Annotated in this window: 55 protein-coding genes (2 of these 55 cut by a window edge); 27 read left to right on the top strand and 28 right to left on the bottom strand. The window is 72.2% G+C overall.

What is annotated here, in order from left to right; genetic code table 11:
* Positions 1–230, top strand: partial view of an MBL fold metallo-hydrolase gene (locus ACBJ32_RS42460; protein WP_375131594.1) — the 3' portion only. It extends 565 nt beyond the left edge of the window; the window shows 230 of its 795 coding nt (coding positions 566–795); its start codon lies beyond the left edge, outside the window; the stop codon is at positions 228–230.
* Between the two features lie 41 nt (positions 231–271).
* Positions 272–1,207 carry a DUF5996 family protein gene (locus ACBJ32_RS42465; RefSeq protein ID WP_375131595.1) on the top strand — a complete coding sequence of 312 codons (936 nt, stop codon included), beginning with the start codon at positions 272–274 and terminating at the stop codon, positions 1,205–1,207.
* A gap of 196 nt (positions 1,208–1,403) precedes the next feature.
* On the opposite strand, the gene ACBJ32_RS42470 is transcribed toward ACBJ32_RS42465, so the two are convergent.
* On the bottom strand, positions 1,404–1,859 hold the full coding sequence (locus ACBJ32_RS42470; RefSeq protein ID WP_375131596.1) for a MerR family transcriptional regulator: 456 nt from the start codon (positions 1,857–1,859) through the stop codon (positions 1,404–1,406).
* A 70-nt stretch (positions 1,860–1,929) separates the two neighbouring features.
* Here ACBJ32_RS42470 and ACBJ32_RS42475 point away from each other — a divergent pair, with 70 nt between their 5' ends.
* A complete protein-coding gene (locus ACBJ32_RS42475; RefSeq protein WP_375131597.1) occupies positions 1,930–2,529 on the top strand; it encodes an AAA family ATPase in 600 nt (199 codons plus the stop codon).
* Here ACBJ32_RS42475 and ACBJ32_RS42480 read toward each other — a convergent pair.
* On the bottom strand, positions 2,476–3,750 hold the full coding sequence (locus ACBJ32_RS42480) for an RNA polymerase sigma factor (protein WP_375131598.1): 1,275 nt from the start codon (positions 3,748–3,750) through the stop codon (positions 2,476–2,478). The genes ACBJ32_RS42475 and ACBJ32_RS42480 overlap by 54 nt on opposite strands.
* A 5-nt stretch (positions 3,751–3,755) precedes the next feature.
* Positions 3,756–4,172, bottom strand: coding sequence for a YciI family protein (locus tag ACBJ32_RS42485; protein WP_375131599.1), 417 nt, complete (start codon positions 4,170–4,172; stop codon positions 3,756–3,758).
* 81 nt (positions 4,173–4,253) lie between these two features.
* Here ACBJ32_RS42485 and ACBJ32_RS42490 point away from each other — a divergent pair, with 81 nt between their 5' ends.
* Entirely contained in the window at positions 4,254–5,030 is a 777-nt protein-coding gene (locus ACBJ32_RS42490; protein WP_375131600.1) for an alpha/beta fold hydrolase, read from the top strand.
* A gap of 4 nt (positions 5,031–5,034) precedes the next feature.
* On the opposite strand, the gene ACBJ32_RS42495 is transcribed toward ACBJ32_RS42490, so the two are convergent.
* Positions 5,035–5,400 (bottom strand): hypothetical protein, encoded by a 366-nt coding sequence (locus ACBJ32_RS42495; protein ID WP_375131601.1) that lies wholly within the window; start codon positions 5,398–5,400, stop codon positions 5,035–5,037.
* A gap of 408 nt (positions 5,401–5,808) precedes the next feature.
* Between ACBJ32_RS42495 and ACBJ32_RS42500 the strand changes: the two genes are divergently transcribed.
* Genes ACBJ32_RS42500 through ACBJ32_RS42515 form a run of 4 tightly spaced genes read left to right on the top strand, consistent with a single transcriptional unit; the run spans position 5,809 to position 9,486 of the window.
* Entirely contained in the window at positions 5,809–7,071 is a 1,263-nt protein-coding gene (locus ACBJ32_RS42500) for a Cmx/CmrA family chloramphenicol efflux MFS transporter (protein WP_375131602.1), read from the top strand.
* Positions 7,072–7,075: 4 nt separating this feature from the next.
* Entirely contained in the window at positions 7,076–7,867 is a 792-nt protein-coding gene (locus ACBJ32_RS42505; RefSeq protein WP_375131603.1) for a maleylpyruvate isomerase family mycothiol-dependent enzyme, read from the top strand.
* Positions 7,868–7,882: 15 nt separating this feature from the next.
* Positions 7,883–8,803, top strand: a complete 921-nt coding sequence (locus ACBJ32_RS42510) for an AraC family transcriptional regulator (RefSeq protein ID WP_375131604.1) — start codon at positions 7,883–7,885, stop codon at positions 8,801–8,803.
* 38 nt (positions 8,804–8,841) lie between these two features.
* Positions 8,842–9,486: a LysE family transporter gene (locus tag ACBJ32_RS42515; protein WP_375131605.1), complete on the top strand. Its 645-nt coding sequence runs from the start codon at positions 8,842–8,844 to the stop codon at positions 9,484–9,486.
* A gap of 86 nt (positions 9,487–9,572) precedes the next feature.
* Here the strand turns inward: ACBJ32_RS42515 and ACBJ32_RS42520 are convergent, their stop codons facing one another.
* Complete coding sequence (locus ACBJ32_RS42520; protein ID WP_375131606.1) at positions 9,573–10,025, bottom strand: DUF2000 domain-containing protein; 453 nt, start codon at positions 10,023–10,025, stop codon at positions 9,573–9,575.
* 114 nt (positions 10,026–10,139) lie between these two features.
* Between ACBJ32_RS42520 and ACBJ32_RS42525 the strand changes: the two genes are divergently transcribed.
* Positions 10,140–10,691 (top strand): Lrp/AsnC family transcriptional regulator, encoded by a 552-nt coding sequence (locus ACBJ32_RS42525; RefSeq protein ID WP_375131607.1) that lies wholly within the window; start codon positions 10,140–10,142, stop codon positions 10,689–10,691.
* A gap of 34 nt (positions 10,692–10,725) precedes the next feature.
* On the opposite strand, the gene ACBJ32_RS42530 is transcribed toward ACBJ32_RS42525, so the two are convergent.
* Genes ACBJ32_RS42530 through ACBJ32_RS42540 form a run of 3 tightly spaced genes read right to left on the bottom strand, consistent with a single transcriptional unit; the run spans position 10,726 to position 12,474 of the window.
* Positions 10,726–10,905 carry a hypothetical protein gene (locus tag ACBJ32_RS42530; protein ID WP_357876607.1) on the bottom strand — a complete coding sequence of 60 codons (180 nt, stop codon included), beginning with the start codon at positions 10,903–10,905 and terminating at the stop codon, positions 10,726–10,728.
* Positions 10,902–11,870 carry a prolyl aminopeptidase gene (pip, locus tag ACBJ32_RS42535; protein ID WP_375131608.1) on the bottom strand — a complete coding sequence of 323 codons (969 nt, stop codon included), beginning with the start codon at positions 11,868–11,870 and terminating at the stop codon, positions 10,902–10,904. The genes ACBJ32_RS42530 and pip overlap by 4 nt, the downstream gene beginning before the upstream one ends.
* A 46-nt stretch (positions 11,871–11,916) precedes the next feature.
* Positions 11,917–12,474: a DUF6624 domain-containing protein gene (locus ACBJ32_RS42540; RefSeq protein ID WP_375131609.1), complete on the bottom strand. Its 558-nt coding sequence runs from the start codon at positions 12,472–12,474 to the stop codon at positions 11,917–11,919.
* Positions 12,475–12,853: 379 nt separating this feature from the next.
* Here ACBJ32_RS42540 and ACBJ32_RS42545 point away from each other — a divergent pair, with 379 nt between their 5' ends.
* On the top strand, positions 12,854–13,918 hold the full coding sequence (locus ACBJ32_RS42545) for a hypothetical protein (protein ID WP_375131610.1): 1,065 nt from the start codon (positions 12,854–12,856) through the stop codon (positions 13,916–13,918).
* Between the two features lie 1,058 nt (positions 13,919–14,976).
* Here ACBJ32_RS42545 and ACBJ32_RS42550 read toward each other — a convergent pair.
* Entirely contained in the window at positions 14,977–15,369 is a 393-nt protein-coding gene (locus tag ACBJ32_RS42550) for a RidA family protein (RefSeq protein ID WP_375131611.1), read from the bottom strand.
* A 72-nt stretch (positions 15,370–15,441) separates the two neighbouring features.
* Between ACBJ32_RS42550 and ACBJ32_RS42555 the strand changes: the two genes are divergently transcribed.
* Complete coding sequence (locus ACBJ32_RS42555) at positions 15,442–16,356, top strand: LysR family transcriptional regulator (RefSeq protein ID WP_375131612.1); 915 nt, start codon at positions 15,442–15,444, stop codon at positions 16,354–16,356.
* A 56-nt stretch (positions 16,357–16,412) separates the two neighbouring features.
* Here ACBJ32_RS42555 and ACBJ32_RS42560 read toward each other — a convergent pair whose 3' ends face one another.
* Positions 16,413–16,685, bottom strand: a complete 273-nt coding sequence (locus ACBJ32_RS42560; protein ID WP_375131613.1) for an antibiotic biosynthesis monooxygenase — start codon at positions 16,683–16,685, stop codon at positions 16,413–16,415.
* A 78-nt stretch (positions 16,686–16,763) separates the two neighbouring features.
* Between ACBJ32_RS42560 and ACBJ32_RS42565 the strand changes: the two genes are divergently transcribed.
* The gene (locus ACBJ32_RS42565) at positions 16,764–17,393 is read left to right on the top strand and encodes a TetR family transcriptional regulator (RefSeq protein WP_375131614.1); all 630 of its coding nucleotides are present in this window, start codon (positions 16,764–16,766) and stop codon (positions 17,391–17,393) included.
* Between the two features lie 113 nt (positions 17,394–17,506).
* Here ACBJ32_RS42565 and ACBJ32_RS42570 read toward each other — a convergent pair whose 3' ends face one another.
* Entirely contained in the window at positions 17,507–18,802 is a 1,296-nt protein-coding gene (locus tag ACBJ32_RS42570) for a cytochrome P450 (RefSeq protein ID WP_375131615.1), read from the bottom strand.
* Positions 18,803–18,924: 122 nt separating this feature from the next.
* On the opposite strand from ACBJ32_RS42570, the gene ACBJ32_RS42575 reads away from it, so the two are divergent.
* Entirely contained in the window at positions 18,925–19,956 is a 1,032-nt protein-coding gene (locus ACBJ32_RS42575) for an MFS transporter (RefSeq protein ID WP_375131616.1), read from the top strand.
* Here ACBJ32_RS42575 and ACBJ32_RS42580 read toward each other — a convergent pair.
* The gene (locus tag ACBJ32_RS42580; protein WP_375131617.1) at positions 19,916–21,445 is read right to left on the bottom strand and encodes an amidohydrolase family protein; all 1,530 of its coding nucleotides are present in this window, start codon (positions 21,443–21,445) and stop codon (positions 19,916–19,918) included. The genes ACBJ32_RS42575 and ACBJ32_RS42580 overlap by 41 nt on opposite strands.
* 353 nt (positions 21,446–21,798) lie before the next feature.
* Between ACBJ32_RS42580 and ACBJ32_RS42585 the strand changes: the two genes are divergently transcribed.
* Entirely contained in the window at positions 21,799–23,619 is a 1,821-nt protein-coding gene (locus ACBJ32_RS42585; RefSeq protein ID WP_375131618.1) for a rhamnogalacturonan lyase, read from the top strand.
* A 57-nt stretch (positions 23,620–23,676) separates the two neighbouring features.
* Here ACBJ32_RS42585 and ACBJ32_RS42590 read toward each other — a convergent pair whose 3' ends face one another.
* From ACBJ32_RS42590 to ACBJ32_RS42600, 3 genes are read right to left on the bottom strand one after another with little or no spacing between them, the layout of a single operon-like run.
* The gene (locus ACBJ32_RS42590; protein WP_375131619.1) at positions 23,677–24,699 is read right to left on the bottom strand and encodes a B12-binding domain-containing protein; all 1,023 of its coding nucleotides are present in this window, start codon (positions 24,697–24,699) and stop codon (positions 23,677–23,679) included.
* On the bottom strand, positions 24,696–26,246 hold the full coding sequence (locus ACBJ32_RS42595) for a PP2C family protein-serine/threonine phosphatase (protein WP_375131620.1): 1,551 nt from the start codon (positions 26,244–26,246) through the stop codon (positions 24,696–24,698). Before ACBJ32_RS42595 ends, ACBJ32_RS42590 begins: the two co-directional genes overlap by 4 nt.
* Before the next feature lie 34 nt (positions 26,247–26,280).
* Positions 26,281–27,684 (bottom strand): MFS transporter, encoded by a 1,404-nt coding sequence (locus ACBJ32_RS42600; RefSeq protein WP_375131621.1) that lies wholly within the window; start codon positions 27,682–27,684, stop codon positions 26,281–26,283.
* Positions 27,685–27,761: 77 nt separating this feature from the next.
* Between ACBJ32_RS42600 and ACBJ32_RS42605 the strand changes: the two genes are divergently transcribed.
* The 3 genes from ACBJ32_RS42605 to ACBJ32_RS42615 are packed head-to-tail and all read left to right on the top strand — an operon-like array spanning position 27,762 to position 29,886.
* Complete coding sequence (locus tag ACBJ32_RS42605; RefSeq protein ID WP_375131622.1) at positions 27,762–28,559, top strand: helix-turn-helix domain-containing protein; 798 nt, start codon at positions 27,762–27,764, stop codon at positions 28,557–28,559.
* Positions 28,560–28,618: 59 nt separating this feature from the next.
* Positions 28,619–29,119, top strand: coding sequence for a SigE family RNA polymerase sigma factor (locus tag ACBJ32_RS42610; RefSeq protein WP_357885938.1), 501 nt, complete (start codon positions 28,619–28,621; stop codon positions 29,117–29,119).
* Positions 29,116–29,886 carry a hypothetical protein gene (locus tag ACBJ32_RS42615; protein WP_375131623.1) on the top strand — a complete coding sequence of 257 codons (771 nt, stop codon included), beginning with the start codon at positions 29,116–29,118 and terminating at the stop codon, positions 29,884–29,886. The genes ACBJ32_RS42610 and ACBJ32_RS42615 overlap by 4 nt, the downstream gene beginning before the upstream one ends.
* 88 nt (positions 29,887–29,974) lie before the next feature.
* On the opposite strand, the gene ACBJ32_RS42620 is transcribed toward ACBJ32_RS42615, so the two are convergent.
* The 6 genes from ACBJ32_RS42620 to ACBJ32_RS42645 all read right to left on the bottom strand — a co-directional run bounded on the left by ACBJ32_RS42620 (position 29,975) and on the right by ACBJ32_RS42645 (position 35,831).
* Complete coding sequence (locus ACBJ32_RS42620) at positions 29,975–31,291, bottom strand: FtsX-like permease family protein (protein ID WP_375131624.1); 1,317 nt, start codon at positions 31,289–31,291, stop codon at positions 29,975–29,977.
* A complete protein-coding gene (locus ACBJ32_RS42625; RefSeq protein WP_357885944.1) occupies positions 31,288–32,013 on the bottom strand; it encodes an ABC transporter ATP-binding protein in 726 nt (241 codons plus the stop codon). Before ACBJ32_RS42625 ends, ACBJ32_RS42620 begins: the two co-directional genes overlap by 4 nt.
* A 166-nt stretch (positions 32,014–32,179) precedes the next feature.
* Positions 32,180–33,148, bottom strand: a complete 969-nt coding sequence (locus tag ACBJ32_RS42630) for a hypothetical protein (protein WP_375131625.1) — start codon at positions 33,146–33,148, stop codon at positions 32,180–32,182.
* Positions 33,145–34,119, bottom strand: a complete 975-nt coding sequence (locus tag ACBJ32_RS42635) for an MvdC/MvdD family ATP grasp protein (protein WP_375131626.1) — start codon at positions 34,117–34,119, stop codon at positions 33,145–33,147. The genes ACBJ32_RS42630 and ACBJ32_RS42635 overlap by 4 nt, the downstream gene beginning before the upstream one ends.
* A 61-nt stretch (positions 34,120–34,180) precedes the next feature.
* Positions 34,181–34,342 carry a hypothetical protein gene (locus ACBJ32_RS42640; protein WP_375131627.1) on the bottom strand — a complete coding sequence of 54 codons (162 nt, stop codon included), beginning with the start codon at positions 34,340–34,342 and terminating at the stop codon, positions 34,181–34,183.
* A gap of 202 nt (positions 34,343–34,544) precedes the next feature.
* The gene (locus ACBJ32_RS42645) at positions 34,545–35,831 is read right to left on the bottom strand and encodes an MFS transporter (RefSeq protein WP_375131628.1); all 1,287 of its coding nucleotides are present in this window, start codon (positions 35,829–35,831) and stop codon (positions 34,545–34,547) included.
* Between the two features lie 168 nt (positions 35,832–35,999).
* Here ACBJ32_RS42645 and ACBJ32_RS42650 point away from each other — a divergent pair, with 168 nt between their 5' ends.
* On the top strand, positions 36,000–36,986 hold the full coding sequence (locus ACBJ32_RS42650) for a DUF5937 family protein (RefSeq protein WP_375131629.1): 987 nt from the start codon (positions 36,000–36,002) through the stop codon (positions 36,984–36,986).
* A gap of 43 nt (positions 36,987–37,029) precedes the next feature.
* Here ACBJ32_RS42650 and ACBJ32_RS42655 read toward each other — a convergent pair whose 3' ends face one another.
* Positions 37,030–37,596: a TetR/AcrR family transcriptional regulator gene (locus ACBJ32_RS42655; RefSeq protein ID WP_375131630.1), complete on the bottom strand. Its 567-nt coding sequence runs from the start codon at positions 37,594–37,596 to the stop codon at positions 37,030–37,032.
* Between the two features lie 68 nt (positions 37,597–37,664).
* On the opposite strand from ACBJ32_RS42655, the gene ACBJ32_RS42660 reads away from it, so the two are divergent.
* Positions 37,665–38,438 (top strand): ABC transporter ATP-binding protein, encoded by a 774-nt coding sequence (locus ACBJ32_RS42660; protein ID WP_375131631.1) that lies wholly within the window; start codon positions 37,665–37,667, stop codon positions 38,436–38,438.
* On the top strand, positions 38,435–39,763 hold the full coding sequence (locus tag ACBJ32_RS42665) for an FtsX-like permease family protein (RefSeq protein ID WP_375131632.1): 1,329 nt from the start codon (positions 38,435–38,437) through the stop codon (positions 39,761–39,763). Before ACBJ32_RS42660 ends, ACBJ32_RS42665 begins: the two co-directional genes overlap by 4 nt.
* Before the next feature lie 135 nt (positions 39,764–39,898).
* On the opposite strand, the gene ACBJ32_RS42670 is transcribed toward ACBJ32_RS42665, so the two are convergent.
* Complete coding sequence (locus ACBJ32_RS42670; RefSeq protein ID WP_375131633.1) at positions 39,899–40,984, bottom strand: hypothetical protein; 1,086 nt, start codon at positions 40,982–40,984, stop codon at positions 39,899–39,901.
* Positions 40,985–41,291: 307 nt separating this feature from the next.
* On the opposite strand from ACBJ32_RS42670, the gene ACBJ32_RS42675 reads away from it, so the two are divergent.
* Positions 41,292–42,095 carry a hypothetical protein gene (locus ACBJ32_RS42675; protein WP_375131634.1) on the top strand — a complete coding sequence of 268 codons (804 nt, stop codon included), beginning with the start codon at positions 41,292–41,294 and terminating at the stop codon, positions 42,093–42,095.
* A gap of 178 nt (positions 42,096–42,273) precedes the next feature.
* Here ACBJ32_RS42675 and ACBJ32_RS42680 read toward each other — a convergent pair whose 3' ends face one another.
* Both ACBJ32_RS42680 and ACBJ32_RS42685 read right to left on the bottom strand, forming a co-directional pair.
* Positions 42,274–42,660 carry a hypothetical protein gene (locus ACBJ32_RS42680; RefSeq protein WP_375131635.1) on the bottom strand — a complete coding sequence of 129 codons (387 nt, stop codon included), beginning with the start codon at positions 42,658–42,660 and terminating at the stop codon, positions 42,274–42,276.
* 418 nt (positions 42,661–43,078) lie between these two features.
* Positions 43,079–43,651 (bottom strand): TetR/AcrR family transcriptional regulator, encoded by a 573-nt coding sequence (locus tag ACBJ32_RS42685; RefSeq protein ID WP_375131636.1) that lies wholly within the window; start codon positions 43,649–43,651, stop codon positions 43,079–43,081.
* 72 nt (positions 43,652–43,723) lie between these two features.
* Here ACBJ32_RS42685 and ACBJ32_RS42690 point away from each other — a divergent pair, with 72 nt between their 5' ends.
* Both ACBJ32_RS42690 and ACBJ32_RS42695 read left to right on the top strand, forming a co-directional pair.
* Positions 43,724–44,296: a dihydrofolate reductase family protein gene (locus ACBJ32_RS42690; protein WP_375131637.1), complete on the top strand. Its 573-nt coding sequence runs from the start codon at positions 43,724–43,726 to the stop codon at positions 44,294–44,296.
* Positions 44,297–44,333: 37 nt separating this feature from the next.
* Positions 44,334–44,471 (top strand): hypothetical protein, encoded by a 138-nt coding sequence (locus tag ACBJ32_RS42695; RefSeq protein ID WP_375131638.1) that lies wholly within the window; start codon positions 44,334–44,336, stop codon positions 44,469–44,471.
* 40 nt (positions 44,472–44,511) lie between these two features.
* Here ACBJ32_RS42695 and ACBJ32_RS42700 read toward each other — a convergent pair whose 3' ends face one another.
* The gene (locus ACBJ32_RS42700; protein ID WP_375131664.1) at positions 44,512–45,105 is read right to left on the bottom strand and encodes an MFS transporter; all 594 of its coding nucleotides are present in this window, start codon (positions 45,103–45,105) and stop codon (positions 44,512–44,514) included.
* Positions 45,000–45,470 carry an MFS transporter gene (locus ACBJ32_RS42705; RefSeq protein WP_375131639.1) on the bottom strand — a complete coding sequence of 157 codons (471 nt, stop codon included), beginning with the start codon at positions 45,468–45,470 and terminating at the stop codon, positions 45,000–45,002. Before ACBJ32_RS42705 ends, ACBJ32_RS42700 begins: the two co-directional genes overlap by 106 nt.
* Positions 45,471–45,977: 507 nt before the next feature.
* On the opposite strand from ACBJ32_RS42705, the gene ACBJ32_RS42710 reads away from it, so the two are divergent.
* The 3 genes from ACBJ32_RS42710 (at position 45,978) to ACBJ32_RS42720 (ending at position 50,484) form a co-directional block, all read left to right on the top strand.
* On the top strand, positions 45,978–47,276 hold the full coding sequence (locus ACBJ32_RS42710; RefSeq protein ID WP_375131640.1) for an MFS transporter: 1,299 nt from the start codon (positions 45,978–45,980) through the stop codon (positions 47,274–47,276).
* Positions 47,277–47,280: 4 nt separating this feature from the next.
* Positions 47,281–47,436, top strand: a complete 156-nt coding sequence (locus ACBJ32_RS42715; RefSeq protein WP_375131641.1) for a hypothetical protein — start codon at positions 47,281–47,283, stop codon at positions 47,434–47,436.
* A gap of 207 nt (positions 47,437–47,643) precedes the next feature.
* A complete protein-coding gene (locus tag ACBJ32_RS42720; protein WP_375131642.1) occupies positions 47,644–50,484 on the top strand; it encodes a BTAD domain-containing putative transcriptional regulator in 2,841 nt (946 codons plus the stop codon).
* Positions 50,485–50,523: 39 nt separating this feature from the next.
* On the opposite strand, the gene ACBJ32_RS42725 is transcribed toward ACBJ32_RS42720, so the two are convergent.
* Entirely contained in the window at positions 50,524–54,159 is a 3,636-nt protein-coding gene (locus tag ACBJ32_RS42725) for a helix-turn-helix domain-containing protein (protein WP_375131643.1), read from the bottom strand.
* 178 nt (positions 54,160–54,337) lie between these two features.
* Between ACBJ32_RS42725 and ACBJ32_RS42730 the strand changes: the two genes are divergently transcribed.
* Positions 54,338–54,598 carry the 5' portion of a hypothetical protein gene (locus ACBJ32_RS42730; protein WP_375131644.1) on the top strand. The gene runs 231 nt beyond the window's last position, so the window shows 261 of its 492 coding nt (coding positions 1–261); its start codon is at positions 54,338–54,340; the stop codon falls past the right edge of the window.

Raw genomic sequence — 54,598 nt, forward strand, 5'->3', positions numbered from 1 at the left:
GGGACGGCGACCGGTGGCTGCTGCACGCCGGGGACGCGTACTTCTACCACGGCGAGCTGGCCCGCGAGCCGCGCCCCCACCCGCTGATGGACCTCGTGCAGGTCCAGGCCCAGGTGGACGAGGGGCGGCGGCTGTCGAGCCAGGAGCGCCTGCGCTCGCTCGCGAACGAGCACGGCGTGGCGGTCTTCTCCGCGCACGACCCCTGGGAGCTGACCGAATACTCCCAGTAGTTACGATTGTCGGGAAATGCTCTACGTCGGAGGGGGCCGTCATGGAGCTGTTCCCGGCCATGCCGCTCGCGGAGTGGAAGGAGGCCAAGGAGACCTTTCACAGGTTCGCGCAGATCGTGGGGAAGATCCGGCTGGCGTCGAGCAACCGGCGCAACCACTGGTGGCAGGTCCCGTTCCACCCGACGGGGCGGGGGCTCACCACGCGGCCGATGGGCGGGCTGGGCGAGCAGCCGCTGTTCTGCGTCGACTTCGACCTCGTACGCCACCGGCTGGTGGTGGACGTCTTCGACGGGCGCAGCGCGGAGTTCAGCCTGATCGGCAGGTCGGTGGCCTCGTTCCACGACCGGCTCTTCGAGACGCTGGCCGGGCTGGGGATCCGGCCCGAGATCTGGGGCGTGCCGTTCGACCTGAGCGACGACACGCCGTTCGCCGAGGACACCCTGCACGCGCGCTACGACCCGGTGCTCATCAACCGTTACTGGCGGATCCTGTCGCAGGTGGTGCAGCTCCTGGACCGGTTCGCCGCCGACTTCGCCGGCAAGACGAGCCCGGTGCACCACTTCTGGCACACCTTCGACATCGCGGTCACCCGGTTCACCGGGCGGGTGGTGAAGGTCTCGCCCGACGCCGACCCGGTGACGCGGGAGGCCTACAGCTGGGAGGTGATCAGCTCGGGGTTCTGGTTCGGGGACAAGGAGCGGCCGTGGCCGGCGTTCTACTCCTACACCGCGCCGGAGCCCGACGGGCTGGAACGGGAGCCGCTGCGGCCCGCCCAGGCCGAGTGGGTCCCCGCCAGGGGCAGCCATCTGGCCGTGCTGCGCTACGACGACGTGCGGACCATGGAGGACCCGGTGGGAGCCGTGCTGGAGTTCCTGGACAGCGCCTACCAGGCGGGGGCGCGGCTGACCGGGCTCGACTCCGAGGCGCTGGCCTCTCCCGGCGGCGTCACGGACCCGTACCTGCGGGCACACACGTGAGCGCCCGCCCTCCGGGGAGGGCGGGCGCTCTACGAGTGCGTACCGGTGTGCGTGTCGCCTCTCGGCGAAAGGCACAACACGGCTCCAGCCGAACGGTATTCCGTGAAGGCAATAGGTGAGGCCCGGGGACACTGGGCACACCGGCCACGAGATATGTAACCACACCCCGGCGGGATCCATTCCCCCGCCACGACGATTATTTTTCGACCGCAGGCCCGGTCCACCCCGGATCGTGCTCCGCCGCCAGTTGCTCGAACGTGCAGCCGTCGATGAGCCGGTCCAGCATCCCGACGGCGACCTCGCACTCCACGGCCGGATGTTCCTCCTGGCAGCGCAGCCCGTGGCGGAGCACCTCCTGCGCCACCCTGGCCCGGACGATCATCGCCTCCAGCTCGCCGATCCGCTCCCGCACCGCCGCCCGCCACTGCTCGCCGGGCGCGTCCAGCATCGCCCCCGCGGTGTCCAGGGGCACGCCGAGCCGCTGCATCGTCCGCAGGAAGACCAGCCGCCGCAGCTCCTGCCTGCCGTAGACGCGCCGCCCCTGGCGGCGGCGCGCCGGGGCGACCAGGGCGCGCTCCTCGTAGTACCGCAGGGCGGAGGCGTTCACGCCGAGCAGGCGCGCGGCCTCGCCGATCGGGATCGTGTCGTCCATGGCTCCATTCGACGCCAAACCCGCTCGAAACGGGGGAAGTCTCACTGTCTTCCGCCCTAAGCTGAGCCGCATGCTCGTGTGGATCAACGGCCCGTTCGGGGTGGGCAAGACGCAGACCGCGTACGAGCTGCACCGCAGGCTGCCGGGAAGCGTGGTGTGCGATCCCGAGCACGTCGGCATGGGCCTGCACAGGATGACGCCGCGCGCGCTGCGCTCGGACTTCCAGCTGCACCCGGCCTGGCGGCAGGGCGTGTTCGAGGTGCTGGACCTGGTGCTGAGCAAGCAGCCGGGCGTGGTCATCGCGCCGATGACGCTGGTCGAGCCCGCCTACTACGACGAGATCCTGGGCCGCCTGCGCGAGGCCGGCCACGAGGTGCGCCACTTCGCGCTCGTCGCCGGCCGCGAGACGGTGCTGGCGCGGCTGCGGGAGCGCTCGCTGAGCCGCAGCCTCAAGCGGGAGGCGTTCGCGGTCGCCAGGCTCGACGGGTGCCTGGAGCGGCTGCGCACACCGCGGTTCGCCGAGCACGTCGAGACGGACCGGCTGACGGTGCCGCAGGTCGCCGACCGGATCGCGGCCTCCGCCGGGCTGAGCCTGGCGGCCGACGCCGACGGCCCGCTACGCCACCGGCTGCGGCGGATCGGGGTCACGATCCGGCACATCAGGCTCTAGCCGGGCGGCCCTGGCGTGCAGGTAGCGCTGCTGGGGCAGGCTCATGGCGCGCCGCGCCGCCTCCCTGTACGCCGCGCGGGCGCCCTGGCCGTCGCCGGACATCTCCAGCAGGTGCGCGCGGACCGCGTGCAGCCGGTGGTCGCCGGACAGCCGGTCGTCGCCGGCGAGGCCTTCGAGCAGGTCGAGCCCGGCCTCGGGGCCGCGGGACATGGCGGCGGCGACGGCGTGGTTGAGCGCGATCATGGGGTTGCCGGAGCCGCGCATCAGCAGCTCGTACAGGGCCGTGATCTGCGGCCAGTCGGTCTCCTCCGCGGTCGGCGCCTCGTCGTGCAGGGCGGCGATGGCGGCCTGGAGCTGGTACGGCCCCGGAACGCCCCGGGAGAGCGCGTTCGTGACGAGCTCGACGCCCTCGGCGATGAACGCGGCGTTCCACAGCGTGCGATCCTGCTCGGCCATCGGGATCAGCGCGCCGTCCCTGCCGGTGCGCGCCGGGCGGCGCGCGTCGGTGAGCAGCATGAGGGCCAGCAGCCCCGCCGCCTCGGCGTCATCGGGCAGCAGCCGGTGCACCATGCGGGCCAGCCGGATCGCCTCGGCCGCGAGCTCGGCCCGGTGCAGGTCGGGGCCCGACGTGCTGGCGTACCCCTCGTTGAAGATCAGGTAGAGCGCGTGCAGCACCGCGCCCGTCCGCTGGGCGCGCTCGGCGGCCCCCGGCAGGCGGAACGGCACGCCGCTGTCCTTGACCCGCTGCTTGGCCCGGGTGATGCGGCGCGTCATCGTCGCCTCGGACACCATGAAGGCGCGGGCGATCTGCGCCGTGGTCAGGCCGCCGACCGCGCGCAGCGTGAGCGCGATCTGCGAGGGCGGCGACAACGACGGGTGGCAGCACATGAACAGCAGCACCAGCGTGTCGTCCGACGCGGGCGGCGGCCGGTCGGCGGGCGGGGACAGCCAGTCGTCCGGCAGCGCGCGGGCGGCGACGGTGTCCTCGCGGCGGCGGCGCGCCTGCTCGGCGCGGAGCAGGTCGGTCAGGCGGCGCGCGGCCACCGTGACGAGCCAGGCGCGCGGATCGTCCGGCACGCCGTCCCGCGGCCACTGGGTGGCCGCCGCGAGCAGCGCCTCCTGGACCGCGTCCTCGGCGAGGTCGAAGTGCCCGTAACGGCGCACGACCGCGCCGAGGACCTGCGGCGCCAGCTCGCGCAGCAGGTCCTCGGGTCCGCTCACGGCGATCAGAACCCCAGGTCCTCGGCCGACTCCATGACGGGCCTGATGTCGGCGTGGACGTTGGCATAGGCGCCCTCCGGGGCCGGGCACCGGCCGAGGCGGCCGGCGATCTCCACGGCCCTGTCGAAGCTCTCGCACTCCACGATCCAGTAGCCGGCCAGCACCTCCTGGGTCTCGGCGTACGGCCCGTCGGTCACGTACGGGACCCCGTCGCGCAGGCCGACCCTGCGGGTGTGCACGGGCGCCGCCAGGCCGCGGGTCTCGACCAGCTCGCCCGACTCCTCCAGCTCCTTGTTGACGGCCGCCATGAACGTCGTCATCGCCGCCAGCTCCTCCTCCGACCAGGCGCCGCGCCCGGCGTCCTTGCCGGACATCTCGTCGTAGTCCTGCTGGGAGGCGTACGAAAGGATCATGTACTTCATCGGTGTGGTCCTCTCTCTCGTGGGCTCTCACCAGGGACGTCGGAGCCGGGGCAGCGCACCGGACATGGCACCATCGAGTTCGTGTCCTATGCAACCACCCCTGACGGCGTGAAGCTGTCCTACCAGGTCCGCGGCCACGGAGAGCCTCTCGTGCTGCTGCAGGGGCAGGCCAACGACCACCGCTGGTGGGACTCCGTTCGCGACGACTTCGGCTCCTACCGGACCATCACCCTCGACTACCGCGGCACCGGCGGCAGCGACAAGCCCGACGAGCCGTACAGCACGCGCGGGTTCGCCGCCGACGTGCTGGCCGTGCTCGACGAGGCGGGCGTGGAGCGGGCGCACGTGTACGGCACGTCGATGGGCGGCCGGGTGGCCCAGTGGCTGGCGGCCGACCATCCCGCGCGGGTCGGGGCGCTGGTGCTCGGCTGCAGCTCGCCGGGCGGCGCCCACGGGGTGGAGCGGAGCAACGAGGTGCGCAGGTCGCTGGCCCAGCCCGACCGGGCCGCCGCCGAGCGGGCGCTGCTGGAGCTCATGTACACGCCCGCCTGGCTGGCCGCCCACCCCGGCCCGTACCGCACCATCGGCGACCCGCGGCTGCCCGCCCACGCGCGCCGCCGCCACCTGGCCGCCAGCGCCGGTCACGACGCCTGGGACGCGCTGCCCGGCATCACGGCGCCCACGCTGGTCGTGCACGGCACCGACGACGTCTTCAACCCGGCGGCCAACGCCCCGCTGCTGGCCGGGCGCATCCCGGGGGCCGAGCTGCGGATGATCGAGGGGGCGCGGCACGCGTACTTCGAGGAGTTCAGGCAGGTGGCGAGCCCCATGGTGCTGGACTTCCTGCGGCGGCACTGACCCCTCATCGCCACAGGGCCGCCAGCGCGCGCAGGCCGGGGGCCGTGACGTGCGGGGCGGACATCACGCTCGGGCACGGCACGCCGCGCCGGTCCCCTCGCGGCGCAGGATGCCCGCGGTCATCGCGGCGCAGGATGCCCGCGGTCATCGCGGCGGAGCCGTTCGTCACGGTGAACAGCCTGATGCCCGCCTCGTGCAGGCTCCGCATGCCGTCCGGCACGTCGGGGTGCACCCGCAGGCCGGCGAGCCCGCTCAGCACGTGTTCCACCGCCTTGTCCTGCAACCGCAGCCCCTTGAGCACGTCCGCGGCGATCCGGGCGAACTCGGCGAACCCGCCGGTCGCCGTGAGCGCGAAACCGTCGCGCGGCACGCTCGCGAACCACGTCGGCAGCTGCTCCCCGGACAGCCCACGTCCTCGAACCTGGCCCGCAGCGGCTCCATGTCGATGAGCGTCTCGTTCACATCGAAGATCACAACGTACGGTCTGGCGTTCATCGTTCTCTCCCAGCGCTCCACGGTCGCGTCCATGCTAGATTGACGCCCATGTCCAGCCCCGAGGCGTCAAGACGCTAGCCACCGGTCGTCCGGTGGCCGTTCCGCGCTGCCTCCCCGCCCCTTGAGGCGGGTGTTCTCCATGGGCGCTCTCGCCATCCGGATCACCGTGTCACGGGCCATTCCAGCCTGAGCCGCGCGCTGCCTTCCCGCGCCGCCGCCAGGCTGCTTCATCGCGAGCGGGACCGGTCTTCCGTCCTGCCCGCCTTCCTGTGAGAGCTGTCTGATGCCTTTCGCTGTTTACCTGCTCGGGCTGGCGGTCTTCGCCCAGGGCACGTCCGAGTTCATGCTGTCCGGGCTCGTGCCCGCCATCGCCCGCGATCTGGGCGTGTCCATTCCCGCCGCGGGGCTGCTGACCTCGGCTTTCGCAGCCGGGATGGTGGTGGGGGCGCCGCTGATGGCCGCCCTGAGCCTGCGGCTGTCCAGGCGGGCCGCGCTGCTCGCCTTCCTCGTCGTCTTCCTTCTCGCGCACGTCGTCGGCGCGGTCACCACCAGCTACGAGGTGCTGGTCGTGACCCGCGTCGTGGCGGCGCTGGCCAACGCCGGGTTCCTGGCCGTGGCCATGGCGACCGCCGTCGCCCTGGCGCCCTCGGACGCCAAGGGGCGCGCCACCTCCGTCCTGCTGGGCGGGGTGACCATCGCCTGCGTGGCCGGGGTGCCCGGTGGGGCGCTGCTCGGCGAGGTGTGGGGGTGGCGGTCGGCGTTCTGGGCGGTGGCCCTGGCGCTGGTGCCTGCCATCGTCGCGGTCCTGAAGTCCGTGCCCGGCGGCGCTCCGGACGGGACCACGGCAGGGGCTCAGGAGGGGACCCCGGACGGGGCCACGGACGGGGCTCCGGAGGGAGGTGCCGGGAGGAGCGTGCGGGGTGAGCTGCGGGCGCTGCGGCGGCCCCGGCTACTGGTGCTGCTGCTGCTCGGCGCCCTGGTGAACGGGGCCACCTTCTGCACCTTCACCTACCTCGCGCCGGTGCTCACCGGCGTCAGCGGGATCGGCTCCTCCTGGATGCCGGCGATGCTCGCGCTGTTCGGGCTCGGCTCGTTCGCCGGGGTGACGATCAGCGGGCGGATCGCCGACCGCCGTCCCGTGCCGCTGATGGTGACCGGCGGGGTGGCGCTGGCGGCCGGCTGGGCCGCGTTCGCGCTGGCGGCCGGGGCGGCGGGGCCGGCGATCGTGCTGGTCCTCGTCCAGGGGACGCTGTCGTTCGCGGTCGGGTCCACGCTGATCTCGCAGGTCATGTACGCCGCCACCGGCGCGCCCACCCTGGGCGGCGCCTTCGCCACGGCGGCGTTCAACGTGGGCGCCACGCTCGGCCCGGGGCTGGGCGGGCTGGCCATCGAGGGCGGACTCGGGTTCCGGTCGCCGCTGTGGGTGAGCGCCGCGCTGGTGGGGCTCGCGCTGGCCGTCGCCGGGATCGCCGGGATCGCCGGGATCGCCGGGTCACGCGCGCGGCGTAAACCGATGGAGGTGGATCTCCGGCGTGCGGCACAGTGAGGCCATGGATGCTGCCGCACATCTCCACCGGGAAGTACGCGCCTTCCACGACGCCGCCCGCAGGGCCGCCGGGGCGGGTGACGCGCCCGTCGTGCCGTCCTGCCCTGACTGGACGATGTCCGATCTGGTGTTCCACCTGGCCGCGGTGCATCGATTCGTGATCGCCATCATCAGGGACCGGCTCGACGGGCCCCCGGACCCCGCCGAGCTGGCCAGGACGGAGTTCCCCGCCGACACGGCGGGCTGGCCGGTCTCCGGCCGGCACCCGACTCCGGGGCCGATCCCGGCGACCCTGCTGGACGCCTTCGAAGAGGGGGCCGCCCGGCTCGAAGCGCTGTTCAGGCGACATTCGCCGGACGATCCCGCGTGGACCTGGTCGCGGGAGCACACGGTCGGGTTCTGGCTGCGGATGCAGATCATCGAGGCCGCCGTGCACCGCTGGGACGCCGAGAACGCCGTCGGCGCGGCCGGCCCGATCCACGAGGAGATCGCGGTGGACGCGATCACGCAGACATTCGAGGTGATGGCGCCGGCGCGGCGGGCCTGGACGTCGGCGCCGCCGGGTGCGGGCGAGCGGTTCCGGTTCCTGCGGGCCGACGGGCCGGGCGACTGGGTGGTGTGCTTCGACGGCGAGCGCGTACGGGTCGGCGACGGGACGGACTTCGACGTCGAGCTGGCGGGCACGGCGTCGGATCTGATGTTGTTCCTCTGGCGGCGGATCCCGGCCGGAGCGCTGGCCGTGCGCGGGGACAAGGCCGTGCTCGATCGCTACTTCGACCTGGTTCCTCCCGTATGACCTAATCTTGCGAGCATGCAGGTCAGGGAGGTGAACGGTACCCAGCTCGCCGTCGTCACGCCGACGTCCGGCGGGTTCGCCCGGCACAGCCACGACGAGTACGTCATCAGCGTCAACGTCAGCGGGCGGGAGCGGGTGCGGCTGGACCGGTCCTCGTTCGAGGTCGATCTGGACGAGGTGACCGCGTACAACCCGGGTCAGGTCCAGTCCTGCACCACGCGGACGCCCGAGGGGGCGGCGTTCACCTGCGTGAGCTGGTACGTCCCGCCGGACGTGCTCGGCGCGCTGGTCGGCGGCCCGCCCCCGGACTTCTCCCACCCCGTCGTCCGCGCCCCTCGGCTGCGGCGTGAACTGCTCCGGGCGGCCGGCCGCCTGGCCGTGACGGGAACCGACCGCCCCGGCGTGCGTGGATCCGGGAACCACCGCCCCAGCCTGACCGAGCCCGCGAGCGACCGCCTCGGCGTGAGCGGGTCCGCGAGCGACCTTCCCGGCCTTGGCCTGGACGGGGTGGGGGACGATGTCCTCGCTCTGGTCGAGGAGCGGCTGACGCTCGTGCTCCTCCGGCTGCTCGATCTCGCCGCCCCCGCCCTGGCCCGCCGGTCTCCCGGGCCGGAGCCGGGGGACGCCAGGATCGCCGCCGTGCTGGACCGGCTGCGGGCCGACCTGTCCAGCGCGCCGCGCCTGGCCGACCTGGCCGGTGAGGCCGGGATGTCCCGGGAGCACCTCGTGCGCTCCTTCACCCGGGCCACCGGCTGCCCGCCGTACGCGTGGCACCTGCAGGCCAGGCTGGCAGAGGGCCGCCGCCGGCTGCGCCGGGGGCTGGCGGTCGCGGAGGTGGCCCACGGGCTGGGGTTCGCCGACCAGGCCCACTTCCACCGGCACTTCACCGCCGCGTACGCCATCACGCCCGGCCGCTACCGGGCCATCAACATCTGACAAGACGCGGCACGACGCCCGCCGACAGAGTGGACGCCATGTCCGAGATCTTCACGCTGGCCCTCTGGATCGGGCTGGTGTTCAACGCGGCGCCCGGCGCGGTGTTCAGCGAGTCGTTGCGCAGGGGTGTGCGGGGCGGGTTCGGGCCGGCGTTCGCGGTGCAGGCCGGGTCGCTGGCGGGTGACGCCGTGTGGGCGGTGCTCGGGCTGGCGGGCGTCGGGGCGCTGTTCGCGGTCCCCGTGCTGCGGGTGCCGCTGACGGTCGCCGGGTGCCTGCTGCTCGCCTGGCTCGGGGTGTCCGGCCTGCGCGACGCCGCCTTCCCACGGCCCGAACCCGCGTCCAGCCGGGGTGCGGTCACAGGCGAACGGTCCAGGAGGGGGGCGGTCGCGGTCGGTGCCGCCATGTCGCTGGGCAACCCCTGGAACGTCGTGTACTGGTCGGGCGCGGCCGGGGCGGTCGGCGCCGTGCTGGGTGAGGACGCGGGGGCCGGAAGCCTGGCCGTGTTCTTCGCCGGGTTCATGACCTCCTCCCTCGCCTGGTGCTTCGTCTCGGCGGGGCTCATCGCCGTCCTGCGCAGGGCGCTGCCTCCGGCGGCCGTACGGGTGCTGGAGGCGGCGTGCGGAGCGGCACTGATCGTCTTCGCGATCCTCCTGGCGGCCAGGCTGCTGCCTGGCGGCTCATGAGAGGCACCCGGGCGGGTGCCTCGCAGGTCACGAGGGGGTGTGGCGGGCATCCGCACGTTCGGCGCCTGGCCCGGCCGGACGCCCGCTCACCGCAGCAACGGCAGCCGCCCCGTGAGCCGCTCGACGATCGCCCGCGGCCCGAAGAGGCTGACCGCGTAGTACGGCGGCTCCTCCGTACGCGCCAGCTCGGCCAGGTAGTCGTCGTAGACGTTGGTCCGCTGCGCGATGGCCGCCATGTCGGTCACCACCAGGCCGGGCTCGGCGGCGGCGTCCTTCCTGATCCGGCTCACGAGAGCGGCCGGCGCCCCCAGCACCGTGCAGCCCGTCCACGGCAGCCCGGCGTGCGGGAGCCCGGAGGCGTCCACGCCGCCCGACCCGACGATCGCCGGCACGGCGACCCCGACGGAGGCGGCCAGGCAGGCCGCGGCGTTGGCCTGCAGGCCTCTGGGCAGGTCGCGGTCGATCACGATCACCCACTTGACCGCGAGTTCCTTGGTGGGCAGGTCGGTACGGCGTTCGAGCTCGTCCAGCACGGTCATCGACGGATCCCTCCTCCGAAGTTGTCCCAGAAGAGTCACACCACAGCCGCCGTTCCACCAACCAGGAAGCAGTATTTCCGAAGAAAATTCGGAAAGACGTGCCAAGATGCGTACGTGGACGAACTTGATGCGGCGATTCTCGCCGAGCTGCAGCGCGACGGCCGCCAGACCAACCGCGAGCTGGCCGAGCACCTCGGCATCGCCCCCTCGACCTGCCTGGAGCGGGTGCGCTCGCTGCGCTCGTCCGGCGTCATCGAGGGCTTCCACGCCGAGGTCAACCTCGACGCGATCGGCCGGCCGGTGCAGGCGCTGATCAACGTGCGCCTGCACCCCAAGATCCGCGAGGCCGTGGAGGGGTTCCGCGACTACGTGGCCGCGCTGCCGGAGACGCTGGCCGTGTTCGTCGTGTCGGGCGGCGACGACTTCATCATCCAGGTCGGCGTGCGGGACGCCGGGCATCTGCGCGACTTCGTGCTCGACCACGTCTCGCGGCACCGCAACATCGCCGACGTGCGTACCTCGCTGGTCTACGACCACATCCGCAAGACGTCGGTGGAGGTGCTGCCGCCGGAGCGCCCCTCCCGCCCGCGCACCGGCCGCGATCGCCGAAACCCTCCACGACATGCCCAGGTCACGAACGTGAACACGCGCCGGCCGCAACGCTAAACAGGTGGTGGCCGAATGGGTGGCCCGGATACGGTTACGGCAGGTCAGCGAGCGGACAAGGGGTGGCGATGCTGCTGGCGGCGCCTCGCCGCACCCTGTCCGCCTGCCGGCCGGCGAACCCGCGGCTCACCCGTACGGAGTCGTCCGACGGCGAGGCGATGGTCACCAGGGGCACCGTCCAAACCCCCGAGATGATCGCGAGCCGCGGGTTCACCCCTCCTTGGCCGGGGAGAAGCCCTCGATCGCCTCGTGGAGCACCTTCCTGAAGGTTTCGCTGCCCGTGTGTCCGGAGTCCTGCACGACGTGCAGCTCGGCGTCCGGCCAGGCCTTGGTCAGCTCCCACGCCGTGTGGAGCGGGCCGCCCATGTCGAGGCGGCCGTGGATCAGCGCGCCGGGGATGCCGGCCAGCCGTCCCGCGTTCCGCAGCAGCACGCCCTCCTCCAGCCAGGCGGCGTTGGAGAAGTAGTGCGCGCAGATGCGGACCATGGCCATGACGGCGTCGGCGGGCCGGTCGCTGTAGGCGTTGGGCTTGCCGTTGGTCTCCTGGGAGATCACCGCGTCCTCCCAGGTGATCCAGTCCTGGGCGGCCTTCTCGCGTACCCGCTGGTCGGGGTTGGACAGCAGCCGCGAGTAGGCGGCCAGCACCCCGAACACGTCCCCGTCGCGGTCAGCCTCGGGCACCCCCTGCACGAAGCGTTCCTGCTCCTCGGGGAAGAACCTGCCGACGCCCCGGTAGAGCCACTCGATCTCGGAGCGGCGCGTCATCGTGACGGCGGGGATGACGATCTGCGACACCCGCTCGGGATGGGTCTCGGCGTAGGCCAGGATCAGCGTCGAGCCCCATGACCCGCCGTACAGCAGCCACTTGTCGATGCCGAGGTGCTCGCGCAGCAGTTCCATGTCGGCGATCAGGTGCCGGGTGGTGTTGTGGGTGAGGTCGGTGGCCGGGTCACTGGCGTGCGGGCGGCTGCGGCCGCAGTTGCGCTGGTCGAACAGGACGATGCGGAAACGTTCCGGGTCGAACGTGCGGCGCGCGCCGGTCGAGCAGCCCGACCCCGGCCCGCCGTGCACGACCACGGCGGGCTTGCCGTCCGGATTGCCGCAGACCTCCCAGTAGACGAGGTTGCCGTCACCGACGTCGAGCATGCCGTGCTCGTACGGTTCGATCGGGGGATACAACGAGGGCTCCTCTCAGCAATGTAACAGCGCTTCAATATAGCTGGAGTCACCCTGCCGACTTGAGCTCCTCGAGATACTCGCGCAAGGGCTTCAACCCGACGCCGGCCCGCCGCTCGTCCACCTTCGCCTCGTCCTCGATGGGGGTGCGGGGCCGCCACTGGCCCTGCGGATCGGTCTCCCACTGCGTGCCGTACACCTGCGGCTTCCGCTCCGCCACCCGGACCCGGTCCACGAGGAAGGCCAGGTCGGACGGGTCGGCGTCGCCCTCGTCCGCGGCCCGCCGCATCAGCTCCAGACCGCGCTTCTGCAGCTCCAGGTCGCGGTCCGCGTGCTGGATGAGCGCCCAGGCGGCCTGCGCGCCGTCCTTGCCGACCAGCTCGTACCCGGGCCAGCCGTGCTGGTCGAGGATCTGGCGCATGCGGTCGGTGTTCGCCTTCTCCACGCGGTCCCAGTCCTCCTGGGACGCCTCCAGGGTCCTGACCTCCTGGTCCAGCTTGAGCATCGCGAGCAGTTCGGTGCGCAGGGCCGGGTTCGCGGGCGCGGCGTCGCCGCAGGCCGCGACGAAGGCGAGCGTGGTGAGCAGGGAGAGGAGGAACGCGCGCATGCTCCGGCTCCTTCCGCCGGGGGGTGCCGCGGTGGCCGGACGGCCACCGCGGGCGGTCGTCCGGTCAGGCTACCGGCGTCCAGCTCTTGCCGACCTGAACGGCCAGGGTGCGGTTCTTGGCACAGTACAACGCCTGGGAATCGTCCTTATCGAGGTGCTTCTCCCAGGTGTTTCACGGGGTATGTCGCCGCCGCGCACTCGTCGTACCAACCATGGGCCCGATGTGTACGTATGCCACGACGGGAACCTTCAACGATTTCACGAAGCGTGACAATAGAGCCCCGGTGTAAAGAGGGCTAGATCCAACTATGAAGTAGTTGAACCACCACTAAGGGTACTGATCGCAGCGATAACTGGATCATCACCCTTAGGGAGCATCATGTACCGGCATGCCGTTGCCGTCGTCACCGCCACCTCCGCCGCCCTGCTCGCGACCGCCGCGCCGGCCCTCGCGGAGGAAACCAAGAGGGAGCCCGCCGGCCAGTGCAGCATCCGCGACGTGTTGAGCATCAACGGGTCGCCACCCTCGCCGCTCGCCGGGACCGTCACCGCCGAGGACATCAGGGGGCTGATGGACACGATCGTCACCGGCAGCCGGCTGCAGGGGTTCTTCTCGGCCGGCGCCGGCGCACCCGCCGTTCCCGCGGTGCCGTACATCGCGCCTCTGGTGTCGTACGCCATGCCTTGGGATGCGCAGCACGCGGTGCCGTACGGTCCGCAAGCCGCCCTGCCGGGCCAGCTGCGGCAGATCATGCTCGGGCAGCCGCAACACGCTCTGCCGGATCAGCCGCTGAACGCCGCCACGTACCAGCCGGGGACCGGGGGCGCGAGCCCGGGCCAGCCCGGGTACTGGGGCCCGAGCCCGAGCCAGTCGTCGGGCCCCAACCCGAGCCCGTCCGCCGCCCCCAGTTCGTCGGTCTCCGCCGCACCGAGCACCTCGGTCTCCGCCTCCGCCGCACCTAGCGTCTCGGTCTCCGCCGCACCGAGCACCTCGGCGTCCACGGTTCCCAGCCCCTTGGCATCCATCGCGCCCCGCCTCGGGACTTCCCCGCTGAGCGCGGGCGGGGCGCCGGTCTCGCCCGCCCGGGACATGTTCGAGGACCTCATCGGCCGGGTGCTGGTGTGCGGCAACGCCACGGCGATCCTGGGCACGGAAGTGTCGTCCATCCCGGACACCGACACCGGGGAAGTCGCCCAGCATCTCGAAACGCTCGTCACCAACCTCCCGGCTTCCTGCGTGACGGCCGGCTCTCCCTCCGCCGGTGCGGCCGGCCCGCCGGAGGGCCGTGCCACGCTGCTGGACGTCATCGGCGTGAGCCAGATCCTGAGCACGCTGACCACCTACCCGGCACTCTGCGCGGGCTCGGCTTCGACGGGCGGGCCCTCAACCTCGCTCCTGGACTCGATCGGCGTGACGAGCCTGTTCGAGGAGCTGGCCGGCTGACACCGGGCGCGGATGGCACCCGTGTCACGCCGATCGACGCCGACGCTGTGCGTGCCCACCGTGCCGATGACGCCGCCGCCGGGCATGGCCGGCCCGTCCGCGGACGGTTTCTGTCGGACCCGGCTGGCACGCTGGCCCGGTCGCCGCAGCCGTCCGCGCCGAAGGGGTCGCCGCATGAGCACGTCCGCCCGGGCCGATGTCCACGTGAGCCACCACCGGTTCCTGATCCAGGAGCAGGGTGACGCGAGCGCGCCGTCCGACGTGCCCAACGGGCTGACCGCGTCGGCGCCCGGCGTCGCCGTCATCCTGACCGGCGTCCACACCGGCGTCGTGGACGTCACCGTACGGCTCGCCGACGCCCCGCCCACCGGCCCCGGCGACGGGTGGGACGAAGTGGAGGAGGTCGAGCTCGTCAGCTTAACGGGCGAGATGCGCCTCGTGAGCCTCGGCACGGACCCGCCCGGCGGGTTCCCCGTCCTGACCGCGCACGGCCCCGGACGCTACGGCATGCGGGTGCACGCCCGCGGCAGGGACCTCGCCGAAGGCGGCGTGACAGGGGTGCCGGCGGAGTTCTACCAGGTGACCGTGTGGCCCATCGACGTCGGGCCGCAGGCTCGCGCCCGGCTCGGGATCGGCGTCGCGGAGGAGCTGGGGCTGCCCGGCAAGTCGCGCGAGATCCGCGAGTGGGCCAAGCGGCACGGCCTGCCGCAGCACGAGCCCGGCCGGCTCGTACGGGCGGAGCCGCGCCTGCTCGTCCCCGCGCCCACACGCGCGGTGGCGGTGGCCGAGGAGCACCGCTTACGTGTCGTCAACCCGCACCAGGACACCGCGCCGGCCCCGGATCTGCCTGCCGGTCTGGTCGCCGCCGCTCCCGACTCCCTGGTCATCCGCACGCTGAAACGCAGGGGCAGGGTCGGCGTGCACGTCAACTGGCAACCGTCGCCGCCCCGCATGGAGGCGCAGGGCTGGGAGGAGTCCGAGGAGATCGAGTTCGTCACGACGACCGGCGTCATGCAGGTCGCGACCATGACCACCGACGACCGCCGGCCGAACCTGACCTACCAGGCCGCGCGCCGCCGGGCGTACACCTCGATCTCGATCTTCATCCGCGGATCCGCCAGGCCGCACATGAGCATCGTGGCGGCCGGGCGCACCTCGCCGAAGCATTCGCGCAGCACGGGCCAGCACGGCTCGAAGTCGGCGCGGTCGGGCAGGAGGTAGCGCACCCGCACGACGTCGCCGAAGCCGCACCCGGCCTCCTCCAGCGCCTGGCCGATGTTGCGCAGGCACTGCGCGGCCTGCTCCACCACGTCGTCGGAGATGGTCATCGTCGAATAGTCGAACCCGGTCGTCCCCGAGACGTGCACCCAGTCACCGTCCACCACGGCCCTGGCATATCCGATCTGCTCCTCGAACGTGGAACCGCTGAGGATCGCGCGTCGCTCCGTCATGCGCGGAACGGTACGTGGCCAGCACCGATACGTCTAATACAGCCCGAGCCATGGGCTGATATCTCTAGAGGTATGGATCGCCCGGAACTGCCGCTGGCCCAGCTGCACGCCTTCGTCGTACTCGCCGAGGAGCTGCACTTCGGCCATGCCGCCGATCGCCTGGGCATCGCGCAGCCGCCGCTGAGCCAGCAGATCCGCCGCCTGGAGGGCAAGGTGGGGCATGCGCTGTTCAGCCGCACGCCGGGCCGGGTCGCGCTCACCCCGGCCGGTCGCGAGCTGCTGCCCTCGGCCCGCCGGGCGCTGGCCGAGCTGGCGGGCGGCCTGGCGGCGGCGCGGGCCGTGGGCAGCGGCCGGGCGGGGCGGATCCGGCTCGGGTTCGCCGCCTCGCTGGCCTTGACGATCCTGCCGGAGCTGCTGAGCGCCTACCGGGAACGTTTCCCTCGGGTGCGCATCGAGATCCACGAGATGACGACGGCGCCCCAGCTCGCCGCCCTGCGGGAGCGGCGCATCGATGTCGGGCTGCTGCGGGAGCCCCCGGACGACGAGCCCGAGCTGGGGTTCGCGACCGTGCTGCGCGAGCCGTTCGTGGCCGTGCTCCCGTCGGGGCACCCGCTCGCCACCGGGCGCACGGTCGAGCTCGCGCGGCTGGCCGGCTCGCCTTTCGTACTGCTGCCGCGCGAGCACGGTCCCGGCCTGCACGACCGGATCACGGGGATGTGCAGGGACGCCGGGTTCACTCCCGAGGTGGCGCAGCACGCGGTGGAGTGGCAGACCGTGTGTGCGCTGGTGGAGGCGGGGCTGGGTGTGTCACTGGCGCCTGCGAGCATCCGCCGGATCCGGCTCAGGGGTGTGGCCTTCCGCCGGGTGACGCCGGGCGGCGTACGCACGAGCGTGGCGGCGGCCTGGCGCGCGGGCGACGCCGACCCGCTCGTCACGGGCCTGCTGGAAACAGTGCTCAAGCGGGACTCCGTCCCCGAAGGGGCCTGACTCTCGGGCCGGGCCATGCCCGATCAGCGGGACTGCGTCCCGGAAGCAAGCAGGCTTCAGCGGGGGATCAGCACGCTGGCCTGGTTGCTGCCGGGCACCACGCCCGCCTTCCGGTGCGCCTCCTTGAGCGCGTCGGAAGCGAAGTGCCGCCGCATCGCCTGGGCGTCCTCGCATTCGAAAAGCACGACCGCTTCCTCCGGCCGCTCGGCGTCGACGGTGACCAGGACGGTGCGCATCCCGGCCGCCGCCCTCACCTCCGCCAGCTCCTCGAACGCCGCACGCCACGTGTCGTAGTCGGTGAACCGCTGCCTGATGAGCAGGTACTCCATGGCTGGACTCCTCTAACTCAACGCTGTTGAGTTAACCGTAACACACAAAACTCAACAGTGGTGAGATAATCTGGGGGCATGCCACAACAAAAACGGGCCGGCGGGCGGCGACCAGGCGCGACCCGTACGCGCGAGGAGATACTCGAGGCCGCGCAGCGCAGCTTCGCCGACTCCGGCTACGACGGCACCACGATCCGCGGGGTGGCCCGGACGGCGGGCGTCGATCCCGCTCTGGTGGTGCAGTTCTTCGGCAGCAAGGACGGGCTCTTCGAGGCCGCCCTGCGCGCCGACCCGCCCATGCGGGACCTGGTCACGCTGGCCGGCGAGGGCGAGGCGGCCGACCTCGGCATGCGCCTCGCCCGCCGCTATCTGGAGCTGTGGGAGGACCCGCACACAGGCCCCAGGATGCTGGCCGTCATCCGGGCCGCCACGGCCGCGCCGAGCGCGTCGGCCATGGTCACGGCGTTCATGACGGACGCGGTGATGCTGCCCCTGGCGCGGGCCATCGACGCCGACGACGCCGAGCTGCGCGCCGCCCTCACCGGGGCCTACCTGCTCGGCGTGGCGACGGCACGGTACGTGCTGCGCATCGGGCCCCTGGCCTCACTGCCCAGGCAGGACGCCGCCTCCATCCTGGCCCCGGTCGTCCAGCACCACCTCACCGGCCGGCTCCGGGATCCGGACGTCCAGCACCACCCCACCGGCTGACTCCGGGATCCGGCTGTTCCAGCACCACCCCACCGGCCGGACGCCGGGAACCCGCCGTCCGGCACCACCCCCACCAGTCAGCTCCAGGGGCCGTCTCTCCAGCACCACCCCAGCTACCGGCTGCGAGGCCCGAGCACCACCGGCAGCCTCATCGGCCCCTCCGTGATGAGCGACGGCGTGTAGGGGATCTCGTCCGCCCCGATCGCCAGCCGCAGCCCGGGAAAGCGGCCGAACAACGACGACAGCGCGATCCGCATCTCCAGCCTGGCCAGCGGCGCGCCCAGGCAGAAGTGCGGCCCGCGACCGAAGCCGACGTGCACGTCCGGCTTGCGCGAGGCGTCGAAGCGAGCGGCGTCCGCGCCGTACCTGGCCGGGTCCGTGTCCGCCCCGTCGAGCGCGACGGCGATCGGCTCGCCCGCCGGGATCTTCGTGCCGGCCACCTGCACGTCCTTGAGCGGGTAGCGGAACATCACGTTGAGCACCGAGTTACGGCTGCGCAGCGCCTCCTCCACCACCCTCGCCCAGGAGTCGTGGTCGTCGGTGACGGGCACCTGGGCGGGGTCGGCGCACAGGGCGATGACCGTGTTCGCGATCAGGTGCACGGTGGTCTCGTGACCGGCGATGAGCACCAGCCACAGGATCCACAACATCTCGTTGTCCGACAGCCGGTCCCCGTCGTCCTCCTGCGCCTGGATGAGGCCGCTGGTCAGGTCGTCGCCCGGCTCGGCGCGCTTGCGCTCGATGAACGCGGCCAGGTACGCCAGCATCGCCTGCGCCGCCGCGGCGGCCTCCTCCGGGCCGGCGGTGTGGAAGAGCAGCACGTTCGTCCACTCGCGGAGCTGGTAGCGCTCCGCTTCCGGCACGCCGAACAGCTCGCAGATCACGGCGATGGGCAGCGGCTCGCTGAAGTGCCGTACGAGGTCCACCACCTCGCCCTCGCCTGCGAGCCCGTCGAGCAGCCCGTCGGTGATCTCCTGGATGCGTGGCGCCATGGAGGCCACCCGGGCGGGGGTGAACGCGCGGTTGATCAGGCCGCGCAGCCGGCGGTGGTCGTCGCCGTCCTTGGTCAGCAGGTGGTCGCCCTGGACGAGCTGGCGCAGCGGCCAGTCAGGGGGGATGGTGCCGTCGTGCATGGCGGGGCAGTTGAGATGGCTCTTGCTGTACAGGGTGCCGTCGTTGGCCAGCACCTCGTTGACGCTCTCGTACGAGGTCACCATCCAGGCGTGGACCTTGCCCGGCAACTCGATGGGAACGACGGGTCCGCCTTCGTCCCTGAACCGGCGGATCGTCTGCGACGTTCGCTCACCAGGGACTGGAATCTGCAGGGGTTCCATGCGCAGTCTCCCGTGTCGGAGGGACTTCAACTGTCCGCTCAACCGACGATCCGGGCCAGAGCGCTTCGTGGTCATGTCACCGCGCAGTCGGCGACACCTGCCGCCGGAGTTACATTCTGCTACGGGATGACTTCATCCAGCTCCACCATCGAACCGGCCCATCACGCCCCCTCCGGCGGTTGTAGCAAGATGTCCGGATGATCATTCCTAGCCCGTTACGGCCGCGACGGCTGCCGCTCTTCGGCCTCGCTGTCGCCCTCGTCGCCGTTGCCCTCACGTTCAGCACTCCGCCGTTGCTCGATCTGGCCTCCGTGACGCCGGGCGTGTACCAGTTGCGCGGGCTCGCGGCGACCGTCGCCGCCCTTCTGGTGGCGCCGCTGCTCGGGGTGCTCGTGGACCGGGCGCGGCGGCGCCGTACGGTGCTGGTCGCGCTGGCGCTCGTGGGCGCGGCGGGGCTCGCGATCACCCGCGGGGCGACGGCAGGATGGGACGCGGCGGGAGCTCCCGCCGCCGCGGCCGGGATGATCATGGTGGGCTGCCTGACGGCTCTGGGGCCGGTCGGTCAGGAGGCGTACCTGCCGGCGATCGTCGGCCGCGACCGCCTGGTCGGCGCGAATGCCCTGCTGTACGTGCTGCCGCAGGGCGTCATGGTGGCGATCGGGGTCTTGCTGGCCTGGACCGAACCCGAGGGTCCGGCGCTCGTGATCGTCGTCTGCGTGTTGCTGCTCCTCGCGGCGGCGGCGTTCCGAGGGGTCGAGGCCGACGAGCCGATCCAGACGGTCGAGGCGGTCGAGGCGGTCGAGGAGCCGCCGCCGTCCCGGGCCGGGCTCTGGCGCGAGGCGGTGGAAGGAGTGCGCTTCACCCTGCGCGAGCCGGCGCTGCGGGCGATCGCCCTGTGCCTGATGGTGACGACCCTGTCCGCCGAGTTCACCGACGAGGTGCAGGACGCGGCGCGCGGCGCGCTGGTGCACGGTGTACCGGCGAGCGGGTACCTCTCGCTGTCCCTGACGGTCATCGGCTACGGCTCGATCCTCCTCGGACCGCTGGCGGCCGTGCTGCTGCACCGCAGGCTCGGCACCTATCGCCTGGCCTGGGTGGCCCTGCTGGCGAGCCAGCCGTTCACCCTGCTGCTCGCCCTGTCCGGCGGGGCCGGCGGATTCATCTGCGGCGTCCCGCGAGGAGGCCCGGTCAGCGCACCCGTAGGACGCGGCCCCTGCGCTCGCCCGTGAACTCGCCCGACTCCACCACCACCTGCCCTTCGAGCAGCACGTGCACGATTCCGGACGGCCGGGCCGAGGGGGTGGCGTAGGTGCCGGCATGGCCGATGGTGCCCGGGTCGAAGACGCAGATGTCGGCCCAGGCCCCGGGCCCCAGCCAGCCCCTCCCGCGCAGGGCGAACTGGTCGGCGTTCGCGGAGGTCGCCTTGCGTACGGCCTCCTCCCAGGAGACGACCTCGCGCTCCCGCACGTACGTGCCGAAGAAGCGCGGGAAGCAGCCCCACGTGCGGGGGTGCTCCAGGCCGGTGGGGAGCCCGTTGTCGGAGCCGATGCCGATGAGCGGGTCGGCCATGATCTCGGTCAGGTCCTCCTCGGCCATCAGGAAGGCCACCATCGTGGCGGCGGGGTCGGCGGCGACCAGCGCGCAGGTGGCCGCCCAGGCGTCCACCTCCAGCCTGCGGGCGATGTCGGCCAGCGAGCGGCCGGTGTAGGAGGGCTCGGCGTGCGCGGTGACCAGGACGTCCTCCGGCGTGACGTCCTGCCACAGGCCCGCCCCCGTCCCGCCCGCCTCGGCCCGCGCGCGCAGCCGCTCGCGCTCGGCCGGCGCCGCCAGCACCTCGCGCACCCGGCCGCCGGCCAGCGCCGACGGCGGCAGCAGCGCGGCCAGCACGGTCGCGCCCGCGACGTAGGGGTACTGGTCCCCGCGCACGTCCACCCCGCGCATCCGTGCCTCGCGCAGCCGGTCGAGCAACATCCGGGCCCGCCCGTGGTTGGCCCGTCCGGCGACCTTGCAGTGCGACACCTGCAGCCGCACGCGGGCCCGCCGTGCCACCTCGATGGCCTCGTCCAGCGCCGCCGCCAGCCCCGCGCCCTCGTCACGCAGGTGCGTGGCGTACGGCGCCCCGTACCCGTGCGCCACGCCGGCCAGCGCCACCAGTTCCTCGGTGCCGGCGTAGCCGCCCGGCGGGTAGATCAGCCCGCTGGACAGCCCGCACGCGCCCGCCGCGAAGGCCGCCGCGGCGAGATCGCACATCCGCTCCAGGTCGCCGTCGCGCAGGCGCTCGTCGAACCCGGCCACGGCCGCGCGCAGCGTCGAGTGCCCGATGAGGGTCGCCATGTGGTTCGTGGGCCCGGCCGCCGTGATCGTCTCCAGGTACTCGGCGAACATCCAGTCGGGCACGGCCACGCCGGTCACCTCCGCCAGCACGGAGGCGTCGGGCGCGTAGGAGAAGCCGCAGTTGCCGTTGACCTCGGTGGTGACGCCCTGCAGCAGCTTGAACGGCTGCGGCTGCGCCATGAGCGGCACCAGGTCGGAATGCGCGTGGGCGTCCACGAACCCCGGCGCCACGGCCAGCCCCGTGACGTCGATCACCCGGCGCGCGGCCCCGAGCTCCCGCCCCATCTCCACGACCCAGCCGCCCGAGATGGCGACGTCGCCGACGAAGGCCGGGGACCCGAGACCGTCGTACACGGTGCCACCGCTGAGGATGAGATCGACCATGTAACCCACCCAACATCGCAAGAGTCAATAAATCTTGTCATGTCATACAACGTCGTTCGCCGGCGTAGGTTCCATGGCCGGTCGCTGACATCCGGATCGGGCATGAAGTCAAAGCGGCGGCAAGGCACTCTTGCGGACGACATACCGGTCGGTTTTAAATACGCCCGGCGCTGACCCAGCCACCCCTGCCGCCGACGAGGAGCCTCCGTGAACATCCCCGCAGGTCGGGCGACATTTTCCGCCGCCCTCGATCTCCACGCCGTCCTGTTAGCGCTATCACCGCGCCGCCCCGCCTCGTGAAACTTTCTTTTTGCCCATTGGGAAAGCGCTTACCGACCGTAAAGGAAACCGCCATGCGCTTACACCTGGCCGCCGCGGCCGCCGTCCTGGCCCTGGCAGCGACCGCGCACCCCGTCCAAGCCGCACCGCCGACCAAGCAGATGGAGGACCTGGACCGGGGGCTGGTCAGCGTACGCTCCGGCTCCGGCAACCTCGTCTCCTGGCGGCTGCTCGGCACCGACCCCGACGGCGTCGCCTTCAACGTCTACCGCGGCTCGACCAGGGTCGCGACCGGCCTGACGGGCTCGACCAACTACCTCGACAACGGCGCCACGGCCGAGTCCTCCTACACCGTCCGCGCCGTCGTGAACGGGGCCGAGCAGGCCGCCTCGCCCGCCTCCCTGCGCTTCACCGGCGGCTCGTACCTGGACGTGCCCATCCAGCCGCCCTCCGGCGGCACCACCCCGGACGGCGTCTCCTACACCTACAGCGCCAACGATGCCGGCGTCGGCGACGTGGACGGCGACGGGCAGTACGAGATCGTGCTGAAGTGGGACCCGTCCAACGCCAAGGACAACTCGCAGTCCGGTTACACCGGCAACGTGTTCGTGGACGCGTACCGGCTGAACGGCACCCGGTTGTGGCGCATCGACCTGGGCCGCAACATCCGGGCCGGCGCGCACTACACGCAGTTCCAGGTCTACGACTACGACGGCGACGGCCGCGCCGAGGTGGCCATGAAGACCGCCGACGGCACCAGGGACGGCGCCGGCACGGTCATCGGCAGCTCCGGCGCCGACCACCGCAACTCCAGCGGCTACGTGCTCAGCGGCCCCGAGTACCTGACCATGTTCAACGGCCTGACCGGCGCCGCCATGTCCACGGTGAACTACGACCCGCCCCGCGGCACGGTCTCCTCCTGGGGCGACAACTACGGCAACCGCGTCGACCGGTTCCTGGCCGGGACCGCGTACCTGGACGGCGAACGCCCCTCGCTGATCATGGCCCGCGGCTACTACACCCGCAGCGTCATCGCCGCCTGGGACTTCCGCAACGGCGCGCTCACCAAGCGCTGGACGTTCGACAGCAACTCGGCCGGCTCCCAGTACGCCGGGCAGGGCAGCCACAGCCTGTCCGTCGGCGACATCGACCAGGACGGCCGCGACGAGATCGTCTACGGCGCCATGGCCGTCAACGACAACGGCACCGGCATGTGGTCCACCCGCACCGGCCACGGCGACGCCCAGCACCTGGGCGACTTCGACCCGGCCAGGGCCGGGCTGGAGTACTTCAAGGTCAGCGAGTCCTCCTCGCAGCCCAGCTCGCTCTACATCGACCCGCGCACCGGCGGCATCCTGTGGTCCACCGCCGCGGGCTCCGACAACGGCCGCGGCGTGGCCGGCGACATCTCGACGGTCCGGGTCGCCGGCGAGTTCTGGTCCGCCTCGGACACCACGATGCGCAGCGTCACCGGCAACAGCGCGGGCCGCGAGCCGTCCTCGGTGAACTTCCTCATCTGGTGGGACGCCGACCCGCTCAGGGAACTGCTCGACCAGACCAGGATCGACAAGTACGGCACCAGCTCCGACACCCGCCTGCTGACCGCCTCCGGCGTGCACTCCAACAACGGCACCAAGGCCACCCCGTCGCTGTCGGCCGACCTGTTCGGCGACTGGCGTGAGGAGGTCATCTGGCCCACCAGCGACAACCGCGCCCTGCGCATCCACGCCACCACCACGCCGACGGACCGGCGCATCTACACGCTGATGCACGACCCGCTCTACCGCGTCTCGGTGGCCTGGCAGAACACCGCCTACAACCAGCCTCCGCACACCAGCTTCTTCCTCGGCGACCGCATGCCCACGCCCCCGCGGCCGGACATCTACGTGCGCTGACCTCCGTACGTACGTAGATCCCCTCACCGGACAGGCACGCGCCGCCGATCGCGGGACTCACCCGAGCCCGGCGCGTGCCTGGGCGAGCATGCGCAGGGCCCGGGGGTAGCCGGTGACGCGATCGGCCAGCGCGTCCAGGGCGGCCGGCACCGCGGACTCCGGGATGCCGCGCGCCGCGAGCACGCTGGTCATCCAGCCCACGAAGGAGGAGAAGAGCTCGGGGTCGTCGACGTACAGGGCGGCGCGCAGGAAGTCGACGAGGTAGGCGACGTCCTCCGCCGTCCGTCCGAGCTGCTGCTCGGTGTAGCCCGCGAGCTGCGGCATGCGCCGGGTGAGGTCGGCCACGATGTCCCGCACCAGGTCCCCGGCGGACCGGGTGAGCTCGGTGTACTCCCGGTCGGCCAGTTGCCGCGGCTCTTCGCGGGAGGTGGTCCGGCGCGGCAGCGGCCCGGCGGCCAGCAGGTCGGCGGCGGCCCGGGCGTCCGGGGCCCAGGCGTCGGCGCCGAGGAGGCGGGCGTAGCGGCCGTCGGGGCCGAAGGCGGCGCCCCCGGCCACGACCGGCGTGCCCGCCGCCTGGCAGGCGGTGATCGCGGCGTGCGCGGCCGGCAGCCGGATCGCCAGCGAGCTGGACAGCGCCACCGCGTCCGGGTTGGTCAGGTGCAGGTGCGCGACCAGGTGCGGCGTGGGGACCTGCGCGCCCAGGTAGTCGACCTGCCAGCCGCGCACCCGCAGCACCTCGGCCAGCAGCCGCGCGGGGAACGCGTGCCACTCGCCGTCGATGCACGCCACCATGATCCGCCCCATGGCCTGATCGGCCGGCCGGGAGGAGCGGTGCGCCAGGGTGGCGAGCACCCGCTCGTTGACCGCCGTGGCGGTGTGCTCCTGGGCGACCGAGATGTGGTTGGCCGCCCACTCGTGGCCGATGCGCGACTGCACGGCGGCCACCACGTCCAGCAGCAGGGTCTCCATGGGCATGCCGGCGTCGAGCGCGTCCATCGCCAGGCCGGTCGCGGCGTGCTCGTCGCCGGCCGTCGCCGCCGCCCACAACGCCTCCACCCGCTCCTCGACGGCGTCCGTCACAGGCGTTCCTCCCCTGCCGCGCGGGGCGCCGAGATGGCGACGACCGCCATGTCGTCGTGCTCGCCCTCGCCGACCCACTGGGAGGCGAGCATCTGCACCCGCTCCGCCAGCGCCTCGGGAGGCATGCCGGCGCACTGCCGGAGCTGCTCGCTCAGCCGCTCCTCGCCGAAGAACTCGTCGCCGAGCGGGCCGCCCCTGGCCTCGATGATGCCGTCGCTGTAGAGCAGGCAGGTCTCGCCGGGCTCCAGCACCACCGAGTCGGTGACGCTGGTGATGTCGTCAAGCACGCCGATCAGCGTGCCGACGGCCGGGACCGCCTCGACACGGCCGTCGTTGCGCATGATCAGCGGCGCCGGGTGCCCGGCGCTGGTGAGCCGCATCGCCACCCGCGGGCCGCGATGCTGGAACGAGGCCAGCACGAGCGTGACGTAACGGGTCGGATCGCCGTCGTTGACGAGCACCCCGTTCAGCAGCTCCAGTACGCGGTGGTGGTCGTCGGCCAGCGGCAGCAGGGCCCGCAGGGTGTTGCGGATGCGGCCGGTGAGCACGGCGGCCTCCAGGCCCTTGCCCGCCACGTCGCCGAGCACCACCAGCGATTCGCGTCCGGAACCCGCGACCGGGTACACGTCGTAGAAGTCGCCGCCGACCCGCTCGCTGGGGCCCGCGGGCCGGTAGCGGGCCGCCAGCTCCACCCCGTCCAGGGCCGGCGTGGGCGGCGGCAGCAGCTCGGACATCAGGGTCTCGGTGATGACCGTCTGCTCGACGTAGAGGCGCGCGACCGAGATCGCGGAGCCGGCCCACAGCGCGAACAGCCGGACGAACATGCGCTCGTCGTCCGAGAAGCGCGCCCGCGAGCCGCGCACCAGCACCAGCGCTCCCGCCGGCAGCCCGTGGCCGGGCAGGGCGGCCACCGCCACCGAGCCCACCTCGCCTGGCCCGTCGCGCAGCGCCCAGCCGGGGGCCTCCTCCGGGGCGACCCAGCGCGTGGGCACCGGCGGGAAGCCCTGCAACGCCTCGGCCAGGCCGGGGAACGTGCCAGGGTCGATGGACACGTCCTCCCTGACCGCCTCGCCTCCCCGGCGGCAGCGGGCGATCGCGTACCGGCGTCCGGGTCTCGGCAGGACGACCAGCGCGGCGTCGGCCAGGCGGCGGGCGGCCAGGCAGGCGGTCACCGCCAGGCAGCGGTCCAGATTCAGCGAGGGCAGCAGCTCGTCGGAGGCCTCGGCCAGGAACGCGGCCCACTCCCGCAGCGAGTCCACCGCGTGCTGCGTGCCGCTGACGTCGGTGAGCCACCAGACGACCCGGTCGGCCGCCGCGTACACGGCGTGCGCCTGGTACACCCGGTCGCCGATCTCGCCGTACCGCTCCGACCCTCCGCACCCGAAGTGCGCCCGCGACAGCCACTCGGGGGCCGCGTGCTCCACCCGCTCGCCGACGACGGGGCCGGCGAGCAGCAGCCGGGCCGCCTTGTTCGCCTGCTCGACGGTCCCCGTCGTGCTGACCGCCAGCATGGGGTACGGCGCGTCCTCCCACACCATCCCGACCATGGCACCATCCCGCGAGACCCCCGGACTCTCCACGCTACCGGCGGGACACCGGAGCCCTCTTTCCGCCATATCGCTTCTTTGCAGGATCTTTCCTCCGCTGCGCGAGCGTGACCCGGGCGGCGCAGGCCGTACCGATGAGGAGGAGCACGGCCACGGCGACGGTGACCCGTCGCAGGCCGTCGGCGGAGGTGGGCGCGGCGAAGTAGACGCTGCCGAGCCCGGCCACGGCGGTCACCCCGGCGAGCACGGGGCCGGTGGCGTTCAGCGCCGAGATCGCCGAGGCCAGCCGCGGCTCCACCAGGGACGTGATGCGCGCGATCAGCGGGCTGTACCCGGCGGCGTGCCCGGCCCCGGCGAGCATCAGCAGCGGCACGGAGGCGACCTCGTGCCAGCGCAGGGCCAGCAGGCCGGCTCCGGCCGCGAACGCGAGCGGTCCCGCCACCGGCAGGGCGTCCCGCAGCCGCCGCGGGTAGCGGCTCCAGGTCAGGCTGAGCGCGCCGAACCCCAGCGCGTACGGCACGAACGCCAGCCCCGCCCGGAGCGGCGAGTACCCGAGCGCGCCCTGGAGGTGCAGGGTCAGGGTGAGCAGGAAGACGGTGTAGCAGCCCATGACGATCCAGCAGGCCGCCAGCCCCGGCCGCACGCCCGCGGGTCGCAGCGCCGCCGGGTCCAGCAGCGGATGCCGCGCCCTGGTCTCGTAACCGGCGAACCCCGCCAGCAGCGCCACGCCGCCCGCCAGCGAGGCCCACGCCCAGGCGGGCCAGCCCTGGTCCTGGCCGAAGATGAGCGGGGCGGTGAGCGCGGTCATCGCGGCCGTCAGCAGCGCGACGCCCGCCGGGTCGAGCCGGGCCTGCCCGTCCGTACGCGAGCCCGGCAGCACCCGCCGCCCGGCCACCGCCACGACCAGCCCGATCGGCACGTTGACCAGGAAGATCGGCCGCCACGAGAGCCCGAACAGGTCGGCCCCGGCCACCAGTCCCCCGATGACCTGGCCCAGCGCCACCCCCAGGGCGAGCACCATGCTGTAGACGCCGATCGCCCGGCGCCTGGCCGCCCCGTCGAAGTGCTGGACGATGAGCGCGAAGATCTGCGGCGTCAGCAGCGCCGCGCCGGCGGCCTGCGCGATGCGGGCGAGCACCAGCACGGTCGCCGTGGGCGCCAGCCCGCACAGCAGCGACGCGGTGGTGAACCAGCCGAGCCCCAGCAGGAACGCCCGCCGGTGCCCGATCACGTCGCCGATCCGCGCGCAGGTCACCAGGAGCACGCCGGTGGTCAGCAGGTACCCGGACACGATGAGCTGGATCGCGGCCCCGTCCGCCCGCAGGTCCTCGCGGATGGTCTGCGCCGCCACCGAGACGATGGAGCCGTCCATGGAGGCCATGACCTGGCCGGTGAGCAGCACGGCCAGCATCCGGCCGCGGCGGGCAAGAGTGATCATTCGCCCAGCATGGGGCGGGGGCGGCTGTCCGGTATTGAAGGAATATGCGGATCTGCGGGCTGCCGTACGGTGGTGCGGTGCGTACCACGAGGACGGTGATGGAGAGCCGCCACTTCGCGATCCGCTCGGTCGAGTGCACCGACGACCACGCTCGCTGGTCGGCTCCGGAGGCGGCGCCGTCCGCGCACGTCGTGCTGGTCCGGCGGGGCCGGTTCCGGGTCCACGTCCGGGGGCTGGGGGTGATCGTCGAGCCCGCCACCGGTTATCTGCACCTTCCCGGGGAGGAGATGCGGTTCGCGCATCCGGCGGGCGGCGACGTGTGCACGTCGGTCACGTTCGCCGGTGACGAGCTGACCGCCGGGGTGCGGGCGGCGCCGCGCTCGCGGGCCGTCCGGGTGGACGCGCGGCTCGAACTGGCCCACCGGCTGCTCCTGCGTTCCGGTGGCGACCCCGGCTTCGCCGGCGCGGAGGCCGTGCTCGACCTCCTGCGGCTGGCCCTGCGCGAGCAGCCGCACGACTCCCCGCCGCCGGGGCGGGCCGGCCTCGCCGAGCGCGCCAGGGAGGCGATCCTCGCCGACCCGCTCGCCGGGGCGAGCCTGGTGGAGCTGGCCCGCCTGCTGGAGACGTCCCCGTCGCACCTGAGCCACACGTTCCGGCACCACGTCGGCATGCCGTTGAGCCGCTACCGCAACCGCGTACGGGTCAGCCAGGCGCTGGCCCGCATGGACCAGGGCGAGACGGACCTCGCCGCCCTCGCGGCCGGCCTGGGCTTCAGCGACCAGGCCCACCTGACCAGGATCATGCGTGCCGAGCTGGGAAACACGCCCGGCCGGGTGCGCGCCCTTCTCGCGCCAGGAGTGCGGCGGCCGCTGTAATCCGGATCCGGGTCCCAGGCAGTAGTCATCACCGGATGACGACGAGACGGAGATGACGGATGGACGACGGGTTCGCCGAGTACGTGGCACACCGGCAGCTACGGCTGTGCCGGATGGCGTACCTCCTCACCCGGGACTGGGGCACGGCCGAGGATGTGGTGCAGACCGCGCTGGCGAAGGCGTGGCTCGCCTGGCGGCGGATCGAGGGCAACCCCGACCCGTACGTCTATCGGATCATCGTGAACACCCACACGTCCTGGTGGCGCAGGCGCTGGCGCGGCGAGGTCCCGGCCGAGACGCTCCCCGAGACCGCCGATCCGCGCGACGCGGCGGCCGAGGTGGACGACCAGGCCGCGCTCTGGAGCGCCATCGGCACGCTGTCCCCGCGCCAGCGTGCGGTGATCGTCCTGCACTACTACGAGGGACGCACGCTGACGCAGGTCGCGCAGATCATGGGGTGCTCGCTGGGAGCGGTGAAGAGCCAGCTCAGCCGAGCTCTCGCCCGTCTTCGGGTCGATCCGGACATTCAGACCATGAGCTTGGAGAGGGTCCAGCGATGAACCACACCGAGAACGACCTGCGAGAGCTCCTGACCAGGCGGGCCGGGGAGCCGGAAGGCGGCCCCGCCCGGCTCGACACGGTCATCCGGCGTGGCCGGCGCATCCGCCGCACCCGGCGGGCCCTGACGGCCGGCGCCGCGGCCCTGGCCGTCACCGCGGTCGCCCTGTCCGGCGTGCAGCTGCCGCCGGGCGGAGCCCCGGTCGCCCAGCAGCCCGTGGACTCGGCCAGCGTCGAGCCGCCCGGCCCGGAGATCCCCGAGAAGTTCGAGGTGCGGCTGGGGGCCGAGCGGTTCGACATGCCCCTCATCCACTCCGAACGCTTCGAGACGATGGGCGCCCGTTCCGTGACCTACGTCCCGACCAGCACCTCGACCGGGTACAAGGTGCTCTGCGACGATCCCCGGGCCTGGGTCATCACGACGCAGCCGCTCAAGGGCGGCGAGCTGGGCGGCTCGTCGGGACGGTGCGGCACCTCGTTCGGCGGGCACCACGACGAGCTCTCCGCGCCCGAGGGCTGGCTGCAGCGCCCGCAGAAGCTGGACGTCTGGATCTTCCCCTCGGACGCCCCGGTCCGGAAGGTGGCCGAGGAAATCAACGGCTGCCCGCCGGTCGGAAAGGGCACGGACTGCGACGAGTCGGCCCAGACCCGCGCGCTGAGGGACCCGAAGGTCCGCGAACGGCTCCAGGCGGAGGTGGGTGACCGTTCCGGCAGGTGGGCGGTCGCGATCTACGACCGGCCCGCCGCTTCAGCGACTCCCAGCCGCTGACTCCGTACGGGTGCGGGCGGCGGCGGTCACCGACCGGGCAGCGGGGAGCCGCGACCGTCCTCGGCCGGGCAGCGGAGGGCCGCGGCCGTCACCGACCCTGCAGCAGGGGGCCGCGACGCGCCCGCCGGGTCGCCGCCAGCCCGCCGGCCAGCCCGCTCACCGCGCAGACCAGCACCAGCCCGGCGTACTGCGGCAGCGAGTAGGCGAACCACGGCCGGCCGGTGGCGGCCTGGCCGAGCGCGGTGAGGCAGGCGGCGGCGATGCCCGTGCCGATCAGCACGCCCACGGCGGTCACGATCAGCGTCTCCCAGACCACCGCCCTGGTGAGCTGCCGCGGCGCGGTCCCCACCGTCCGCAGCAGCCTGAGCTCCTCGGCCCGCTCGGTCATCGTCATCGCGGTGGCGTTGAGCACCGAGATCACGGTGTAGATCACCGCCGACCCCACCAGGGTCGGGGCCGCCCACACCGACGCCCCCGTACGGGTGACACCCGCCGCCACGTCCGAGGTCGTCACGGCGAACAGGAAGGTGCACGCGAGCGCCACGGTCAGCATCACCGGCGACGCCGCCGACATCGCCCGGCGCGGCTGGGCGACCAGCGACGCCCTGGCCAGCATCCCCGCGCCGGGGTCCAGCCCGGCCACCACGGCTCCCAGCAGCCAGCCGATCCCGCGCAGCACCACCGGGCCCAGCGCGGAGGCGCCCACGCAGAGCGCCATCGTCGCCCCCAGCCCGGTCGGCACCGCGGCGACCGGCTCGACCCGCGGCACCAGGAACACCAGCGCCCCGCCCCCGCCCAGCGCCACCACCCCGGCGACGGCCCTGGGCCAGGGCAGCAGCAGCCGCTGCGCCGCGCTGTCGCGCAGCACCTCCAGCGGCCCCACCCGTACCGCCTTGCGCGCCGCGACCCGGGCCGCGAGCAGCGTCACCACCAGCCCGACCACGAGCGCCACGATGAACGGCCCCGGCGTGACCCGCACCGGCACGCCGGCGGGCGCCAGCCCGGTCAGCCGCACGAACCCGGCCATCAGCACGGCGTACGGCACGGCCAGCACGCAGCCGGCCGCGCTCGCCAGCACGGCCACCACCAGCGCCTCCACGGTGACCAGCCGCCGCACCTGCCGCGGCGTCATGCCGACCGACCGCAGCAGCCCCCACGTCCTGTGCTGCCGCAACACGTGCAGGCTCAGCGTGCCCGCGACCACGAACACCGACACGAACCCGGACACCACGGCCGACAGCACCAGCAGGCCCATGACGTCGTTCAGCTCGTCCCTGGCGCCCGCGGCGGCGACCACCAGGCCGCCTCCGGCCACCAGCGTGACGGCCAGGAGCACCGCGGCGAACGACGCGGCCACCCCCATCCGGTTGGCCCGGACGTTGTTGACGGCGAGGACGAGCGTCACCGGCGGCCGCCCAGCCGCGTGCCGATCTGCTCGGCGGAGGGCCGCTCCAGCACGTCCACGATCCGGCCGTCGGTCAGGAACAGCACCCTGTCCGCCCGCGCCGCGGCCTCCGGATCGTGCGTGACCATCACCACCGTCTGCCCGAACTCGCCGACCGCCTCCCGCAGCAACCGCAGCACCTCGTGCCCGGTGGCCCGGTCCAGCGCTCCCGTCGGCTCGTCGGCGAACAGCACCTCGGGCCTGCCCAGCAGGGCCCGCGCGATCGCCACCCGCTGCTGCTGCCCGCCGGACAGCTGCGCCGGCCGGTGCCCCTCCCGCCCCTCCAGGCCGACCCGGCGCAGCAGCTCCCGCACCCGCGCCGGGTCCGGCCGCCGCCTGGCCAGCCTGCTCGGCAGCACGACGTTCTGCCACGCGGTCAGCGACGGCACCAGGTTGAACGCCTGGAACACGACGCCGACCCGGTCGCGGCGCAGCACCGCGAGCTGCTTCTCCCCCAGGCGGGTGATGTCCTCCCCCGCCACCCGCACCGCCCCGGAATCCGGCCGGTCCAGCCCCGCCGCGCACTGCAGCAGGCTGCTCTTCCCCGACCCGGACGGGCCCATCACCGCGGTGAAACTCCCGCGCGCGAACCCGACGCTGACCTGCCGGAGCGCGGCCACCTCTGTGGCGCCCTTCCCGTAGGTCCTGGTCACCTCCTCCAGGAGGACCGCATGATCATTCATGATCGACAGCGTGCCGTAACGCGCGGCCCGCCGCCCATCCGGAACATCCCCCATCGGCCCCTGGGACCTGCCCGGCCTCGCCCCAGGTCCCGGCGGTGCCGTCGAGGGAGCCGTCCAGGTCATCGCGCCAGGACGGCATCGCCGCGCGGGATCCGTGCCGGGGCGGTCAGAGCCAGTGCCACGTGACGCGCGCCTGCTCGGCGGCGCCGGCCAGCCACTCCTCGAAGGCGGCCGCCCCCGCCGCTTCCAGCGTGTCCGCGTCCGCCACGGCCTCCTCCCGCTTGTGGACCGAGCCCGTCAGGAACCGCCCCTCGAAGGGAACCGGCCCGACGCCGCTCCCGGCCGGCGCCGCTCGCAGCGGCTCGGGCAGCTCCCCCGACCACGCCCGGATCCGCGTCAGCCGCAGGCCCCAGCGGTCGCCGAGGGATCCGTCGAGCTCAGCGACCTCGACCGGGTCCTCGGACAGCGCCCAGACCGCCCACACCCTGGCGAACCGGTCGCGATGGCGGGCCAGATACTCGGGGCCCAGCTCGGCACGCATCCGGGTACGGAACCTGTCGTCCTTGGCGTTCGTCGCCATGTGGTCATGGAACGCCTCGGCGCTCATGCCCATCCGCTCCAGCCACTTCAGCATCGCCTCCCGGCCGGTGAGGCCGTGGCGCCTGCGGAAGGCGTCCGCGGCCGCCTGGATGTCGTCCAGGCCGGCCTCCTCCTTGGCGGCGGCGTTGCGCAGGACGCAGAACCGCACCAGCTCCTCCTGCGGCGACAGCCCGGCACGCGTGAGCGAGCGGAGCATGAGCATCGCCTCGGGCATGGAGATCTGCATGCCGTCGACGGTCAGCAGGTTACCGGCGGCCCAGTGGGTCGAATGGTCGACCAGCCAGGACGTCCCGTCGTCCGGCTGCACGCCGAGCATGATCGTGCCGCCCGCGGGGTCGTCGATCAGCAGGTCGTAGTCCACGACCGGCGAGCCGGGCCGCGGGTTGCTCACGAGCTGGGCGGCGAGCGCGGGATGCGACCGCGCCCAGGCGGCGGCGGCGCGCCGGGCCTCCTCCACCGCCGAGCGCCGGCGGGTCAGGCCGCGGAGCAGGCTCACGCCGCTTTCGAGTGCCGGGCCGAGAGAGGGCTGTGTCATGGCGCGTCCGTTTCTCCAGTGAGCCAGTCGGCGATGGCGGCGCCGATGGGCAGGCCGGTCAGGTCCTCGATCCAGCCCCACTGACCGTTGGGGTTGATCTCGAGGAACACGTACTCCCCCTCAGGGGTCAGGATGAGGTCGATCGCCCCGAACGACACGCCGAGCGCGGCGACCAGGTCGGCGCACCGGCGGGCGACGTCGTCGGGCAGGTGGTGCACGCTGTGGCGGGCCCGGTCGAAGTCGTAGTGCCGCCAGTCGTCCCGGGTGCGCGGCGAGTCCTGCGAGGCGATCTCCGCGGCGAAGACCCGCCGTCCCACCACGGTGACCCGCAGCTCCACGGCCTTGCGCACGTACGGCTGCAGGATCGTCGGCTCGTGCGCCAGCCGGCCGCGGCCCGCCAGATCCCTGCGCTGCACCACGGTGGTGTAGACGGTGTGCCGCGCGCCGTCGATCTCGAACGGGGCGTACTCGATCGGTTTCGCGATCAGCCGCCCGCCCTCGCGTTCGTAGGCGGGCACCAGCTCGGCCGGATCGTTGGTGATCACCGTACGCGGCACGGTGAAGCCCAGTTCCTGGGCCAGGGCCAGGTGGACCAGCTTGTTGTGCGCCCTGCGCAGCACCGGGTGCCTGGCCGGCAGCCATCGCGCGTCCAGCAGGTCCCAGAAGCCCTCCAGGAACCACTCCGAGAGCTCCCCCACCCGCTCCCGCAGATCCCCGGCCGTGACGCTCCGGGCGGCGGCGGGCTGCCCGGGGCGCCGGTTCCACACGGCCGTCGTCTCGGCGAGATCCACGACCTCCCCGCCGGTGACCAGCCCGAGCTCGGTCCCGCCCGCCGCGAACCGGGCGGTCAGGTGGGCGGCGGCCGGGTACTGGGCAGGATCCCACCAGACGACTTCGGCGCCCCTGGCCTTGAGCTTGGGCAGGACCATCCGGACGGTGGTGTCGCCGGGTTCGCTGAGAATCAGTAGCATGTGCCCCCCTCAGCCGCGCGGGAGGAGCCCGGGGCCCCTCCCGCGCGACGCCGAGTGTTCTTTAGTAGTCGGACACCCAGCCGTCGGACGGCCTGCCTTCGGTGCCGTTCGTGTGGTAGCAGCGCTCCATCGGCCTGCCACCCGAAACGAGACCGAGGTCGGCCTCGTCGATCACCGGCAGCTCGTCGCTCAGATCGTCCAGGTTCACGATCTTCTTGTTCATGACATCCCTCCCTTTCCTCGACGTGCGAGCTTTCTCGACGTACGAGCCGCAGAGCCTGCGCGCCGGAGTCCCACGGCTCGTGGGTGAAGCACACCAGCCGGGATTTGGAGCCGACTTGAATGTGGCTTGGAGGGGGAGAAATCCCGTTTGATGCGATCCCAGGAAGGCGCCGGCGCACGCGGCGGCCCCGTCGACCCGGGCGTCAGTCCCGCATGGCCCGGACCAGCACGGGCAGGGCGGCCAGCAGGAAGATCCCGCGCAGCGCTCCCGCGACGAGGTACGGCGCGTGCACCCCGGACGTGTGCGCCACCAGCCCGCCGACCAGCGCCCCGAGCGGCATCAGCCCCCAGCCGAGCATGCGGTAGACGCTGTTCACCCGGCCGAGCAGCTCGGACGGCACGATCTGCTGCCGCAGGCTGACGGTCACGATGTTCCAGAGCGTGGTGACGAAACCGGTGATGGCCAGCAGGGCGCCGAGCACGATCGCGTTCGGGCTCAGTCCGATGCCGACGAAGGTGACGACGTTCGTGACGAGCGCGGCGAGCAGGGCGGGCAGCGCGCCCAACCGCTCGACGATGGGCGCGCCGAGCAGGCCGCCGAGCAGGCTGCCGATGGCGGCGCCGGCGAGCAGCAGGCCGTAACCGGGGGCGTCGAGGTGCAGCTCCTGGGTCGCCAGCAGGACCAGCGAGACGTTGCCGAGCTGCCAGCAGAAGGTGTTGACGCCGAGCAGGACGGCGAGGGTTCGCAGCAGCCGGTGCCCGGCCAGCCGGCGCAGTCCGTCCGCGATCGCCGTCCGCATCGGAGGGTGCTCGGCCATCGGACGCTCGGCCGGCGGGCGCCGGTACTGGTGGCGACCGCCGCAGCGGCCATGGCCTCCGACCTCGCGGCCGGAACGCTGACGACCGCCGGACCTGGACAGCGTCGCCAGCAGCACGGCGGACAGGGCGAACGAGGCGGCGTCCAGCCCGAACGGCAACGCCACGGCGACCGCGAAGAGCAGGCCACCGACCGGCGGCCCGGCGAACTGCAGGCCGATCGTGGTGATCGCCTGCTGATGACCGTTCGCCTTGTGCAGCAGCGGCTTCGCCACGAGATCCGGCAGCACGGCCTGCGCCGCGTTGGCGAAGACGACCGTACAGGCCCCCAGCGCGAACGCCATGACCGCCAGAACCGGGACATCGATCCGGTCGAACGCGGCGAGGACCGCGATGACACCGACGATCACCGCCTGGATCGCCTGAGCCCGCCACATGAGCGCCACCCGGTCGTACCGGTCGGCCAGCGCCCCGGCGGGCAACGACAGCAGCAACCAGGGCAGGAAGGTCGCCGCGGACACCACCGACACGAGCCGCGCGTCCTGGGTGACCGTGACGGCCAGCAGCGGAACCGCGGCCGCGAACGCCCCGTCCCCGACGCTGTTGATCCCCGTCGCCCACCACAACCGCCAGTACCCCGAGGACAGGCGCGGCGCGGCCTCGCTCTGCGTCATGCCGCGATCTTCCGGCGCCGGGACGCCGCCACGACAGCTTTTAGGTGACGGCTACATCATCGGCCTACGGCTCGGACGGTCATGACCAGCCACGGCTCTGACCGTCATGACCAGCCACGGCTTCGACGGTCGTGACCAGCCCACGGCTCTGACGGTCATAATCGGCCCATGGCTCTGACGGTCGATCTCGGCGTGGCCGAGCTGGCGGCGACCCGGTTCGCGATCTCGCCCCTGTCGGAGACCGTGTCCGCCCTGCAGCAGCTCGGTGATCGCGACCGGCACCCGGTCAACCTGCGCTGGCTGCGCTGGGCGGCGGACGAGCTCGCCAGGCATCCGCTCGACCTCTCGCACACGTGGCCGCTGATCGTGAGCGACCGGCCGAACTGGCCCGAGTTCCTCGTCCCCGCTCCGCGCGGCTCGGGCGCGTCCATCGACGACGACCTGGCCGCGTTGCAGCGGACGCCGGCGTCCCAGGTGCGGATCAGCCTCCGGCGCGTGTTCGGCGAGGACCCTCCCGCGCCGGTCGCCACGCTCGCCGAGCGCCCGGCGGCAGGGCTGCGCACGATCGCCGGGGAGCTGCGCGCGGCCTACGACCGGCTCATCGCCCCGCACTGGCCGCGGATCAGGGCCGTGCTCGACGCCGACGTCATCCACCGTGCCAGGCAGCTGGCGGCCGGCGGGGCCGAGAGGCTGTTCGCCGACCTGCATCCTGACCTGCACTGGCAGGACGGCCGGCTGAGGCTGGAGGGAGCGCGCTGGCAGGCCGAACGGGTCGTGGACCGCGGCCCGGGCGGCCTGGTGCTCATGCCGGTCGCGCTCGGCACGCCGTACGTGCTGATCAAGAAGAGGACGTCCACGCAGACCACGGTGCGCTATCCGGCACGCGGTGTCGGAACGCTGTGGACCGCCGGGACGCGCGCCCCAGCGGGCAACGCGGTCCGCCTGCTCGGCCGGGTGCGCGCCGGATTGCTCGAGGCCCTGCGCTCGCCCGCGACGACGACGGACCTGGCCCGCGCGCTCGGCGTCACGCCCAGCGCGATCTCGCAGCACCTGCGCGTGCTGCGCGAGAGCGGGCTGGTCGCCTCCGAACGCTCCGGCCGCCACGTCCTCCACATGACGACCACCCTGGGAACGTCCCTGATCGGGCACCACTAGCGTCATCGCCTCAACGGCCGACGCGCACCCCGATCCGCAACGGCTAGCCTGCCCGGCCGAAGTGCGCGGCGGCGAACTGGCTCGCTGTCGGCGCGCGTTCCGGGTCGGTGAGGCATTGCGAGGCGAGCCCCACGAGCAGGGCCAGGTAGTGCGACCCCGCCGCCTGGACGTCCTCCGGATCGCTGTCCGGCCCGAGGCCGGCGAACGCCCGCGCCAACGCCACCCGCGCCCGCTCCTGACCGCTCGCGATCATCGCCCGGATCTCGCCGTCCTGCCGGGCGGACGCGACGGACTCGAAGTTCACGAACCACAGCGCCCGGTTGGCCCGGATCGACTCGATGATCCTCCCCCACAGCGCCTCCACCCGGGCCCGCGGCTCGTCTGAAGCACCATCGGGCTCCTCGATCACCGCGAACAGCAGCTCCCCCCACTCCGTGTTGAGATCACGCAGGGCCTTGGTGAGCAGCTGCTCCTTGGACCCGAAGTGGTAGTTGATCGACGCCTGGTTCGCCCCTGAGGCCGCGACCAGGTCTCGCACGGTGGTGTGCGCGTACCCCTTGGTCAGCAGACAGTCGCGTGCCGCCAGTAGCAGCTTGTCCTTGGCACTCATATGCCCTACCGTATCAAATAAACGTTCGTATGAAATGTTCGTTTAAAACGGTTGTTTGGAGACCTGAAATGACCACGTACAGCCAGCCTGTGCTGCGCATCCGCGACCTACGCTGCGAGTACCCGGGCGAGGCCGGCCCGGTCCACGCCCTGCGCGGCATCGACCTCGACATCCCGCGCTCGTCCTTCATCGCGATCATGGGCCCGTCGGGCTCCGGCAAGACCACCCTCCTGCACTGCGCCGCCGGCCTGCAGCGGCCGACGTCGGGCGCCGTCGAGCTCGACGGGCAGGACCTGGGCGCGCTCGACCAGACCCAGCTCGCCCAGTTGCGCCGGCGCCGCGTCGGGTTCGTCTTCCAGTCGTTCAACCTGCTGCCCGCGCTCTCGGCCGTCGACAACGTCGAGCTGCCCCTGCGCCTCGACTCGCGCAGGACGCAGCCGGCGCGCACCGCCGAGCTCCTCACCCGCGTCGGGCTCGGCAACCGGGGCAGCCACCGCCCCCACCAGCTCTCGGGCGGCCAGAAGCAGCGGGTCGCGGTCGCGCGGGCGTTGATCACCGGCCCCGAGGTCGTCTTCGCCGACGAGCCCACGGGCGCCCTCGACATCCGCAGCGCCAGGGAGGTCCTGCGGCTGATGCGCGAGCTGGCGGACCACGGTCAGACCATCATCATGGTCACGCACGACCCGGTCGCCGCCTCCTACTCCGACGCCGTGCTCTTCCTGGCCGACGGCCGGATCGTCGACCGGCTCCCGAGCCCCACCGCGCAGCAGGTCGCCGGCCGGATGGCCGTCCTGGTCGAATCGGCCGAGCAGGCCGCGAACGGCGCGGTGGCGAGCCGATGATCAGGATCGCCATCCGCTCCTTCGCGCATCACCGCACCGCCGCGATCGCGACCGGCCTGGTCGCTCTCGTCGGCACGATCCTGGTCACGGGCATGATGAGCCTGCTCGGCACCGGGCTGGCCGGCAGCACGGTCGCCGCGGACCGCGAGTTCCTGGTGCAGTTCCCGCTCATCGTGGGCGGCTGGACGGTCGCGATCGTCCTGTTCGCCATGGTGTCGACGATCAGCGTCGCGCTCGGCGGCCGGGCCGGGGAGATCGCGGGCATCCGGCTGATCGGGGCGAGCCACCGCCAGGTGCAGTGGATGCTCGCGGCCGAGACGGCGGCCATCACGGCCGTCACGGCGCTCCCCGGCCTGGCCGGCGGTTACCTCGTCGGCTGGGTGGTCGTCCGGGGCATCCATGCCGCCGGGCTCACCAGCGCGGCCTCGGTGTTCGCGCCCGGCGTGCTCCTGCCGGTCCTCGGCGTGCTCGTCGTGCTGGCCGCGAGCGTGCTCGCCGCCTGGATCGGCAGCCGCTCCCTCGCCCGCCGCAGCCCGGTCGCCGACGCGGCGCCGCCCCCGCGCCGCCGTACGGGACGGCGTCCCGGGCGGGGGCGCCGCGTCACCGCCACCATCATGATCGGCGCCGGCCTGGCCTCATCGGCCTCGGTGCTGGGCATGGATCCGGCCGACATCCTCACCACGGCGATGACCGGACCCGGCTGCGTGCTCGTCGCCGTGGGCCTCTGCGTGCTCGCCCCGGAGCTCGTCGCCGCGGTGAACCTCGCGCTCAGGGCGCTGCGCCCGGCCCACCGCGCCGCCGCCTCCCACCTGGCCGCGATCAACCTGTCCGCCGCCCCCGATCGGGTACGGCCGACCGTCACCTTCCTCACCCTCTTCGTCGGCGTGGCGGCCGGCACGCTCAGCATGCAGGGCATCGAGAACGCCGCAGGCACGGCGGCCGGCTCGGACGGCCAGGTCCTCGCCTCGATCAACTACTTCGTCGTGGCGCTGATCGCGGCGTTCATGGCCATCGCCCTCACCAACAACCTCGTCGCCTCCATCACCCAGCGCCGCGCCGAGTTCGCCGTCATGTCCCTCGTCGGCTCGACGGGCCGCCAGACGCATCGCATGCTGGTACGCGAGATCGGCGCGGCCACGGCCATCAGCGCCGTCGCGGGCAGTGTGGGCGCGTTCCTCGCCGTCCTGCCGTTCGCCATCGTCAAGACCGGCGATCCCCTGCAGGCGGCGGCGCCCCTCCCGTACGCGATCACGATCGCGATCGGGGTCTGCGTCACCCTCGGCGTCTCGTCACTCGTCGGACGGCGCGTCATCCGCACGGCATGAAGCTCACGACCACGGCGCGGGACCGCCGACCGGCGCGTAGCCCGCCTCCACGACCGTGCACGGTACGCGATGCCGGCGGGGATGCCGAGCTCGCCGAGGACCCGCTCCAGCCGTCCAGGTCTAGCGGCCGAAGCCTCACATCGGGAAGATCGCCATGTCCCTGAGCATGCGCCAGCTCTCCAGGGCTTTGATCGAGTTGGCATACTCGCCCTTGGCGATCCAGTCGCCCAGCCGGCGCTTGCCCGCGTACTTCTTCAGCTGCCCGTTGAACTCCCCCACGTTGTAGTACACGTAGGTCCAGTAGACGAGCTCGTCCCGGGTCGGGGCGGCGTACCCGTAGGCCCTGACGTCGGCCAGGAACAACGCGCGGCGCCGCCTCAACATGGCGGCCTCCCCCTGCAGCCCCATCGTCAGGTTGGGGAACAGGGCCGATTCCACCAGCGTGCCCTTCTCGTTGCGCCTCGTGTCGAGCACGACCCTCCTCGGGTCGTAGGGCAGGAAGTTCCTGCCGGGCACCCTGGCGGCGTTCATGTCGAGGAAGAAGCGGTCGGTGCCGAGGTAGTCGTAGCCGAAGATCGGGCCGGTGACGCTGACGCTCCTGAGCTGCGCATCCGTCGGGTCGCCGCTCTTCCCCAGCCCGATCCGGTCGCGTACGTAGTCGACCAGCCCCTCCAGGAACGCGTAGGTGTAGAGCTGGTCCGCCGGCAGATCGGGCGTCGCGGCGGTGAAGACGGCATCGAGCACCTGCGGCGGGGTGTTCTTCAACCAGTACTTGGCCTGCGAGTTCGGGTACTTCTGGTTCAGCCTGGTCAAGAGGGTGGTGAAGGCGCCGAAGAACCGCCGCTCCCTGGCCAGGTAGGACGGGCTCCCGGCGCGCGCCCGATCGGCCACCAGCCCCGCCCACTGCGCCAGGACCGCCTCCGCGTCCGCCGCCCTGCCGAGAACGCCCAGCGCATGTGCGATCTTCACCCGCCCCGCGTTCAGGTTGAACGCCACGCTCCTGCCCCGCTTCACCTCGCTCAACGCGCTCCTGAGCACATCGACGTCGGCTTTCACACGGGCGTCCGGGACGAGGTACCGCCTCCTGGCCTGATCGATGACCTGCTCGCCCCGCGTCTGGACTCCCGCGACCGCCTCAGCGGCCGGCGCCGGGCTCCCGGCAAGGGCCACGGCACAGGCCAGGGCGGCGACGGCGAATCGCCGCCGTGAGTACGTATGCATGCCGGCTGCCTCCAGAGGTCGATGGGACCTCCTTGCTTATCGGCCGGGGTGTTGACCTGCCATGGCACGGCGTCCGTGGTCATGGGTGGACAAATCTCAATCTCATCGCGTCCAACGCCGCCCTGCCGGCGGGAGGCCACTGACATCTGCCCACGGTCGGACGCCCGCCTCCGCCCCTGGTCGTAGGTCGGCTCGCGCCTGCCGGCCAAGATGCGACCCGAGCCAGACGCGCCCGCACCGCACCGCCCGCCACCATGCTGCTGCACCCCTCTTCTCCAGCCGCAGCCGACAGGACGGGCACGAACCCATGAAGATCGCGACTCAGGGCCGCATCACCCGATGGCGGCAGGCCGGCGCGCAACGCCGGGCCGCCAACGCCGCAGCCAACCTGGACCGCCAACCCCCGTTCCCGGGACGGTGGGTGAGCGCCGTCTCGCTGATCGGCGGCCCCCTTCTGATCATGACCGGGACCCTCCTGCGCTCCCCCTTCTACTACTTCGTCCCGCACCAGCTCACCGCCTACGCCCAACACCCCGCCCTCGTCATGGCCGCCTACACCTGCTTCGCCGCGGGTTTCGTACTGTTATGGCCGGCGGTCATGACGCTGGCGCAACGGATCGCCGCCACCAGCCCGCTGTGGGGGCTGTGGGGCGGTTGCCTGGTGATCGTCGGCCTGTTCACCCGCACCTTCCAGTACGGCACCGATTACCTGGCCTTCCACCTGACCGACAGCTTCGGCCTGCAAGCCATGCTCAACGGCATCGACGACTACTACCGGGCGCGGCAGGAGACGAGCTGGCACCCGTTCAAGGCCATGTCGGGACCGGCGTTCTTCGGCTGGGTCGTGCTGGCCATCGGCGCCTACCGCTCCGGCGCCCTCGGCCTGGGCCGCTCGGTCGCGCTCGGCCTGATGTCGGCGCTCGCGCTCGGCACGCTCAAGGGCACCGAACCGCAGTCCTTCATCGCCGTGGGCGGCCTCTGCGTCGCCTTCATCCCCCTGGGCATCTCCCTGCTGCGCGGCGGCCCGCCACCGACCAGACGCGCCATGTTCTGGATCGCCGTCCTCATCCTCGTACACGTCCTCATGACGGCCTACGGGCCGAAGGGATGAGTGCCGGGAGATCACGGTGGCGGTTGCGAGCCATCGACTGTGGCTGCCACGGGCCGAGGTTGGATCATTTGCCGCCGGGAGCCGGCTCTTTGATCAGGCCGCGGAAGGCCGCCCCCCACCTCTGACGGGAAGCGGCCTCTCCGATGGGTTCCTCAGCAGTCACGAGCCGGGAGGCCGGTCAGGTGGTGATCGTCCTGCTCCCGCGCCCCACCCAAGTGCCGCGCTCGCCCCAGTACGAGCTGGCGGTCACAGTGATGCTGGTGTTCTCCGGGACGTAGCTGCTGTTCAGGTAGACGCACGTACCGCCCGGGTGGTCGTAGAAGTTGTTCTTGTCCGTGACGTTGACCGCCCGACCGCCGCCAGTGGGGGTAACCGTCGTCCTGATCTGGCGGCCGCCCTCCGAGTCGTACGCCCGCACGCAGAACTTGTTCGTGCTGTCCCTGTAGGAGATCACGCCGTCGCTGAAAGTCCACGAGAGGTCGCTCGCCATCGCCGGCTGCGCCATCGCGACACTTGACGCGACCAGGGCAGCGCTGACCACAGCGGCCTTGAACGGATTCTTCATTCGGATTTCCTTCCGTCCGGGTGGATCCGGTCACCACCCGGAACGGAGCCTGCGGCAAGGCCGAGCCCGGCGAAAGACGTCCGGAGCACAGTTCGCCGGCTGTCCGCGCAAACGTAGATCGCCGTCCGACGGCTCGTCGAAAAACTAGCCGCCGACTAGCGGCGCCTCAGCGCCCCGCTAGCGCGGCGGCCACGCCGCGAGGCCCCTTGCCGGGAGTCAGGCCACACGGGACGATCGCCCTCACCCAGCAGCCCGATCCTGGCACCTCGTCGGGTCCGCGTCGCCGGCTCCCGCCCGGCGCAGTCACTCCGTCGGTCACCCGGCAACGCGAGAGGCCGCAAGCGCGCCTTCGACTCGGGCGAGGCCTTCATAGGAGCGGATGACCGGATTTCCCAGCACAGCCGGGCGGCCCTGCACGTCAGGCATTCAGCGATCTCTGCACGGCGGCGTCCACCAGCTCGTGAATCTCCTGCTCGGTGAAGATGTCGGGCAGCGTCAGCCGCTCCACGATGAGCCAGTTCAGAGCGAGGTAGAGAAGAACCACCGAGGTCGAGTCGCCGGGCAGACCCGAGGCGGCGTGGTGGCCGATGTTGGCGTCGATGTCCTCCCGGATGCGCTTGGTCAGCACGGCGCGCAGCTCGGGACGCCGAGTGGACTCAAGCCGGAGCTCGAGCAGGGCCAGGTAGCCGGAGTTGAAGGCGGAGACCCGGTCCACCAGTTCGTGCATGAGCTCGGCATAGCGGGTCTGGTCCTGCACGCCCTCCCGGCTGCGGGCGATCGTGGCCTCGTCGGGCAGCAGCCGCTCATAGATACGCCCGCCGACCTGGGTGAACAGGTCGTCCCGGTTGGCGAAGTAGTTGGAGGCCGTACCCGGGGGCACGGCCGCCTCCGCGTCGACGGCCCGGAAGGTCAGCCCCCGCGCCCCCTCCCTGGCCAGCACCTCGATGGCCGCGTCGATCAGCGCCTGCCGCCGCTCGGGATTTCTCCGCACTTGACACCACTCCGTCTGTAGTACTACGTTTTGACCACTCCAAACAGAGTACTACATCGGGAGTTGACCGATATGCGAAAGCTTGTCTACTACGTCGCCGTCTCGCTCGACGGCTACATCGCGGGCCCCAACGCCGAGTTCGACTTCTACCCCGTGTCGGACCAGATGGCCGCCTGGATCAACGACCGCTACCCCGAGACGCTCCCCACCCACGTCCGCAAGCTTGTCGGCCTCGAGGGCGTGCCCAACAAGGTCTTCGACACGCTGGTGATGGGCCGCGGCACCTACGAGCCGGCCCTGGACGTCCCCACCACCAGCCCGTACTCCCACCTGCGCCAGTACGTCGTCTCCAGCACGCTGACGATCGACGACCCCACGGTGCAGGTGGAGAGCGGCGACCCGATCGAGCTCATCCGGCGGCTGAAGGCCGAGGACACCGGCATGGACGTCTACCTCTGCGGCGGCGGCAGACTCGCCGCCTCCCTGCTCCCGGAGATCGACGAGATCATCCTCAAGAGCTACCCCGTGGTGGCGGGCACGGGCATCCCCATGTTCTCCGGACACTTCCGCCCCACTCTGTTCACCCCCACCCGGCGCGAGTCCTTCGACAACGGCGCCCAGGTCACCTGGCTCACCAGGGCTTAGAACCGCAGGAGGAAGCATGCATATCAAACTCTCAGCCTTGAACAACCAGTCCAAGACCGACCGCCAGGCCCGATCGCCGCACCGGGACGAACACCCGGTGCGCGACCTCAAGCCCACGGGCCGGACCCATCCCTCCCGCCGCCCGACCGCCGCCCCTCGCCGCAGCGGGTACTGAGCGGGTCACCGCTCCATCCCCCACCACGACGAAGATCCCGTCAATTTCGGTCCGGCCGTCTGAGAAACGGCCTGGGTGAGGTGTTCACGAGCCGGTCTGAACCGGCCCAGCGGGGTTTGGTGAGTGACCAAAGCGACACCACCATGAGCACAGCGGTCAGTCCGCCGCAGGTCATCACGGTGGAGACCGAGAAGGAGTCGACCACGCGGCCGCCGAGGAACGCGCCGAGGGCGAAGGTCGCCTGGAAGGAGGAGGTGAAGACGACCGTGGCAGCTTCGGGCGCGTGAGGGGCGGCGGTGAGGAACGACGCCTGCGAGGCGACGGGCACTCCTCCGTAGGCCAGGCCCCAGATCACGAGCAACACCACGGCGCCGACGGTCGTGCCGCCTACCGAGGGCAGCAGCAAGGTGGTGGCCGCGATCAGGCAACCGCAGGTCACGAAAGCGGCGCACAGGCGCGTGGCGGTGACCTTGCCGGCCAGGAAGTTGCCGGCGATTCCGGCGATGCCGTACGCCAGCAGGACGGCGCTCACGGCAGTGGGAGGCAGGCCGGTGACGTCCTGGAGGAAGGGTGTGACGTAGGTGTAGGTGCCGAAATGGGCCGCGACGACGAAAAAGGTGGCCGGCAGGGCGATGGCGGCCCCCGGCTGCGTAGCAGGTCGATCAGGACGCGCGGGCTGGTGACCCGGTGGGCGGGCAGCGGCGGCAGCAGCATCAGCAGGGCGGCCAGCCCGGCCCCGATCGACCAGAAGCCGCCGATGGTGAGGCCGGCGAGCACCCTGGAGATCAGCATGACCCAGTAGGAGGTCGCCACTGCGGCCAGCACGTCGGCCACGGCGAGCACCGCCATGAGGACGCACAGCATCCCGCGGCGGTCCAGGCGCGCGGTGGCCAGTGTGACGGCGGGTGCGGCGACCGCGGCGACAACGCCGGGCAGGGTCATGGTCAGCCCTGTGGTGCCGTCGGAGATGCCGAAGTCGGCGCCGATGTCGGTCAGCAATGATCGCTTCCCGGATCGGAGGTGATCGCTTCCCGCGGAGGAAACCGTCGGGCCCGGGCGCCGGCCGGCCATCTCACGCCTGGCCGGCCACCGCGACACCACCGTCACCGAGACCGTCTACCGCAAGCAGCTCCGCCCCGCCATCCTCGACGGCGCAGAGGCCATGGACCGGATCTCCGACCCTCTCGCCCCGCATCGTCCGGTTCCAGCCTCGTCCGGTGCCGGAACTCCAGAATGCGCATACTTCCCATCACGGGAAGTGGCCTTCGGTCGCTAGAGTTGAAGCTCCTGCGGAATCCCGTCCGCCTGGGGAATTGAGGAGCACTGATGTCCACAACGATGACCGGAGCTTCCGTTCGCCCCTTGGTGACCGCAGTCGCAGGCTTGTAACGCCGCGCGTGTAAGCAGCGAAGTCAGCACACATCCCGGTCGCCGGGGCGAGGTGACACGTGTCACCGGCCCTTGGCGCTGTCTGGCGCCTCCGTTCGCCCTTCCGGGAGTTCTGCTGTGTCCGCTCGTCATTCTTCACTGCTCCGTGTACGTGCCCTGGTCGAACGCCTGATCGCTGCCCCGTTCGGCAGGAGACCTCAACGGCCGAGGTCAGCTCCGCCTGCTCCGAACTCCGCTGATCAGACCGTCAACCGGAATGTCCGCCTGCTGAGCTGGTTCAACTTCTTCGGCGACTTCCGCATGTACGGGCCGATCATGGTCATCTACTTCGCGCAGGTCACCGGTTCGTACACCGCTGCCGCCAGCCTTCTGGCGGTGAAGATGCTGTCTTCGGCAGCGTTCGAAGTCCCTACCGGGGTGCTCTCCGACCGCCTCGGCCGACGCGGCACGATGATCGCCGGTGCCGTCGTCATGGTGGCCGCCCATCTCGGGTACGCCGGCGCTTCGGGCTACGGCCTCCTCCTGGCAGCTGTTGTGCTGGAGGGACTGGCGACCTCACTGTGGAGCGGCAACAACGAGTCCCTGCTCTACGACACGTTGCTCGAAGCCGGCCGGGAGGAGGAGTTCCCCCGGCACTCGGGCCGGGTGAACTCGATGTTCCAGATCGCGCTCGCACTGGCGGCAGCCGTAGGTGGCGTGGTCGCCGGCGCCTGGTCGCTGCGCGTGGTGGTCGCGCTGTCGGTCGTGCCGCAGGTGCTGTGCGTGCTCCTCGCCTTGCGGGTCCGGGAACCGCGGGTGCACGGCCCGCTGGAATCGAACGCGCTGGTGCATCTCGGATCGGCCCTGCGCGGCATCCGCCGCAATCCGGTGCTCCGCCGGATGACTCTGGTGTCGGCGCTTCGTTACAGCGGCGAAAGCGCGGCCCAGTTGTCGCCTGTCTTCGTGGCAGGGCTGTGGCCGCTCTGGGCGCTGGGCCTGTGGCGCACCTTCGGCCATGGTGTGGCCTTCGTCGGCTTCCGCGTCAGTGGTTGGGTGATCGGCCGGGTGGGCGCGGCCCGCACTCTGCTGTTCGGTGAGCTGTTCGACAACGTGGCGAACGTCGTGGCGCTGGTCAAGCCGACGGTGTTCTCGCCCGTGCTGCTCGGGTCACCGGCCTACGGCATGTCGACCATCGCCCAGCAGACGTTGCTGCAGCGCGAGTTCACCGACCGGGAACGCGCGACGATGGGTTCGCTCGCGTCTCTGCTCGGCAGCGTGCTCTACGCGCTCGTCGCCCTGGGAGCCGGCCTGGTGGCAGACCGTTGGGGCATCGTTCCGGCGCTGCTCGTGATCCAGGCGGTGGTGCTGATCGCACTTCCGCTCGCCTGGTGGGTGCACGCGCACGCTTCTCGCTCCCCGCGGGCGCTGGGACGGTGACGGAATGAGCGCCTTCTCGGCCCCGGCCCCGAAGGCGCCGGAGGAAGCCGCGGACGTACCTGTCACCGGCGGCCCGGAGCAGGTGGCGGAACGCCTGCACGCCTATGCGGAGGCCGGAGCCGGCATGGTCGGGCTCAGCCTTGACCCCGAAGGACCGTAGGGAGTCGATCTGCGACGCCTCCGGGGATCTGCGTCCGACGTGGCGGCGGAAGCGGCCCGCGCACGCAACGACACGGCGACAGCGTGCCAACACCGGTGTGTTCCGGTAGGTTCGTGACCTGCCGCTCAGGAGATCACGAAGGAGGCCCTCCCACAGGTAACGGTCATGACCGATGAAACGCTGGTCCTGCCTACGGAGGGTTGTGCGATGGGGTTGGGGATCAAGATCTTGGGCCCGTGGGAGCTGACGGCGGACGGCGACGTGCTGCCGCTGACCGGCAGCCGGCGGGTCGGCCTGCTGACCCGGCTGGCGTCGAGCGTCGGCCGGGTGGTCACAACCGACCAGCTCCTCACCGATGTGTGGGGGGAGAGCCGGGCGGCGACGGCGCCGAAGCAGCTCCACATCGTGGTGTCGAAGCTTCGCGAGTTCCTTGCGCCTCGGGCGCTCGACGAGGTCATCGTGACCGCGCCGGGTGGATACTGCCTGGACGTGCCACCTGATCACGTCGATGCTCACCTGTTCATGAGGCTGGTACGCGAAGCGCGTGCCGGCCGGGCCAGGGGAGAGACCGTTACGGCGGACAGGTCGTTCCGTCAGGCGCTGGCCTTGTGGCGAGGAGAGGCCCTGGTGGGCATGTCGGCGGAGTGGGCCCAGATCGAGGCCACCCGCCTGACGGAGGAACGTCTCACCGCTCTGGAGGATCACGTCGATCTGCGGATGGCGGCGGGTGATCACCATGCGGTGATACCGGATCTGACCGTCCACATCGAGGCGCACCCGCTGCGGGAGAGGCCGCATGCGCAGCTGATGCTGGCGCTGTATCGCGCTGGACGGTCGTCGGAAGCGCTCGCGGTCTACCAGGAGACTCGCCGCGTCATGATCCAGGAGCTCGGCATCGAGCCGAGTGCCGAGCTGCGCCGGCTCCAGCAGGCGGTGCTCACTCACGATCCCGTCCTCGATCTGACCACTCCGGCGCAGGATGTCACGCTCGGCGACGCCGTCGTCCCGGCCGAGCTGCCCGCCGACACCCGCGCCTTCACCGCCCGCGATGTCGAGCTCGCCTGGCTCGACAAGGCGCTCACCGCCTCGGATGCCGGCACGCCGGCGATCGTCGCCATCGGCGGTCCCGGCGGGATCGGCAAATCCGCGCTGGCCGTACACCTGGCGCACGCCGTCGCCGACCGCTACACCGACGGTGTTCTCTACATCGACCTGCACGGCGCCACCGAAGGCCTCCCGCCGCTGTCGCCGCTCGAGGCGCTCGGCCGGCTCTTACGCTCGCTCGGCCTGGACGGCTCCGCCGTACCGACCACGGTCGACGAGGCAGCGGCCCGCTACCGATCCCTCACCTCGGCGCGGCACGTGCTGATCATCCTCGACAACGCCCTCGACACCCGCCAGGTCCGCCCGCTCATTCCCGCCGGGCCGGGGTGCGCGGTCGTCATCACGAGCCGGCAGGTTCTCACCTCGGTCGACGGGGCGAGCCAGCTGAACCTACCCGGGCTCGACCCGGCCGAATCCACCGCGCTGCTGGCCCGGATCGCCGGCCCCGGCCGGGTCCACGCCGAGCCGGAGGCCGCCGGGCGGATCGTCCGGCTCTGCGGGGGCCTGCCCCTTGCCCTGCGCATCGCGGCGGCACGTCTGGCCGCCCGCCCCGACTGGACGCTGTCCTACCTCGCCGACAGGCTCGCCGACGCCACCCGCCGCCTGGACACCCTGGAGCATGCCGACCTGGCCGTACGCGCCGGCATCGCCGTCAGCCTCCATCACCTCCAGGAGGAGCCCGCCGGCCAGGACGCCGCCCACCTGTTCGCCCTGCTCGGCCTCCTCGACACGCCCACCCACACCTCGGCGGCCACCACCGCTCTCGCTGATCGGCCCGAGCGCACGGTGGCGGACGCGCTGGACCGCCTCCTGGATGCCCGGCTGCTCGAATCGGCGGGGCCGGGCCGCTACCGGATGCACGACCTCGTCCGCCTCTACGCCCGCGAACAAGCGGACGACATCGTCCAGGAGAACGATCGGGTCGCCGCCACCCGCCGCGCGTTGCACCATTACCTCGCCACAGCCAGAACGGCCAGCCTTCTGCTCGATCCCACCTCCCCCATCGTCCGAGATCTTCGCGCCGACCAGCCGGGCCTTCGCCTGGACACACCGCAGGAGGCGATCGACTGGATCGAGCTGGAGCGCGACAACCTCATCGCCGTCGCCCGGCAGGCCGCCACCCGCACCGACGACCCCGGCACAGTGGAAGGCCTCGCCGCCAGCCTCAACAGACCCTTCAGCCACAGAGGCTGGCTCGCCGATCTGACCGAGATCCACCACCACGCCTTGCGCGTGGCCGCCCGGACCGGCGACTGGGCGGGCCAAGCCCGCGGACACAACCATCTGGGCCTCATCCACAAGAACCAGGGTCGCTTCGAGCTTGCGGTCGAGCAGTTCGAGCGTGCCCTCGCGTGCTGGGATCGAGCGGGTCTGCCCCTGCGTAAGGCGGGCGCCCTGCACAATCTCGGCACGACCTACGGCAAGCTGGGGCGGTTCGACGAGGCGCTCGCCACCCAGGACGAGGCGACAGCGGCAGCGACAGCCAGTGGCCTGCGCGACTACCAGGCGATGATCCTCAACGGCCGGGCCGCGGTGCTGATCAGAATGGGCCGGCTGGACGACGCGATCGACGCCAGCCTGCGAAGCCTGGAGATCTGGGCGGAGTTCGACAATCCCTACGGCGAGGGAACGGCGACCGACACGCTGGCCGACGCCTACCGACGCGCCGGCAGGCTCGTCGAGGCCGAGGCTGGATACAGGAGGGCGGCCCACCTCCACCACAAGGCCGGTGCCCGCGCGCTGGAGGCCGGTACTCTGTGGGGACTCGGCGACACCCTGCACGATCTCGGACGGCAGGACGAGGCGCGGCAGCTCTGGCACCAGTCGGCCCGGATTCTGTGCGACCTCCATCTCCTCACCGAGGAGGAGCTGGAGGTCCTGCTCGCCCAGGACCTCCCCCAAGCTCCCGACCCCGTCAAGCACCTGAGCGCGGGAGCGCGCTGATCAGACCGATGGTCGCCCGGAATGGGGCAACGGTGCGGGTCAGAGGTTCGGACCGAGATGGCTGCGGCGTTCTTCCGCGGTCAGCTCGCGGGTACGGCGGGATCTGGCCAGTTCGAGCACCGTTCCGGCCGGGCCGCACACCTCGCAGGAGCGGGTCCGGACGAGGCTGCCGCCCAGACCGGTCACCAGCGAGCGACCGAGGAAGATCTGCGGGCTCAACCCCCTGACGATCCGCGTACCGTCGGGGCTGAACGCCGCGAGACCGCCGGTCGCGCCCCAGCCGGTCAACTCCAGCGGTTCGCCGCCGCCTGCCGCCCGCCAGAGCCGCAGATGACCCGCGGGTTCGTTGGTGACCAGCCAGGTGCCGTCAGGGCTGAAGTTCACTTCGCGGACGGTGTTCTCGGCGCCGTACAGCACGTTCGCAGGCTCGCCGCGGCCGTCGGTGTCCCAGAGCCGGATGGCGCCGTCCGCGGCCGCGGCGGCCAGCCGCAGCCCGTCCGGGCTGAAGGCGAGGCCCGTGATGTCCTCCACATGGCCGCGGAGAATCTTCGGCTCGCTCTTGCCGGTCAGGTCCCAGACGACGACGGTGTGGTCGTCACGGGCGTCGGCCAGCTTCATGCCGTCCGCGCTGATTGCCACGTCGCCGTCGGCGCGGCCGGTGGGCCGGGTCTGCCAGCCGGTGAGCGCTGTCAACCCGCCGGACGGGGAGATCTGCCACACCTGCGGTTCGGTGCCGGAACCGCCCGCGACGATCCGCTTCCCGTCGGCGCTGAACGCCAGGCCGATCGGGAGGCCGCGGAAGGGCGCGGGTGTGGTGACCGGCGCGCTGCCGGTGGTGAGGTCCCACAGGCTGAGGGTCCCGGCCCGGCCGATGCCCGCCATCCGCCGGCCGTCAGGGCTCAGCGCGACGAGGTAGCCGGTGTCACGCGGGCCGCGCACCTCCGCCGGGGCCGCGCCGCGCCATATCTTGATACGGACGTCCCGCGGGCTGACGAGCGAGGTCGGCCCCGCGCTGACCGCCACCGTGCTCGTGTCAGCGCTGAGCGCCAGGGGCCTGCCCTCGCTCCGCGCCGGGTCGCCCGCCGTGACGTCCCACGTCCGCAGAGTGCCGTCCGCATCGACGCTGACCAATGACTTCCCGTCCGGGGTGAACGCCGCCCCGCGCGGATTCCCCTTCGGGCTGCGCAACACCAGCGGGTCGGCGTCGCTGCCCGTCGTCCAGACGCGGATCACGCCGTCGGCGCCGAAGGTCGCCATACGATCCCCGGCCGCGGTGAACACCAGGCCGTTCAGCTTCGGGGCGTGGCCGGCCAGCTCGACCTGCGGGATCCAGTCGCCGGCCGGCGCCTCCGTCGCGTCCCAGACACGGGGAACGTCGCCTTCGACGGTCGCGACCCATGGTCCACGCGGGCTGAAGGCCGCCTGCTCCGGCTCGCCGCGCGTGGCCGCGCGCTGCAGCACGGGCCGGTCCCGGGTCATGTCCCACAGTCGCAGCGGCGATCCGTTGCCCCCGGTGGCGAGCAGCCGGCCGCTGGGGCTGAACGCGACGCTCCTGACCGCGCGGCCGGGGACGCTGAGCTTGACGGGCTTGGAACGTCCCGGCTTCCACACGCGCACGCCGTCGCTGTGCGCGCTCGCCACCGTACCGTCCCGGCTGACGCTGACGCCGTGGACGCCACCGTCAACGGTCCCCAGGACCACGGGCGGACCGCTTGACGCCAGGTCCCACAGCACCAGCTCTCCTCCGGAGCCTCCGGTGACGAGCTGCCGGCCGTCGCCGCTGAACGCGGCGCTCTGGATACCGTCCGTCCGATCCGCCTGGAGCACATGGCCGGCCGGGCGCGGTGCGGTACCGTCCAGGCTCCAGATCTCCAGGCTGGCCGGGCCCGACCCGGCGCCCCAGATAGCGATCTTCCGGCCGTCCGGGGTGGCCGTCGTTCCTGTGACCCTGCGCAGGCCGACCGGGGTGGAGCCGCGCAGCCGGGAGTCCGCAGTGGCCTGGCGGAGCACGAGGTCGGCCTCCGGGGTCGGCTCCGCCTCGTACGCCTCGATCGCCAGCAGCAACGCCAGTTCCGGGTCCTGCTGGAGCTGGCGGCGTGCTTCGGCGGCCAGCCGTACGGAGGCGGCGCGGTCGCGCTCGACGTCCCTGTCGCCCGCCTGGACCAGGACGAGCGCGGCCAGCACGATGACCGCGGCGGCGGCGACCGGCAGCCCGCCGAAGACGAGACGGGTCCGGCGGCGGGCTCGGTCGCGCTTGGCCGCGCTCGAGCGGCAGGCCGCCAGGAAGGTCCGCTCCAGCTCGTTCAGCGGCACGAAGCTCGCCTCGCCGTCCCAGAGGGCGAGGCGAGTGCCGCGGTACAGGTAGTCCTCGCCACGCCCGTTGCGGTCCCACTCGGCCGCGTCAGACGTGAGCCGCTGGTGCCGCAGAAGGGTCTCACGGTCCGCGGTGAGCCATTCCCGCAGCCGGGGCCAGCCGGTGAGGAGCGCTTCGTGCGCGATGTCGACCAGGTCCTGGTCCACGACGACGAGCCTGGCGGCGGCGAGCCGGTCGAGGACGGCGTCCAGCTCGCCGGCGGGTCCGATGCCGGCGAGCTCGTCCCGGTCGAGACCGCGGCGGGTGTCGGAGCTGCCCGAGCCCAGGGCGACGAGCCGCAGCAGCACGGCGCGGAGCAACTGCTGCTGGTCGGCTTCCAGATCGGCGTACAGGTGCTCGGCGGTCCGCGCGATCGCGCCGGACACGCCACCCACGGCCCGGTAGTCCGCCAGCGCCAGCGTGTCTCCCTGCTGCCTGCTCCACGTTTCGCGCAGCGCGTGCGCGACCATCGGGAGCGCCCCCTTCTGCTCGGCGGCCTCGGCCACCACGGTGACCACCAGATCCGGGTCCACGCTCAGCCCCGCCCGGGCGGCGGGTTCGGTGATGATGGCGCGCAGCTCCTGCTCGGACATGGGGCCGACCGGCAGGTGAACGCTGTCGAGGAGGGCCGCGGCCAGACCGGCATGCGACATGCAGCGCTCGTAGAAGTCGGTGCGGATCCCGATCACCAGCGCCGGGCCGTCCTGACCGCTGACGAGCTCGCTCAGCGCGTCGAGGAAGCCGGCGCGTTCCGGCTCGTCGGCGCAGAGCGTGAACGTCTCCTCGAACTGGTCGATGATCATCACGTCGGCGCCGTCAGCGTCGGAGGCGTGCAACCGGGACAGCGGGTGCGCACCCGGGGTGAGCAGCGTGACGGTAGTTCCGCCGGCGGTCAGCCGCGCGGCCAGCCCGGCCCTCAGCAACGAGGACTTGCCGCTGCCGGTGGCCCCGCGGACCACCGTCAGCGGTCCCTGCTTCACGGCCTTCAGCAGGACCTCGAGAAGGTCGTCCCGGCCGAAGAACAGGTCGGCGGCGTCGACGTCCAGCGGAAGCAGGCCGGGGTAGGGGCAACGGCGCTGCGACCGTTCGAGTTCGGCCGCGACCAGCTGCCACTTCCGCTCCCATTCGGCGGGGTCGCCACCGCAGGCGACGGCGTACGCCAGCGTCGCCTCAAGAGTGGGGAGCCGCGTCCCGGTGGCCGCCTCGGCGAGGGTGCTCCGCGAGAAATGCGCGCGCTCCGCGAGTACGCGGTAGCTCGGTCGCCCGGCCTCGTCCCTGAGCCGGCGCAATTCCCAGGCGAGCCTTTCGACGGGACCGGCCAACGGATCCACCGGCTGCTCGGGCCGCCCCAATGTGCACTCACCTCTTGTTGTCCGGAGTCTTCGCCGCGTTGTCCTGAACCCACGGAGGGCTATTTCGGACATCCCTGGGCCGCCTTAGACCTTAGATCTCCAGCACGACAAGAGGGGGCAAATAATGAGATTTCACGTACTGGAATCCTTGGAGATCCACACGGGGGATGGAGCCGTCGACGCCCACGTGAACCGGGCCGGGCTCCTGTGCGGCATGGGCGACAGGGTCTACGTCCGGCGCGGCGTCGAGGCCGGCCTGACGCTCGCGCCGTCCGATCCCCGCCTGCTGCGCCTGCGCGACCGGCCAATGGGCCGAGTCCCGGGCCGGCTCCTGGCCGAGGACAACGACATTCCGGCCGTCAAGGCGGCCCTGTCAGCCGCGGTCGCAGCCGATTGCAGGCCGGCCGAG

This window comes from Nonomuraea sp. GTA35 (assembly GCF_041950525.1).
In the GTDB taxonomy this organism is placed as follows: Bacteria; Actinomycetota; Actinomycetes; order Streptosporangiales; family Streptosporangiaceae; genus Nonomuraea.

Excerpts from the sequence above, each read along its gene's own strand:
- ACBJ32_RS42465 (WP_375131595.1), top strand. The coding sequence starts at position 272 with ATGGAGCTGTTCCCGGCCATGCCGCTCGCGGAGTGGAAGGAGGCCAAG.
- ACBJ32_RS42470 (WP_375131596.1), bottom strand. The coding sequence starts at position 1,859 with ATGGACGACACGATCCCGATCGGCGAGGCCGCGCGCCTGCTCGGCGTG.
- ACBJ32_RS42475 (WP_375131597.1), top strand. The coding sequence starts at position 1,930 with ATGCTCGTGTGGATCAACGGCCCGTTCGGGGTGGGCAAGACGCAGACC.
- ACBJ32_RS42485 (WP_375131599.1), bottom strand. The coding sequence starts at position 4,172 with ATGAAGTACATGATCCTTTCGTACGCCTCCCAGCAGGACTACGACGAG.
- ACBJ32_RS42500 (WP_375131602.1), top strand. The coding sequence starts at position 5,809 with ATGCCTTTCGCTGTTTACCTGCTCGGGCTGGCGGTCTTCGCCCAGGGC.
- ACBJ32_RS42505 (WP_375131603.1), top strand. The coding sequence starts at position 7,076 with ATGGATGCTGCCGCACATCTCCACCGGGAAGTACGCGCCTTCCACGAC.
- ACBJ32_RS42510 (WP_375131604.1), top strand. The coding sequence starts at position 7,883 with ATGCAGGTCAGGGAGGTGAACGGTACCCAGCTCGCCGTCGTCACGCCG.
- ACBJ32_RS42515 (WP_375131605.1), top strand. The coding sequence starts at position 8,842 with ATGTCCGAGATCTTCACGCTGGCCCTCTGGATCGGGCTGGTGTTCAAC.
- ACBJ32_RS42520 (WP_375131606.1), bottom strand. The coding sequence starts at position 10,025 with ATGACCGTGCTGGACGAGCTCGAACGCCGTACCGACCTGCCCACCAAG.
- ACBJ32_RS42540 (WP_375131609.1), bottom strand. The coding sequence starts at position 12,474 with ATGCGCGCGTTCCTCCTCTCCCTGCTCACCACGCTCGCCTTCGTCGCG.
- ACBJ32_RS42545 (WP_375131610.1), top strand. The coding sequence starts at position 12,854 with ATGTACCGGCATGCCGTTGCCGTCGTCACCGCCACCTCCGCCGCCCTG.
- ACBJ32_RS42550 (WP_375131611.1), bottom strand. The coding sequence starts at position 15,369 with ATGACGGAGCGACGCGCGATCCTCAGCGGTTCCACGTTCGAGGAGCAG.
- ACBJ32_RS42555 (WP_375131612.1), top strand. The coding sequence starts at position 15,442 with ATGGATCGCCCGGAACTGCCGCTGGCCCAGCTGCACGCCTTCGTCGTA.
- ACBJ32_RS42560 (WP_375131613.1), bottom strand. The coding sequence starts at position 16,685 with ATGGAGTACCTGCTCATCAGGCAGCGGTTCACCGACTACGACACGTGG.
- ACBJ32_RS42565 (WP_375131614.1), top strand. The coding sequence starts at position 16,764 with ATGCCACAACAAAAACGGGCCGGCGGGCGGCGACCAGGCGCGACCCGT.
- ACBJ32_RS42570 (WP_375131615.1), bottom strand. The coding sequence starts at position 18,802 with ATGACCACGAAGCGCTCTGGCCCGGATCGTCGGTTGAGCGGACAGTTG.
- ACBJ32_RS42575 (WP_375131616.1), top strand. The coding sequence starts at position 18,925 with ATGATCATTCCTAGCCCGTTACGGCCGCGACGGCTGCCGCTCTTCGGC.
- ACBJ32_RS42580 (WP_375131617.1), bottom strand. The coding sequence starts at position 21,445 with ATGGTCGATCTCATCCTCAGCGGTGGCACCGTGTACGACGGTCTCGGG.
- ACBJ32_RS42585 (WP_375131618.1), top strand. The coding sequence starts at position 21,799 with ATGCGCTTACACCTGGCCGCCGCGGCCGCCGTCCTGGCCCTGGCAGCG.
- ACBJ32_RS42595 (WP_375131620.1), bottom strand. The coding sequence starts at position 26,246 with ATGGTCGGGATGGTGTGGGAGGACGCGCCGTACCCCATGCTGGCGGTC.
- ACBJ32_RS42600 (WP_375131621.1), bottom strand. The coding sequence starts at position 27,684 with ATGATCACTCTTGCCCGCCGCGGCCGGATGCTGGCCGTGCTGCTCACC.
- ACBJ32_RS42610 (WP_357885938.1), top strand. The coding sequence starts at position 28,619 with ATGGACGACGGGTTCGCCGAGTACGTGGCACACCGGCAGCTACGGCTG.
- ACBJ32_RS42615 (WP_375131623.1), top strand. The coding sequence starts at position 29,116 with ATGAACCACACCGAGAACGACCTGCGAGAGCTCCTGACCAGGCGGGCC.
- ACBJ32_RS42625 (WP_357885944.1), bottom strand. The coding sequence starts at position 32,013 with ATGAATGATCATGCGGTCCTCCTGGAGGAGGTGACCAGGACCTACGGG.
- ACBJ32_RS42630 (WP_375131625.1), bottom strand. The coding sequence starts at position 33,148 with ATGACACAGCCCTCTCTCGGCCCGGCACTCGAAAGCGGCGTGAGCCTG.
- ACBJ32_RS42635 (WP_375131626.1), bottom strand. The coding sequence starts at position 34,119 with ATGCTACTGATTCTCAGCGAACCCGGCGACACCACCGTCCGGATGGTC.
- ACBJ32_RS42640 (WP_375131627.1), bottom strand. The coding sequence starts at position 34,342 with ATGAACAAGAAGATCGTGAACCTGGACGATCTGAGCGACGAGCTGCCG.
- ACBJ32_RS42645 (WP_375131628.1), bottom strand. The coding sequence starts at position 35,831 with ATGACGCAGAGCGAGGCCGCGCCGCGCCTGTCCTCGGGGTACTGGCGG.
- ACBJ32_RS42650 (WP_375131629.1), top strand. The coding sequence starts at position 36,000 with ATGGCTCTGACGGTCGATCTCGGCGTGGCCGAGCTGGCGGCGACCCGG.
- ACBJ32_RS42655 (WP_375131630.1), bottom strand. The coding sequence starts at position 37,596 with ATGAGTGCCAAGGACAAGCTGCTACTGGCGGCACGCGACTGTCTGCTG.
- ACBJ32_RS42660 (WP_375131631.1), top strand. The coding sequence starts at position 37,665 with ATGACCACGTACAGCCAGCCTGTGCTGCGCATCCGCGACCTACGCTGC.
- ACBJ32_RS42665 (WP_375131632.1), top strand. The coding sequence starts at position 38,435 with ATGATCAGGATCGCCATCCGCTCCTTCGCGCATCACCGCACCGCCGCG.
- ACBJ32_RS42670 (WP_375131633.1), bottom strand. The coding sequence starts at position 40,984 with ATGCATACGTACTCACGGCGGCGATTCGCCGTCGCCGCCCTGGCCTGT.
- ACBJ32_RS42675 (WP_375131634.1), top strand. The coding sequence starts at position 41,292 with ATGAAGATCGCGACTCAGGGCCGCATCACCCGATGGCGGCAGGCCGGC.
- ACBJ32_RS42680 (WP_375131635.1), bottom strand. The coding sequence starts at position 42,660 with ATGAAGAATCCGTTCAAGGCCGCTGTGGTCAGCGCTGCCCTGGTCGCG.
- ACBJ32_RS42690 (WP_375131637.1), top strand. The coding sequence starts at position 43,724 with ATGCGAAAGCTTGTCTACTACGTCGCCGTCTCGCTCGACGGCTACATC.
- ACBJ32_RS42715 (WP_375131641.1), top strand. The coding sequence starts at position 47,281 with ATGAGCGCCTTCTCGGCCCCGGCCCCGAAGGCGCCGGAGGAAGCCGCG.
- ACBJ32_RS42720 (WP_375131642.1), top strand. The coding sequence starts at position 47,644 with ATGGGGTTGGGGATCAAGATCTTGGGCCCGTGGGAGCTGACGGCGGAC.